The following is a 53,543-nucleotide window of genomic DNA, read 5'->3' as shown; positions in this document are numbered from 1 at the left end:
GCCGGCACCCGCGCGGCGACCTCGCGGTAGGTGCCGTCCAGCAGCGCGGCCCGAGCCGCCAGGTGCTCCCCCGCCCCGGCGGGCAGGTTGAGCGACGCCAGCACGGTGGGCTTGGCCTGCTCCCACGCTTCCCCATCCAGCAGCTTCGCGCGGGGATCGCCCCACTTGGAGGAGTTCTTCGCGAACACCTGCTTGCTCCGCAGCATCCGGTGCAACTGTTCCAGCACGCAGAACGCGTACGCCTTCCAGTCCACGGTGCCCGGCTCCAGGTGCGGCGCGGACAGCACCAGACGCCGCCACGACCCGGTGAGCAGGCCGGTGTCGATCTCAGCCGGGCCGACCTTCTTGCGCCCCATCAAGTCCGGCAGCGACTTCAACGCCTCCAGCACCGGCAGGCCCTCCGGGGTGGCGCCGAAGTCGACCACCGTCACCAGCAGCTTCAGGAACGGCCGCACGGTGCCGAACCGGGTGACCAGTTGGGTCCGCCATGCCGCGTCCGCGTCCGAGTCGAGCGGCGGAGTCAGCTCGAACAGTGCTGCGATCGCCGCCGCCAGCTCGTGCCGGGGCACCACCTGCTCGATCCGCTCCCACATCGCCTCCAGCGTCTCCACCTCGGGCGGGGTGATCTCCCCGGTGTCCGTGTCGACCTGCTCGCTGGTGCTGTCGAACACGATCTGGAACGCGGCGGCCAGCTTCGCCGACGCCCTCTCCACGCGCGGCAGGGTCTTCAGCTTCTCCTTCGCCGTCTCCCGCTCCGCCCTGGCCAGCAGCTTCGTCGCGATCGGCACCTCCAGGAGGTCCAGGGCGTCATCGACCGCCCGGGACGTCAGGTAGACCGAAGTGGCCAGCAGCGTGGCCAGGCGCCGGGAGTCACCGTGCCGCTTGAGCAGCGACGCCTTGCCGTCGATCCCGTACCGCGACAGCTCTGCCAGCCGCCGCGGCGGTATCGCGGACACGTCCACCTCGCCCATCCCGAAGGCCGCGATCTCCTCGGCCCGTTCCAGCGCCCACTTCATCTGGGGGCCGGAGATCCGCACCGGACCGCGCCGTAGCCGGTCCAGCTCCGACACTCGCGCCCCTGGTGGCACGGAGAGCAGCGAGTCCAGCACCGCGCGCTGACCGGTGCTGAGCAGCCCGTAGAGGGTGTCCCACAGCCGGTTGTTCGCCGCCTCCCGGATCGTGCCCACCAGCCGGGCCAGGCGGCTGGCCCCGGGCAGCAGCACCCGGCGCTCGCGCAGCCACCCAGCCGCCGCGTCGAACAGCGACTTCGGCCCGTCGCCGGTCGTCCAGGCCCGCGCGTCGAGCCACTCGCTCAGCTCGTCCCGCACCTCGGCGAAGTCACGCCAACCCCCGGCTTCCTGGATCTCCCCGGCATGCGTACGGGCCGTCCCGTCCCGCTCGCCGTACTCCTTCAGGCACGACGAATCGGCGATGCCCAACTGCTCGGCCAGGTACTCAGCCACCTCCGCCGGCACGTGCCGCGGGTCCGGCATGAACCGACGGGGTGCCTGGCGGAGCAGGGCATGCCGTCTGCCGGACCGGTCACCGGCCGGGCGCCGTACTGCCGCCGTCACGCACGCGCGAGCGTGAGCAGACCGCACCGCCCGCCGTGGCTGCGGGGGAGCACTTGCTGCCGCGATGTGGCCGAGCCCCTCGTGGGCGCTCCGCTCACCGCGCCGCCGCCGTGGTGACCGGCCCGGCGATCCCCCCGCGGGGGGCGAGCAAGCCGGCGCTTTCCCGTTTTCCAGCCCTCGTCTGAGGGCCCCGTTTCTGGAACCCCCAGGTTGACCCCGCGGGCCCCGGCGGCCGCCGCCTCGGGGGTTGAGGAACATCCGTGTCAGATCGGTCCGGCGACCGACGCACCGTCAGGCTCCCACCAGGGCCGACGAAGGCTTAGCGCACGATCTGACACGGATGTTCCCCAACCCCCGGATCCGCAACGACCGCCAGGACATGCTGGCCGCCAACCACCTGGCCCGTGCCCTGTACGCACCCCTCCTTGCCGACCCGCGCCGCCCGGCCAACATCGCCAGGTTCATCTACCTCGACCCGGCCGCCTGAGCGTTTCTCCCCGCTCTGGCCTCCGACCCCACCCTCACGCTCGTGATCTACACCGCCGTTCCCGACACCCCCAGCGCCGACGCTCTCCGTCTCCTGTCCACCGGGGCCGCCACCCAGGGCCAGCCGGCCCCCGAGCTCCCCGAGCGCCTCGCCTGACCAGCGGGGACGGCGCAGACGATCACGGAGTCGACCGTCGTCACCGACACCGCGAGGATCGGCCGGGTGCCCCTTCCTCGGCCGCGCCCCGGCGTTCCGGCCGTCCCTGGAACGGGCCGGTGACTCCTGTGCCCGGAGACAGCCGCAGACGGCGGATCGGCGCGACGGCGATGAGGGCGGCGGCACAGCCCAGGCCGACCACCGCGGCGACCAGCAGCGGCGCGCGCAGGCCGAACGCGGTGCCGACGGGCCCGGACAAGGTCTGACCGAGGGGGACGGCGAGGATGGAACCGGCGACCTCGTAGGCGGCCACCCTGCCCAGCCGGTCCTCCGGGATCTGGGTCTGCACCGCGGTGGCCCACTGGACGCCCCAGAAGGCCCAGCCGATCCCGCTCACTCCGTAACCGAGCATGAGCAGCGGCAGGGCGGGGGCCAGTGCCGCGGCGAGCGGCATGAGCGGGAACAGGAACATCGCGAGCCCCCCGCCCAGCAGCGGGCGGGACGGACGGATCCGCAGCGCGACCAGCCCGCCGAGGACACAGCCGGCGCCGAACGCCCCCTCGGCGTAGCCGAACGCGGCCTTGCCGTGCGCGGCGATGACGGAGGCCGCACCGAGCGGGGTGAGCGGTCCCCAGACGAAGATGCCGAGCACCCACCAGATCAGAATGACGCCCCACAGCCAGGACCGGGAGCGGAACTCGTCCCAGCCCGCGCGTAGATTCCGCAGCGTGGAGGCCGACCGGTCCACCGTGAACGGCGGCAGCCGCAGGGCCATCAGACAGATCCCGCTGACCGCGAAGGTGGCGGCGTCGACCGCGAACACCCAGGCGGCCGAGGCGGAGGCGACGAGCAGTCCGGCGAGCGTGGGCCCGGCCATCGTGGCCATGCCCTGGCTCACCCGCAGCACTCCGTTGGCCTGCCGAGGATCGGCGGCGACCTGCGGCACCAGGCTGGTGAGGCCCGGCTGGAACATCGCCGTCGCCGTGCCGCCGAGCAGCGACCCGGCGATGACGAACCACAGCGGCGGATGCCCGAGGCCGAGACCGGCCGCGAGTGACCCCTGGATCAGACACCGCACCACGTCCGCGCCGATCATCATCGGCCTGGGGTGGAACCGGTCCGCGAACACCCCGCCGAACACGACGAAGAGAGCGAACGCACCCATCCAGGCCCCGAGCGCGAACCCGACCGCACTCACCCCATACCCGAGCGAGAGCAGGGCGACGGCCATCGCGACCGGGATCATCGTGTCGCCGAGCATCGACACGATGCGGGCGGTGAAGTAGAGGGCGAAGTTACGGGTCCACAGGCGGGTGGGCGCGAGGACGGACACGCTCATGATCGGTCATGGTGACGGCACGACGGGCCGGTTGCAAGGTCTAGACCACAACTTCGTCGGGCGAGGTGAGGCCCACAGGGTGTGCGCGCGGTCTCCTCGGTTCTGCGAACAAGGTGACGACAAGGCCCGGGTCACACCGTGTGGCACGCGGCGATCGCCGCGACACGGTGTGACCCGGGCCCAAGCGGTCCGGCGGTGTCTGCCGAGACCCGCGGGTACGACCTAGAGGTCGAACTCGTGCGGCGGCAGGTCGAGCGCGAAGCACGCCTCCCTGACCACTGCCTGCTCGTCCTTGTCGAAGTTCCCGTCGGCGCCCCCGATGACGATGCCGATCTGGATCACGGCGCGGGCCTCGGTGGGCTTCTTCTTCGCCTTGCCGATCTCCTGCAGCACGCTGACCTTGCCGAAGTCGAAGTCGGCTGCCAGCTTGTTCAGATTGTCCTCGAAGCGGCGGCGCAGGTCGTCGGCCGGGAAGTTCTGCAACACCTCGTTCGTGGCGATGAGCTGGGCGACACGCTGGCGCTCGGAGGGGTCCACGGTCCCGTCCGCCGCGGCCACGAGCGCGCACATGGCCATGCTCGCGTCGCGGAACGCACCGCTCTTCAGATCGTTCTTCTTTGCCACGAGCTGGGTCTGCATCGTCGAGGCCGATTCCTTGATGCGATCCCACAGGGCCATGGAGAACTCCCTACGTCGTCGAGGCCGGCCCGTCCCGGTGGATGGGCCGTGACCTCTCATTTCTACGGCGACGTAGGAGGAAACTGACGGGATGCCGCAGAAGTTCCGCGCGCGTTCCACTCCGCGATCACGGGCCAGTCGTGCTCGGTGGAGAGCCGGCTGACCGTGGCCGTCTCCAGCCGCAGCAGCCGCCCCTCGGCGGCCGACAGGCCCAGATACCGGGCGGCCAGGACACGCAGGAAGTGACCGTGGGCCACGAGGATCACATCGCCCTGGGCGAGCGCCGGCGCGATACGGGCCAGCACCCGGTCGGCGCGCGCCGCCACCTCGTCGGGCGACTCGCCCGGATGTCCGTCCGGGCCGGGCGGCGTACCGTCGGTCCACAGACGCCACTTTGGCCGCGTGCGGTGTATCTCGACCGTGGTGATGCCCTCGTAGCCGCCGTAGTCCCACTCGTGCAGATCGGGGTCGGGTACGGCGTCGAACAGTCCGGCCAGTTCCGCCGTGCGGACCGCCCGGGCGAGCGGGCTGGTGAGGGTGAGGGCGAAGGTGCGTCCGGCGAGCAACGGGGCGAGGGACTTGGCCTGTTCCTCGCCCCGCTGGGTGAGGGGCAGATCGGTCCAGCTGGTGTGCTGTCCCGATCTGCTCCACTCGGTTTCGCCGTGGCGGACCAACAGGAGGTCGCCCATGGCTGGTTACTCCTTCGTCGACTCGACCGCGTGGCCGCCGAACTGGTTGCGCAGGGCGGCGATCATCTTCATCTGCGGGGAGTCGTCCTGCCGGGAGCTGAACCGCGCGAACAGCGAGGCGGTGATGGCCGGCAGCGGCACCGCGTTGTCGATGGCGGCCTCCACGGTCCAGCGGCCCTCGCCGGAGTCCTCGGCGTAGCCGCGCAGCTTGTCCAGGTGCTCGTCCTCGTCGAGGGCGTTGACCGCGAGGTCCAGCAGCCAGGAGCGGATGACCGTGCCCTCCTGCCAGGACCGGAAGACCTCGCGGACGTTCTCCACCGACTTGATCTTCTCCAGCAGCTCCCAGCCCTCGGCGTACGCCTGCATCATCGCGTACTCGATGCCGTTGTGGACCATCTTGGAGAAGTGCCCGGCGCCGACCCGGCCGGCGTGGACGTACCCGTACGGGCCTTCGGGCTTGAGCGCCTCGAAGATCGGCTGGAGGCGCTCGACGTGCTCCTTGTCGCCGCCGACCATCAGGGCGTAGCCGTTCTCCAGGCCCCAGACGCCGCCGGAGACGCCCGCGTCGACGAAACCGATGCCCTTGATGCCGAGTTCGGTGGCGTGCTTCTCGTCGTCGGTCCAGCGGGAGTTGCCGCCGTCGACCACGATGTCGCCGGGTGACAGCAGGTCCTTGAGCTCGTCGATGACGGACTGGGTGGGGGAGCCGGCCGGGACCATCACCCAGACCACGCGCGGCCCCTCGAGCTTCTCGACCAGTTCGGGCAGGTGCTTGACATCGGAGACGTCCGGGTTGCGGTCGTAGCCGACGACGGTGTGGCCCGCGCGGCGGATCCGCTCGCGCATGTTGCCGCCCATCTTGCCGAGGCCGATGAGGCCCAACTGCATCGCTGTCATGTCAGTTTCACTTCTTCCTGAGCGTACGGTAGGCGGCCACGAGAGCAGTGGTGGAGGGGTCCAGGCCGGGCACCTCGGCGCCCTCGGTGAGGGCCGGTTCGATCCGCTTGGCGAGGACCTTGCCCAGCTCGACACCCCACTGGTCGAAGGAGTCGATGTTCCAGACCGCGCCCTGGACGAACACCTTGTGCTCATAGAGGGCGATGAGCTGGCCGAGGACGGAGGGGGTCAGCTCGGTGGCGAGGATCGTGGTGGTGGGGCGATTGCCCTTGAACGTCTTGTGCGGAACCAGCTCCTCCGGGACGCCCTCGGCACGCACCTCGTCCGGGGTCTTGCCGAAGGCAAGTGCCTGCGGCTGGGCGAAGAAGTTCGCCATCAGCAGGTCGTGCTGGTCCTGGAGTTCACCGCTCAGCTCGTCGACGGGCCGGGCGAAGCCGATGAAGTCCGCCGGGATGAGCTTGGTGCCCTGGTGGATGAGCTGGTAGTAGGCGTGCTGGCCGTTGGTGCCGGGGGTGCCCCACACCACCGGGCCGGTCTGCCACTCCACCGGGTGCCCGTCGCGGTCCACCGACTTGCCGTCGGACTCCATGTCCAGCTGCTGGAGATAGGCGGTGAACTTGGACAGGTAGTGGCTGTAGGGCAGTACCGCATGGGTCTGGGCGTCGAAGAAGTTGTTGTACCAGATGCCCAGCAGGCCCAGCAGCAGGGGCGCGTTGGCCTCGGCGGGAGCGTTCTTGAAGTGCTCGTCGATGAGGCGGAAGCCGTCGAGCATCTCCCGGAAACGGTCCGGGCCGACAGCGATCATCAAGGACAGACCGATCGCCGAGTCGTAGGAGTAGCGGCCGCCGACCCAGTCCCAGAACTCGAACATGTTGTCGGGGTCGATCCCGAACTCGGTGACCTTCCCGGCGTTCGTGGACAGTGCCACGAAGTGCTTCGCGACCGCCTTGTGGTCGCCTTCCAGGCCGTCGAGCAGCCAGGAGCGGGCAGAGGTCGCGTTCGTGATCGTCTCGATCGTGGTGAACGTCTTGGACGCGACGATGAACAGCGTCTCCGCCGGGTCCAGGTCCCGCACGGCCTCGTGCAGATCGGCCCCGTCGACATTGGAGACGAACCGGAACGTCAACTCGCGCGCGGTGTACGGGCGCAGCGCCTCGTACGCCATCGCCGGGCCCAGGTCCGAGCCGCCGATGCCGATGTTGACGACGTTCCTGATGGGCTTGCCGGTGTGGCCCGTCCAGTCGCCCGAACGGACCCGGTCCGCGAACGCGGCCATCTGGTCGAGGACCGCGTGGACCTTGGCCACCACGTTCTCGCCGTCGACCTCGATCACCGCGTCCCGCGAGGCGCGCAGCGCGGTGTGCAGCACGGCCCGGCGCTCGGTGACATTGATCTTCTCGCCGCGGAACATGGCGTCCCTGAGGCCGAACACATCGGTGGCGGTGGCCAGTTCCTGGAGCAGGGCGAGGGTCTCGTCGGTGATCAGGTGCTTGGAGTAGTCGATGAGCAGATCGCCGACGCGCACGGTGTAGCGCTCGGCCCGCCCGGGGTCCTGCTCGAAGAAGGCGCGCAGGTCGGGGTGGAGGAGCGGGCCACCGCGATGGTCCTCCAGGGCCGTCCACTCGGGGCGTCGGGTGAGCCTGGGGCTGTCAGTCATTGCCGGCGTTCTCCTTGGCGCCCTCGCCGCGCAGGGCGATGGCGTACATCTCGTCCGCGTCGAGGCGGCGCAGCTCCTCGGCGATCAGTTCGGAGGTGGGGCGCACCTTCAGCGCGAGGGTGCGCGAGGGCTGTCCCGGCAGGGTCAGGGTGGCCAGCGGGCCGTCGGGGCGGTCGATGACGATCTCGCCCTTCTCGGTGCCCAGCCGCACGGTCGTGATGACCGGTCCGGCGGTGACGATCCGCTCCACCGGCACCCTGAGCCGGCTGCCCAGCCAGCGGGCCAGCAGTTCGGAGCTGGGGTTCTCGGCCTCGCTCTCGATCGCCGCGTAGGTCACCTTGGTCCGCGCCTGGTCCAGGGCGGCGGCCAGCATCGACCGCCAGAGGGTGAGCCGCGTCCAGGCCAGGTCGGTGTCGCCGGGGGCGTAGGAGGCGACCCGGGCCTTCAGGGCCTCGAGCGGGTGCTCCACCGCGTACATGTCGGTGATCCGGCGCTGCGCGAGGGCGCCCAGCGGGTCCTGCGCGGGGTTGTCCGGCGCGTCCACCGGCCACCACACGACGACCGGAGCGTCGGGCAGCAGCAGGGGCAGGACCACCGAGTCGGCGTGGTCGGACACCTCGCCGTACAGCCGCAGGACGACCGTCTCGCCGGTGCCGGCCTCCGAGCCCACCCGGACCTCTGCGTCGAGCCGGGAGGCGGTGCGGTCCCGGGGGGTGCGGGCGTGCCGCTTGATGACCACCAGGGTGCGCGAGGGGTGCTCGCGCGAGGCGTCCTCGGCCGCCTTGACCGAGTCGTAGGCGTTCTCCTCGTCGGTCACGATGACCATGGTCAGCACCATGCCCACGGCGGGAGTGCCGATGGCGCGGCGGCCCTGCACCAGCGCCTTGTTGATCTTGCTTGCCGTGGTGTCGGTCAGGTCGATCTTCATGGCCTGCGCCAGCTCCGTCCGTCTCGTGCGAGCATCTCTTCGGCTTCCTTCGGGCCCCAGGTGCCCGAGGGGTACTGTGCGGGCTTGCCGTGCTTGTCCCAGTACTCCTCGATCGGGTCGAGGATCTTCCAGGACTCCTCCACCTCCTCGGTACGGGGGAACAGGTTGGCGTCGCCCAGCAGTACGTCCAGGATCAGCCGTTCGTACGCCTCCGGGCTGGACTCCGTGAACGACTCGCCGTAGGCGAAGTCCATGGACACGTCCCGGATCTCCATCGAGGTACCCGGCACCTTCGAACCGAAGCGCACGGTCATGCCCTCGTCCGGCTGGACGCGGATGACGATCGCGTTCTGCCCGAGTTCCTCGGTGGCTGTGGAGTCGAAGGGCGAGTGCGGGGCGCGCTGGAAGACCACCGCGATCTCGGTGACCCGGCGGCCGAGCCGTTTGCCGGTGCGCAGATAGAAGGGGACGCCCGCCCAGCGGCGGTTGTCGATCTCCAGCTTGATCGCCGCGTAGGTGTCGGTCTTCGACTGCGGGTCGATGCCCTCCTCCTGGAGGTACCCGACGACCTTCTCGCCGCCCTGCCAGGCGCCCGCGTACTGCCCGCGCACGGTGTGCCCGCCGAGGTCTTCCGGCAGCCGCACCGACTTCAGCACCTTCAGCTTCTCGGTGAGCAGCGCCTCCGCGTCGAAGGCGATGGGCTCCTCCATGGCCGTCAGCGCCATCAGCTGGAGCAGATGGTTCTGGATGACGTCACGGGCGGCGCCGATGCCGTCGTAGTAGCCGGCCCGGCCGCCGATACCGATGTCCTCCGCCATCGTGATCTGGACGTGGTCGACGTACGACCGGTTCCAGATCGGCTCGTACATCTGGTTGGCGAAGCGCAGCGCCAGGATGTTCTGGACGGTCTCCTTGCCCAGGTAGTGGTCGATGCGGAAGACCTGGTCCGGCTCGAACACGTCGTGCACGATGGCGTTCAGCTCACGGGCGCTGGCCAGGTCGTGGCCGAACGGCTTCTCGATCACCGCGCGCCGCCAGGAGCCCTCAGGGGCGTCCGCCAGCCCGTGCTTCTTCAGCTGCCGGACGACCTTCGGGAAGAACTTCGGCGGTACGGAGAGATAGAACGCGTAGTTGCCGCTGGTGCCCCGGGAGGCGTCCAAGTCGTCGACGGCGGCGCGCAGTTGCTTGAACGCGGTGTCGTCGTCGAAGTCGCCGGGGACGAACCGCATCCCCTCGGCGAGCTGCTGCCACACCTCCTCGCGGAACTCCGTACGGGCGTGCTCGCGCACCGCGTCGTGCACCACCTGGGCGAAGTCCTGGTCGGCCCAGTCGCGACGGGCGAACCCGACCAGCGAGAAGCCCGGCGGCAGCAGACCACGGTTGGCGAGGTCGTAGACGGCCGGCATCAGCTTCTTGCGGGACAGGTCACCGGTGACGCCGAAGATGACCAGACCGGAGGGCCCGGCCACCCGGGGCAGCCGGCGGTCGCGGGGGTCACGCAGGGGGTTGTCCCAGTCGGCGACCGGGACGGGTCCGCCGGCCTTCTCGGCCGGGGCGGCGGTCTTCTCGGCCGCGGCGGCGCCGGTCTTCGAGGCCGCGTCGGGGGATCCTGCCCCGGGAGCCTTGGTCTCCTCGGTCGCCTGCACCGCGGCCTCCTCGGCGTTCCTCACGGCCGAGGACGCCTTCGTCTCGCGACGCTCCTTGCTCATGCTGCGTCAACCCCCTTGCTGTTCAGTGATGTCGTGACGGCGTCCAGCAGGTCCTGCCAGGCCACCTCGAACTTGGCGACACCCTCGTCCTCGAGCTGCTTGACGACCTCGTCGTACGAGATGCCGAGCCGCTCCACGGCCGCGAGGTCCGCGCGGGCCTGCGCGTAGCCGCCGGTCACCGTGTCGCCCTGGATGTCGCCGTGGTCGGCGGTGGCGTCGAGGGTCGCCTCCGGCATGGTGTTCACCGTGCCCGGCGCGACCAGTTCGTCGACGTACAGGGTGTCCTTGTACGCCGGGTCCTTCACGCCGGTCGAGGCCCACAGCGGGCGCTGCTTGTTGGCGCCCGCCTCGGCGAGGGCGAGCCAGCGCTCACCGGCGAAGACCTCCTCGTACGCCTCGTAGGCGAGCCGTGCGTTGGCGAGCGCCGCCCGGCCCTTGAGCGCGAGCGCCTCGTCCGTGCCCAGCTTCGTCAGGCGCTTGTCGATCTCGCTGTCGACGCGGGAGACGAAGAAGGAGGCCACGGAGTGGATGGCGGACAGGTCGAGCCCGGCGGCCCTGGCCTTCTCCAGGCCGGCCAGATAGGCGTCCATGACCCGGCGGTAGCGCTCCAGCGAGAAGATCAGCGTCACATTGACACTGATGCCCTGTCCGATGACCTCGGTGATGGCCGGCAGGCCGGCCTCGGTCGCCGGGATCTTGATCATCACGTTGGGGCGGTCGACGAGCCAGGAGAGCTGTTCGGCCTCCGCGACGGTCGCCCGGGTGCGGTGGGCGAGCCGCGGGTCGACCTCGATGGAGACCCGGCCGTCCCGGCCGTCCGTCGCGTCGTACACGGGCCGCAGTATGTCGGCGGCGGCACGGACGTCGGCGGTGGTCATCATGCGGACGGCCTCCTCGACCGTCACGCCGCGCTCCGCCAGCCCGGCGAGCTGCTCCTCGTAGCCCTCCCCGGAGCCGATGGCGGCCTGGAAGATGGAGGGGTTGGTGGTGACGCCCACCACGTGCTTCGTGGCGAGGAGTTCGGCGAGGTTGCCGGAGGCGATGCGCTTGCGGGACAGGTCGTCCAGCCAGATCGACACGCCCGCGTCGGACAGGCGCTGCAGAGGCTCCGCGGCTGCGGTTGCTTCGGTCACTGTGTTCATCTTCCTTCGTGCGATCGGATCAACCGCGGACGGCGGCGAGGGATTCCCGCGCGGCGGCGGCCACGTTGTCGGCCGTGAAGCCGTACTCGGCGAACAGGGTCTTGGCGTCGGCGGAGGCACCGAAGTGCTCCAGGGAGACGATGCGTCCACGGTCACCGACGTAGCGGTACCAGGTCAGGGCGATACCCGCCTCGACCGCCACGCGCGCCTTCACGGACGGCGGAAGGACGTGCTCGCGGTACTCGGCGGACTGCTCCTCGAACCACTCCACGGACGGCATCGACACCACCCGGGTGCCCACGCCCTCGGCCTCGAGTCGTTCGCGCGCGGCGACCGCGAGCTGCACCTCGGAGCCGGTGGCGAGGAGGATCACGTCCGGGGTTGCGGTGGAGGACTCCCGCAGGATGTAACCGCCCTTGGCCGCCTCGGGGTTGGGGGCGTACGTCGGCACGCCCTGGCGGGTGAGCGCGAGGCCGTGCGGGGCCGGGGCGGTGGAGTGCCGGCGGAGGATCTCGGCCCAGGCGACGACGGTCTCGTTGGCGTCGGCCGGGCGGACGAGGTTCAGGCCCGGGATGGCGCGCAGGCTGGCCAGGTGCTCGACGGGCTGGTGGGTCGGGCCGTCCTCGCCGAGACCGATGGAGTCGTGCGTCCACACATAGGTGACGGGGAGCTGCATCAGGGCCGACAGGCGCACGGCGTTGCGCATGTAGTCGGAGAACACCAGGAAGGTGCCGCCGTAGATACGGGTGTTGCCGTGCAGGGCGATGCCGTTCATCTCCGCGGCCATGGAGTGCTCGCGGATGCCGAAGTGGATCGTGCGCCCGTACGGGTCCGCCTCCGGCAGCGGGTTGCCCGTGGGCAGGAACGAGCTGTTCTTGTCGATGGTGGTGTTGTTGGAGCCGGCCAGGTCGGCCGAGCCGCCCCACAGCTCGGGGATGACCGCGCCGAGGGCCCCCAGCGCCTTGCCGGAGGCGGCGCGGGTGGCCACCGCCTTGCCCTCCTCGAAGACCGGCAGCGCGTCCTCCCAGCCCTCCGGGAGCTGGCCCGCCACGACTCGGTCGAGCAGCTTCGCGCGCTCCGGCTGGGCCGCGCGCCACTCCGCGATCCGCTTGTCCCAGGCGGCGTGCGCCTCGGCACCGCGGTCGAGGGCCTGGCGGGCGTGGGCGAGGACCTCGTCGGACACCTCGAAGGTCTTCTCGGGGTCGAAGCCGAGGACGCGCTTGGTGGCCGCGACCTCGTCCTCGCCCAGCGCCGAGCCGTGCGAGGCCTCGGTGTTCCGGGCCTTCGGGGCGGGCCAGGCGATGATCGTGCGCATGGCGATGATCGAGGGGCGCCCGGTCTCGGCCTGCGCCGCTGTGAGCGCCGCGTACAGCGCGTGGACGTCGATGTCGCCGCTCTCCGCGGGCTCGATGCGCTGGACGTGCCAGCCGTAGGCCTCGTATCGCTTGAGTACGTCCTCGGAGAAGGCGGTCGCGGTGTCGCCCTCGATGGAGATGTGGTTGTCGTCGTAGACGAAGACCAGATTGCCGAGCTTCTGGTGGCCGGCGAGCGAGGAGGCTTCGGCGGAGATGCCCTCCTCCAGGTCGCCGTCGGAGACGATCGCCCAGATCGTGTGGTCGAAGGGGGAGGTGCCCTCGGGGGCGTCGGGGTCGAACAGGCCGCGCTCGTAGCGGGCGGCCATCGCCATGCCCACCGCGTTGGCCACACCCTGGCCCAGGGGGCCCGTGGTGGTCTCGACACCGGCCGTGTGGCCGTACTCGGGGTGACCGGGCGTCTTGGAACCGTGCGTGCGGAACGCCTTCAGATCGTCCAGCTCCAGCTCGTAGCCCGACAGGAAGAGCTGGGTGTAGAGGGTCAGCGAGGTGTGCCCGGGGGAGAGGACGAAGCGGTCACGGCCGATCCACTCGGGGTCCGCCGGGTCGTGTTTCATCACCTTTTGAAAGATCGTGTACGCGGCGGGCGCCAGGCTCATCGCGGTGCCCGGGTGGCCGTTGCCGACCTTCTGTACGGCGTCGGCGGCCAGAACACGGGCTGTGTCGACGGCTCGCCGGTCGAGGTCGGTCCATTCGAATCCGTCTGCGCTCTGCGCACTCATCTTCAAGAAGTCCTCACTGGACGCATGATCTCTGGCGGAACGTCGTCAAACTTAAAAGTCTGACTTTTGCGGGGGAAGGTGTGCCTGTGTCAGCCTTCGGTGAAAGTGGGACATCGACAGCGGGACCGAGGCGGCACGAGACGGACATGGCGGACAGAACCACATATGACAGGGACGGGATCAGGACGTATCCGTTCCCGGTCGACCTGAGCGTCTGCGGTGTCGGCATCCAGGTGGGTCCGATGGGGCCCGGCCGTATCTGGCACGAGGACGCGCCGCTGGACCGCGTCCACCGCATCGACTTCCATGTGGTGATGTTCTTCAACGGCGGCCCCGTGTCGCACATGGTGGACTTCGCCGAGTACCGGCCGAGCGCCGGTGACGTTCTGTGGATACGCCCCGGCCAGATCCACCGCTTCTCCCGGACGAGCGAGTACCGCGGCACCGTGCTGACCATGCAGCCCGGTTTTCTGCCGCGCGCCACCGTGGAGGCCACGGGCCTGTACCGCTACGACCTGCCGCCGCTGCTTCACCCCGACCCGGCGCAGCTGGCCGGGCTCCGTGCGTCCCTGGAGCATCTGCAACGGGAGTACGAGGACGCGACCACCCTGCCGCTGAGTCTGCACACGGCGGTACTGCGCCACTCCCTGACCGCGTTCCTGCTGCGGCTCGGGCATCTCGCGGCCAGCTCCGCCGAGGCGGCGCGCGATCAGGCCGACACCACCTTCACCCTCTTCCGGGACGCCGTCGAGCAGGGCTTCGCCACCAACCACAGCGTCAGCGCCTACGCCGACGCCCTCGGCTACTCCCGCCGCACCCTGGTGCGCGCCGTCCGTGCCGCCACCGGCGAGACCCCCAAGGGCTTCATCGACAAGCGGGTGGTCCTGGAGGCCAAGCGCCTGCTCGCGCACACGGACCTGCCGATCGGCCGCGTGGGCGCCGCCGTCGGCTTCCCCGACCCGGCGAACTTCTCCAAGTTCTTCCACCAGCACACGGACACGACACCGGCGGCGTTCCGGGCGGAGTTGCGATGACACGGGGGCGGGCCGCGGGCCCGCCCCCGTCGGTTGCCGACGTTCTCAGTGGCCGAAGTCGAACCAGTTCACGTTCACGAAGTCGCTCGGCTGGCCGCTGGTGAAGGTGAGATAGACGTCATGGGTGCCGGTGACCTGCCCGATGTTCGCCGGTACGGTCCGCCAGCTCTGCCAGCCGCCCGTGCCCGCCACCGCGAAGCTGCCGACCGGTGCGTTCGTACGGCTGTCGAGGCGCACCTCGACCAGTCCGCTCACCCCGCTCGCCGCGCCGCTCGCGACCCGGCCGTAGAACTGCGTGGCCGCCGTGGAGCCGAAGTTCACCCCCTTGTAGAGGGCCCAGTCACCGTTCGCCAGGTAGCCGATGTCCTGGCCGCCGCCGGTGTCCGTGGTGGTCTCGGGGATCACACCGGACTGGCTGTCGTACGACTCGGCCTGGATCGCGCCGTAGGCATCCCGGTTGCCGGAGGGCGGCGGCGTGGTACCGCTCCCACCGCCCGAGGACTGGAGCACCTGCACATAGTCGACCGCCATCGGGTGGCCGGGCTCGGTGCCGCCGTCCGGACCGCCGCCGAACGCGGCCGGGAAGCCGCCGCCCATCGCCACGTTCAGGATGACGAAGAAGCCGTGGTCGGTGGCGTTGGCCCAGGTCGTCGCGTCGACCTGGTTGGCCCGCACGGTGTGGAAGTTGACCCCGTCGAGGTAGAAGCGGATCTCCTCGGGGCTCGTCGAGCGGTCCCACTCCATCGCGTAGGTGTGGAAGCCCGCCTGGCATGTCGTGCCGTTGCACGGTGTGGAGTTGCCGATGCCGGACGTCTCGTTGCACGGGCCGCCCGGGTTGGTGCCGCAGTGCATCGTCGCCCAGTCGGTGTTGAGGCCCTGGACGTTCTCCATGACGTCCAGCTCGCCGACGCTCGGCCAGTTCTGGTAGTTCCCCCGGTACGGCGCGCCCAGCATCCAGAAGGCGGGCCAGTAGCCCTTGGCGGCGGCACCGGTCACATCGGGCAGCTGGATACGGGCCTGGACCCGCAGCTTGCCGCCGGCCGGGGGCCGGAAGTCGGTGCGGTTGGTCTCGATACGGCCCGAGGTCCAGTTGCCGGCGGCGTCGCGGCGCGGGGTGATGAGCAGATTGCCGTTGCCGTCGAGCGAGACGTTGCCAGTGCTGGAGGTCATGGTCTCGACCTCGCCGGTGCCCCAGTTGGCGGCGCCGCCCGGGTACGAGGTCCCGGTGTCGTACTGCCAGTCGGCCGTGTTCACGCCGGAGCCGGCCGCGCCGTTGAAGTCGTCGAGGAAGACCTGGGTCCAGCCGGACGGGGGAGCGGGGGCGGAGGCGTTCGCGGGCAGGGTGGCGGTCGTGGCGGCGGCCACGGCCAGACCCATGGTGCCGAGTACGGCGAGGAGGACGCGGCGCAGGGGCCGACGTCTCGCGGGTGTGCCGGAAGTGTCGTTCATGTGCTGCCTCATTCGTACGGAGTGGGGGTGTGCGGGTGCGCGGGAGAGCCGGGGAGGCGCGGACGGTTTTGAGAGCGCTCTCACGCGCCGCGCCGCCAATGTGCTCTCGGTCACTCCGGTCGTCAAGAGGTAAAGCCGAGAAAGTCCTTTCGTGGCACGGGAGTTCAGGCGCCGAAGCAAGGCCGTGCGGTCCGTGGCCCCGGGCCGCTCCCCGCCCACCCGTCCGCGATGCCCCTGCGTCCGGACGTCCTCCGGCGGCTGTGTGGATTGACTCTTTGAATCCAAGGGGTGTTGCGTGCGATACCTGCGAACACAGCGCGGGAGTCGGCCTGAATCAACGGCCCCGACGCGGCCTCAGGGGGGAGAGAGTAGGAGGAGACAGGAGGAGCGGGCACCCGCCGGGCGGCCCCGGCCCCGACCATCGCCGGAGGTACATGTGAACCCAGCCCGTGCGCGGCACACCGTGGCCATCGTCGGGGCGGGCGCGGCCGGCGCGCTGACCGCCCTCCAGGTGTGCGAGACGGCGGCGCGCCGCCGTACCCCCCTCGACCTGGTCCTGATCGATCCGGCACCGGAGGCCGGACGGGGTATCGCCTACGCCACTCCCGACCCCCGGCACCGGCTCAATGTGCCTGCGGGCGGGATGAGTTGCTATCCGGACGACCCCGGCCATCTCACCCGCTGGCTGTGCCGCCACGGCGAACCCACCGTCACCGCCGCCGACTTCATCACCCGGTACCGCTACGGCGCCTACCTCGCCGACACCCTCGGACAGGCCGTCGTCCGCGCCCACGGGGTGGTGGGGGTACGGCGGCTGCGGTCGCGTGCGGAGGGCTGCGCGGACACCGCCGACGGGCGGCTGGAACTCCGGCTCGCGGACGGCGGGTGCCTGACGGCCGACGGCGCGGTGCTCGCCACCGGGCCGGCCGCCGGGACCGGTGCCTGGGCCCCTCCCGGACTGCGCACGTCACCGCGGTTCGTCGCCGAGCCCTGGGCGCCGGGCGCGCTCGCGGGGCCGCTCGCCGACACCGCCGATGTGCTGCTGGTCGGCACCGGGCTCACCGCCGTCGACCTGGCGCTGACCCTGGACCGCCCGGGCCGGGTGCTCCACGCCGTCTCCCGCAACGGACTGCTGCCGCAGCCGCACGCCCTCAACCCGGCACCGCCCATGCCACCGCCCCCGGGGCTTCCCGGGGCGCCCCTGGACCAGCTGCGCCGGGCCGTGTTCCGGCAGGCCGGCCGGGCGGTCCGGCTCCACGGTGACTGGCGCCCCGCGCTCGACGGTCTGCGCCCGTACACGGTCCGGCTGTGGCAGGGCCTGGCCCCCGGCGACCGCGCCGAGTTCCTACGGCGGGACGGCGCGCTGTGGAACACCCACCGGCACCGCATGGCGCCCGCCACGGGGGAGGCGCTGGCCCGGGTGCGGGCCGCCCGACGGCTGAGCGTGCGCTCCGGCCGGATCGCGGACGCTCGTACCGCCCCCGACGGCACGGTGACCGTCGCCCTCGCCGACGGCCGTACGCTCCGGGTGGGCTGGGTCATCGACTGCACGGGCCCCGGCCACCACCTCGACGACCCTCTGTGGCGTTCGCTCGCCGACGCCGGGGCCGCCGTCCCGGGGCCCCTCGGGATGGGGGTCGCCACCCGTGAGGGCCGGCTCCTCGACGCCGCCGGCCGGGCCGACCGCCCGCTGTTCACGCTTGGCGCCCCGCGCCGTGGCGAACTGTGGGAGACCACCGCCGTCCCCGAGATCCGGGCGCAGGCGGCGGCGCTGGCGAGGGAGGTGCTGGCCCCGCTCGCCCCGCCGGTGCGCCGGAGCCGACGGCGCCCCGTGGACGCACAGGGGCTCTCCCTCTCCACGCACGCCGACGCGGCCGCCGCCCACCGCACCGGGCTCGACCGGGTGCTCAAGGTCAGGTCGGGCGCCGACGAGGCGTTCCGGCGGGCCGTCGCCCTCGACCCAGGATTCGCCCTCGGACATGCCGCGCTCGCGCTGCTCGGCCATGAGTGCGGCGCGCAGGTCGATGTGCCCCGGGAACTCGCCGAGGCACAGCGGTGCGCGCGGGAGCGGGCCGATGAGCGCGAGCGCTCCTTCGTGGAGGTCGTCACCCACCGCGTCCACGGCACCGACCCGGACGGCAGCGCGTTGCTGGGCCACCTCGACGCCCACCCGGGCGACGCGCTCGCGCTGGCCGCCGCCGTGCCCACCATCGCCTTCTCCGGGGTCCGCGATCTCGACGACGCCTATGCGTTGCGGCTGGTGGGGCGCACCTCACCCGCGTACGACGGCCACTGGTTCCACACCTCGCTGCTGGCCTTTCTGCGTCAGGGGCAGGGCCGTCTCCACGAGGCGGGCGAACTCGCCCACCGGGCCCTGGCGGCCGAGCCCGCGTCCGGGCACGCCGTGCACGCGCTCGCCCATGTCCACTACGAGTGCGGCGCCCATGAGGCGGGCCGTGACTGGCTCGACGGATGGGTGTCGGGGCAGGGGCGCGGCGCGGTCCACCGTGCGCACTTCTCCTGGCACATCGCACTGCACGAACTGGCGCTGGACGATCCGGCCGCCGTCCGCAGGCGCTGGCTGGCGCAGTTGGCGCCCGGGCGGGTGTCCGGGGTGCGGGCGCTCGTCGACTCGGGATCGCTGCTGTGGCGCGCACGGCTGAGCGACAGCTGGCCGGGCGAGGTGCCCGCCGCCGAGGTGCTCGAATCGGTCGCCCGGGACATCGTGGAGCGGCCCGCGACCGCGTTCACCGCGCTGCACGCGGCCGTCGCCCTCGCCGCCGCGGGCGATGTGGCGGCTCTGCGCCGGTTGCGCGACCATGCGGCGGGCGCCGACGCGGTGCAGCGGGAGGTCGTCGTGCCGCTGTGCGAGGCGCTGGCCGCCCTCGTCGAGGAACGCTTCCACGAGGCGGCCCGCGGCCTCGCCGCTCTGCTGCCGGCGGTGCGCAGGGTCGGCGGCAGCGCGGCCCAGCGCGAGGTCGTCGAGGAGACGCTGCTGTACGCCCTGATGGCGGCGGGCCGCTGTGACGCCGCCCGCCGGCTGCTGGACGGACGCCTGGACCGGAAACCGGCGCCCCGGGACCGCCGTCTGCTGGCCGCGCTGCCGGGGTGACCGGACGTGTGTCCCCTCCGGGGCGCCGTGGTCGTCCTGCGGGGCCCGCGCGTCGCCACGCGCGGGCCCCTGCCGCTCAACCGCTCGACGTGAGCCGGCGCCCCGTCAGGATCCCACCACGTCCACGAAGACGGGGTTGGCGTAGAACCATGTGTCGGCCCACGGATCGCCGTCGCCCGGAGTGTGCGGGACCGGCCCGTGCGGGTCGACCGAGGTGCCGAGATATCCGGCACCGTGACGCCGGCCGTCGCTGCCGCGCAGCCGGACGTAGAAGGACTCGCTCCCGGCGGTCAGCGGGATGCTCAGGGTGTACGTGCCCCTGCGGCCGCTGACGTCCCTGGTCTCGACGACCTTGGTGTCGGGCGCCCGCCAGGTGTCACGGTCGGCCACGGGCCCGCGCACGGCACCCCGGATCACATCCACCTGCGCCAGACGCGGCAGGATCCCCTGGGGGTTGGGGCGGGAGGCGCTCGTCACGGTCACCTGCAGCGTGAGCCTCTCGCCCTTGCGCACCCGCAGCCGGCCGCCCAGCGTGACGCCGCGCCCGGGGTCGCAGTCCCGCTTCAGCCGTACGTCGAGACCGTCGAGCAGATGCCCGTGGTCGACCCAGACCCGGCCCGCGCGCAGGCCCGCCATCACCGCCCGATAGCCGATGGGGGCACCGCCCACACTTTCAAGGTAATGGGGGAGGGTGACCCCGACGTGGGTGCGGCTGAACTGGCCGGGCCAGAAGTCGCTGCCCGGCTGCGGGGTGTCGGTGTTGACCGGGTCGGGCAGCCTGCCGGTGTTGTCGAAGTCCTGGCCCGGCAGCCAGTCCCCGTTCCTCCAGGTGTCGAAGACCACGCGGTGGGCGTCGGAGTTGCTGGTGATCGAGAACAGCCTGCCCTCGGAGAGCAGCGCGTCCCACAGGCCGCCGACGGTCGCCGTCGCCCAGTCGAAGCCGCCGTAGGTCACATAGGCGTCCGCCGGGTATCCGGACCACGACTGCGCGGACGGTTTGTTCTCGTACTCGCCGCGGATCGAGGTGGTGGAGGAACGCCAGCCGGGGATCGCCGCGCCCTGGGCGCCGGGTGCGCCCTCCATACCGATCATGATCTCGGGCGCGGCGTCCCGCCAGCCGCGGATCTCGCGTGGGGAGTCGATACCGAGCCGCAGCGGATGGTTGGCGAGGACCAGCACGTCGTCCACGTATCCGGAGCGGCGCTGTTCGGCCAGCCACTGGATGGCCTGCACGGCGTGGGCCTCGTTGCGCGCGGTGGCCGCGGCGCCGGCGGAGCCCTCGGTGTAGCCCAGCAGCTTGCCGTCGTAGGCCAGCTCGAACCGGGTGAGCAGATCGACCTCGTTCGGGCCGGGGGCCGCGAACACGGTGGCGTGCTCGGCGGCCGGGATGTACCACTCCAGGCCCTGGAAGATCAGCTGGCGCGGGTTCTCGGCGCGTGCCTTGAGGATCTCCTGGTGCTCCATCCGCGCACCGTACGAGGCGTGCCCGAAGTTGGAGTGCTCGTTGAACACCATCCAGTCCAGGCCGTACCGCGCGCCGGCCTGGGCCAGTTGGGAGAACGTGTACTTGGCGTCATGGCTGTAGAGGGAGTGCACATGATGGTCGCCGACCAGATAGGCGAGGCGGGGGTCCTCGCCGCCGAGGCGCCGGCCGTGTGCCGCCGCGGGCGTGGCGAGGGAACCGACGGCGAACGCGGTGCCGAACAGTCCGGCGCTGCGCAGCAGGCCGCGGCGGGACAGGCCCTGGGCGTCCAGGCGGTCGGGGGAGACGGAAGGGTCGGCCCAGGCGGGCAGTTGCTGCTCGGTCATGGAGGCGGGGCCCTTCGGCTCAGTGGTTCATGAAGGAGGTGACGGGCAGCGCACGGGCGACGATACGGACGTCGCCGAGCCGGCCGTGCAGGATCTGGTCGATCTTTCCCGCGTACTCGTAGCCGCCCAGGAGCCACGGCAGTCCGACCGAGGCCAGACCGACGGCGGCGGCCCTCGGGTTACGGGCCACCGGGCAGCCCTCGACGTACAGCGTGGTGTGCCGGCCGTCGTTGACCACGGCCACGTGCCACCACTTCTCCCGCGCCGTCTCGTCGCCCCAGTTGGTGGCGATGCCCTCCTGGTTGAGCGGGCGCACTGCCCACTGCGGTCCGGGGCCGTCGGACAGCGACAGCGTCGCCAGCGGCTCGTCGGGGTCGTCGGCGGTCTTGCCCGCGGCGCCGCCCGTGCCGGTGCGGCTGACGAGCCCGGACCAGGCGTTGTGCGCGGGGTCCCAGTCCCCGGGGAGCCGGTAGAAGGCCTCGATGGTGTAACCCGAGGCGAGCGTCGCGGAGTTGAGCGGCGCGCTGTCGACCGTACGCAGATACGCGCCCGTCAGCGGCGACTTGTAGCCCCGGAACTCCAGGCTGCCGTGGCCGGGCTGGTCGGGGTGGTGGTCCGACGACCAGATCAGCGAACCGCCGTTCACCGTGACCAGGGTGAGGTCGTTGCCGCGCCCGGACAGATCGCGGACCGTGCCGCTGACGGCGGACCCGTCGTCGTGTCCGTCGAAGCGCCAGTACGCCATCGTGCCGGGGACGGTCATCTTCGACGCCGGCCGCGAGGGACGCGGCGGGACGGGGGCGAAGCCCGCGAACCGCTCCTCGAAGTCGACGACGACCGAGAACCGGTCGGCGTCACCGCTCAGCTCCATCTCCTCCCGCTCCAGGCGGTTCAGGCCCTTGGCGGCCCGGCCGAGGATCCACGGGGAGACGGTCTCCACGTCGATGACGTTCCGGTCGAGGTCGAAGTGGTACAGGCGGATCATCGCCGCGCCGCCGAAGTACCGGTTCTGATAGTTCGTCAGGTGCAGCTGGACCTCGTGGCCCGCCGCGTTCTTGCGGGTGGCGCGGCCGGCCGGCCAGTAGTGGCCGTTGAGAGTCAGGAAGATCTGGTCGTGGTCCTCGATCAGCCGGTCCCACAGCTCCTGGCCGTAGGAGGACAGCGTGTCGTCCTCGACGACCAGCTCGTGCGTGGTGAGGATCACCGGTGTCCGCGGGTGCCGGGCGATGACGTCCTTCGCCCAGGCGTACCCGTTCTCCGACAGCCGCCAGTCCAGGGCCAGCACCATCCACTCCCGCCCGGCGGCCCGGAACAGATGGAAGGTGTTGTAGCCGTCGGGGGAAGCGCCCCCGAACGTGGAGTGGCTCCGGAAGCGGTCCGGACCGAAGGCGTCGAGGTACGGCGTCGGGCCCCGCTGGTCGTCGGTCGACGACCGCACATCGTGGTTGCCCGCGAGGACGCTGTAGCCGACGCCCCGCCGGTCCAGCAGCCGGAACGCCTCACCGATCGCCGCGAACTCCTCCTCGGCGCCGTTCTGGGTGAGGTCGCCGAGGTGGGACAGGAACACGATGTTCTTGTCCCGGCCGTGCTCCAGGAGGTAGCGGAGCGAGGCCTCGACGGGCGCCGGGTCGATGCTCGGTCCGTCGAAGAGGTACTGGGTGTCCGGCATCACCGCGAGCGTGAAGCGGCGGCTGTCCGGGTCGGGCCGCCACCGCCCGCCGCTCGCCGAGGCCGCCTCCGCGACCGCCGGCAGGGCGACACCGGTGCCGGCCGCCGCGCCCAGCAGCGCGGTGGCGCGCAGGAAGGTACGCCGGCCGGCCCCGGCCTGGGGGGCTTCCTGGGCAGGGGACTGTCCCGGCTCGTGGGAAGTGCACACATCTACTCCGTGGGATCCGTGAAGGGCGGTGGGTCAGAGGGTGCGCAGGGTCCAGCTCCAGCGATGGACACCCGGCGGGATCGGATACGAGGCAGAGGCGCCGGGGTCGCACGAGGCGGTGCCGAGGCCCCGGTGGGCGGCGTCGATGTGCACCACGCACCGGGGGCGCGCCACCGGTTCGGCGTGGTGCCCGGCGGCGGTCGGGTCCTCGGCGCGGACGGGGGTCCCCCCGGCCGAAGGCTGGGGGAGGGTGACCGAGATCCGGCGGGGCTCGTCCAGATGGACCGAGAGCCCGGTGGCGTCCGGTGCCGAGAGCGTGAAGTGCCGTACGCCGTGCCGGCCGCCGCTCCCCTGAGGATGCAGATACGGGGTGAACAACTCGTCCACGGGGGCGAGGTGGTGTCCGACGGGTGCTCCCGCGGCGCGGTCCGGGCAGCCCTCCCAGGGCCCCTGTCCGTACCACTCCAGCAGATCCAGCCCCGCGACCGTCTCGAAGAGCGACCCGACCCGCGTCCCGTCGAGGAGCGCCTGTGGCAGCTCGGCGGTCTCCTGCACCCGGATGCCGCCCTCGACCACGGTGAACATCTGCTCGTGCCGGACGGCACCGGCCTCGCAGGCGTACTCGGACACCACGGTCACCGGACTGTCGCCCCGGCGTACCTCCACCACCGTGCGGACGAGCCGGTCGAGCCCCCAGGCCCGTCGGCGCCCGGCCGTCCCGCCCAGCTCGTCGTGGCCGGCGGGCGCCCGCCACAGGGTGAGCGTGGGGGCGGCGATCAGGAGCGGATGGACCAGCAGGCCGTCCTCGTCGACCTCGACGGACCGGCCCGGGACCGGGCGGTGCTCCTCGGCCGAGGGCCCGCGCAGCCGCACCTGCGGCACGCACACCTCGGTGCCGCGCGGTGCCCACGGCTCGTCGTCCGCAGTGCGCACCCGCAGGGTCAGCCAGGCCTCGCCGCCCTTCCGCGGCAGCCTGAACGGCAGTCGTACGGCCGTCGACTCGCCCGGGGCCAGAGGGGGCAGCTCGGCCGGGGCCGTGAGCGTGAGGCCGCCCGCGAGCGACAGCTCCCACTCGGCGGTCAGCCAGTCCAGGCCCCGGAAACGCTGGTGGTTGCGGAGGACCATGCCCTCGTGCCGGAAGCACTCCAGCCCGACCTGCGCCTCGATCTCCCGGTGCTCGTACATCGCCGGTTCGAGCGTGCGGACGGGGAAGACGACACCGTCCGCACAGAAGGCACCGTCGTTCGGGAGGTCCCCGAAGTCACCGTCGTACGCCCAGCGGTGGCCGGGCGCGGCGACACCGTTGTCGTACAGCCCGGCACCAGCGCGCCCGGCGGGTCTTCCGTCGCTCACGCGCTGGAGAATGCCGTGGTCCCAGAACTCCCAGATGAAGCCGCCCTGAAGGCCCGGGGTGGACTCGATGGCAGCCCAGTGGTCGGCGAGCGTGCCGTCGCTGTTGCCCATGGCGTGCCCGTATGCGCACTGGATCGGCGGTTCGGTCCGTTCTCCCGACAGGGCGTGCGCGACGCAGTCCTCGACCGGTGGGTGCACCGGCCAGAACGGTCTTCGTCAGAACTGTTCGCATAAGGTCGTCCTGCTCGCCGACGCGGCGAAGTTCCCGGGGACGGGCATGGCCCGGGTCTGCGGGCCCGAGGACCTGGACGTGGTGGTGACGAACGCGCCGGTCGACCCGGCGACCCGGTCCTCCCTGGAGGAAGCGGGCGTCGAGGTGGCCGCGGCAGGAAAGGCGGAGGCGTGAGGCTGACGATTCTGGGCGGCGGCGGATTCCGGGTGCCGCTCGTGTACGGGGCGCTTCTCGGGGACCGCGCCGAGGGCCGGGTGACCCGTGTGGTCCTGCACGATCTGGACGCCGGCCGGCTGTCCGCGGTGAGGCGGGTGCTGGCCGAACAGGCCGCGGGCATCCCGGACGCACCCGAGGTGACCGCCACGACCGATCTCGACGAGGCGCTGCGCGGCGCCGACTTTGTCTTCTCCGCGATCCGCGTCGGCGGCCTGGAGGGACGTGCGAACGACGAGCGGGTGGCGCTCGCGGAGGGCGTCCTCGGCCAGGAGACGGTCGGCGCGGGCGGCATCGCCTACGGTCTGCGGACCGTGCCCGTCGCCGTCGACATCGCGCGGCGGGTGGCCAGGCTCGCCCCCGACGCCTGGGTCATCAACTTCACCAACCCGGCGGGCCTGGTCACCGAGGCCATGTCCCGCCACCTCGGCGACCGTGTCATCGGCATCTGTGACTCGCCGGTCGGGCTCGGCCGCCGTATCGCCCGCGTGCTCGGCGTCGCGAACCCCCGCGAGACCTTCATCGACTACGTCGGCCTCAACCACCTCGGCTGGGTGCGCGGCCTGCGCGTCGCGGGCCGGGACGAACTGCCGCGGCTGTTCGCCGACCCCGGCCTGCTCGGCTCGTTCGAGGAGGGCAAGCTGTTCGGCGCGGACTGGCTGCGGTCCCTGGGCGCGATCCCGAACGAGTATCTGCATTACTACTACTTCAACCGCGAGGCCGTCCGCGCCTACCGTGCGGCCGAGAAGACCCGCGGCGCCTTCCTGCGCGACCAGCAGGCCCGTTTCTACGAGGAGATGACACGCCCGGGCGCCGCGGCCCTTCGGACCTGGGACCGCACCCGGGCCGAGCGCGAGGCGACGTACATGGCCGAGAACCGGGAGACGGCGGGCGCGGGCGAACGCGACGCCGACGACCTCTCCGGCGGCTACGAGAAGGTGGCTCTCGCCCTGATGCGGGGCATCGCCCGCGACGAGCGCACCACCCTGATCCTGAACGTACGAAACCGCGGCACCCTGTCGGTGCTGGACTCCGAAGCGGTCATCGAGGTGCCGTGCCTGGTGGACGCCAACGGCGCGCACCCTGTCGCGGTCGACCCGCTGCCCGGCCATGCCACCGGCCTGGTCTGCTCGGTCAAGGCGGTCGAGCGCGAGGTGCTGTCCGCGGCCGAGTCCGGCTCCCGCGCGACGGCGGTGAAGGCGTTCGCACTCCACCCGCTCGTCGACTCCGTCAATGTCGCCCGGCGGCTCGTCGACGGCTACACCGCCGTCCACCCCGGCCTCGGCTACCTCGGGTGATCCCGCCAGGAGAGGGAGGGGGTGCCCGGTGCTCCGGTCACCCCCACCCGTGTGCTCAGCCGGTGAACCCGGCGGTGATGGACGTGAACTGCCAGTTGCTCTGGTCGATACCGGAGCAGTTGCTCACCACGCCGCCGCCCGCGCACGGCCGGTCACGGTTGACCGCCCAGTAGGCGAGCCGGGCGATGTGGTGGGAGTTCGCCCAGTCTCGGATCTGGGACCAGATCGCAGGCGTCGTGTTCTCCTGCTGGTCGGACAGTCCGTTCATGCCGGAGATGCCGATGTGCGCGTAGGCCGTCGCGTCGTCCCAGCCGAAGGTCGACTTCAGCTTGGCCTTCAGGCCCTCGGCCGCGTTCACCGTGTTGCCGTACATGTCCGAGCCGCCGCCGAAGTCGAACGGCATGATGGTGAAGACGTCGATGTTCGCGCCGAGCGACTGGGCCTGCTCGATCAGCCGGTTGCCGTAGTAGGTCGGGCCGGTGGTCGAGGTGCCGAAGGTGACGATGGTCCTCAGGCCGGGGTTGTCGGCCTTGACCGTCTTCAGAGCGGTCAGGATCCTCGCCTGCACGGCCTCGTTCTCGAACTCGTCCGAGTTCTCGATGTCCATGTCGATCGCCTTGAGGCCGTAGGCGTCGATCACCTTCTGCAGGGCTCCGGCGAGCGCGCCCGCGGAGGAGCAGTTGGCCCCGAGCTTGCTGCCCGACCAGCCGCCGAAGGACGGCACGATGTCACCGCCCGCGGCACGGATCTGGTTGACGGCGGTCTGGTCGGCGCCACCGGTCAGCGGGCGGCTGCCGTCCCAGGCTGGGGTGCAGCCGCCGGAGTCCAGCACGAAGGCCATCGTGAACCACTTGATGCCGGTCGCGCTCATCACCGTGCTCGGGTTCGGCGGGTCGCCCCAGCCCTCGTAGAGGTACGGCGCCGCCTGCTTGAAGCCGGTGCCGCCGCCGCTGCCCGCGTCCGTGGTGACCGTAACGGAGTTGGAGGCCGCGGAGGTGTTCCCGGCCGCGTCCCGCGCCTTCACGGTGAAGGTGTAGCCGGTGCTGGGCGACAGACCGCTGACCGTCGCGGACGTACCGGAGACGCTCAGCACCTGGCTGGAGCCGCGGTAGATGTCGTACGCGGTCACACCGACGTTGTCCGTCGAGGCGTTCCACTTCAGCGACACGCTGGAGGAGGTCTTGCCCGTGGAGGTCAGACCGGTGGGCGCGGTCGGTGCCTGGGTGTCGGAGCCGCCACCGCCGCCACCGGGTCCGTCCAGGCTGATGTCGTCGGCGTAGTACGTGCCCTGCGCGTACCAGCCGTGGACATAGATCGTGGCGCTGGTCTGCGAGGCGCCGGTGGTGAAGGAGACGGACAACTGGCTGTACGCCGACGGGGACGTGGTCCAGGTCGAGGCGCCGCCGTCCACACCGAGGTAGACATAGCTGCCGCGGACCCAGCCGCTGAGGTTGTACGTCGTGTTCGGCTGGACCGACACGGTCTGGCTGCACTGCGCGTTGTCGCTCGAACTGACGGCTCCCGCGAGGGCCTTGGAGCCGCCGTGCACGGGACTGGAGACGGCCGAGCCGAGGTTGCCGGTGCAGGACCAGGGGGAGAGGCCCGACTCGAAGCCGGGGTTGGACAGGATGTTGGCCGCCTGGGCGGTCCCGGGAAGGGCGACGGCCCCGCCCAGCGCCAGGGCGGCGGAGCCGATGAGAGCGAAGAAGGCACGTCTGGAACGTCTGAGGAGTGTGCGCACGCGATCTCCCTGAAGGCGATGGGGGTTCGGGAGTGCAGGGCAGTGCAGTAGGGTGCGCAACCAAGTTGGTATGGACCAATCCAAGTGTCAAGGGCCCGGGGGAGGATTGGTCCAGACCGGTGGGGTGACCCATCGCCTCGCCGGTCCGACCCCCGTGGCACGGGCCGAACCTGCCGCACGGCAGGAACGGCCCGGTCCCTTCCTAAAGGGGCAGGGCCTGTGCCGTGCCGACCTCGACCGGGGCGACCGGCACGGCGGGCAGCACCGGAGCCTGCTCCACCTCGTCCACCCGCTGCTCCGGCAGCGCGACCGAGCGCAGCGGCCGGGGGCCCGACACCACCGCGTAGTCCGTGCCCAGGAACGGCGGCACCACCTGGCCCGGGTCCTCCCCGAGCGCCAACTGCACGGCTGCCCACGGGGCGTTGACGCCGCACAGCGAGAGTTGGTGCAGTCCGCCCGCCGGGCGCGTGTTGACGTCCAGGAGCACCGGCTTCTCTCCGAACATCCGGAACTGGATGTTGGACAGGTAGTGCAGTCCGAAACCCTCCGCGAGGCGTGTGGCCGGCTCCACCCACTGCTTGTCCAGCGTGAAGCCCCGGCGGCGCCCGTTCTTGGTGCGGGCCACCGCCATGCGGATCAGATTGTCGGGCCCGGTCAGGCAGTCGACCGACACCTCCGGCTCCTGCAGGCGCGGCATCACCAGCCAGTCGACGGGCTCCTCGGCCTCGCGCACCGCCCGGACGACCAGGTCCAGCGGCACGTAGGGGCCCGGGAACCCGCTCAGGTGTGCCATCGAGAACGGGGCGCGCGTGATGACGCGGAAGCCCACCCCGCCCGCGCCCGCCGCCGGCTTGAAGCACGCCTTGTGGCCGTCGGCCTCCAACTCCTCCACGGCGGTGAGGAGTTCGTCCTCGGTCGTCACCCGCCGCCACGGCGGGACCGGAATCCCGATCGACTGCACGGCCTGATACGCCGTCGCCTTGTCCCGGAAGACCGCGGCGGCCTCGGCGGTCGGCGCCAGCAGCGCCGTACCGGCCGCCTCGAACTCGGCGCGGTGCGCGACGATCGCCTCCTGGTGCAGCCGCGGTACGAACACATCGATGCCACGGCGCAGGCACTGGTCGAGGGCGTACTCCACATACCCGGCCGGGGACAGGCCCTCCGGCTCCAGCTCGGCGGTGTCCGCCGCGGCCAGGACGGGCGAGTCGGGGTCGCCGTGCGTGGCATGGATGTCGACGGCGCGGTCGCTGGGATTTCTCCGCAGCTGTTCCATGAAGAACACGTTCTCCGCGTACGTGCGGTTGAGCCAGACGCGTACGCGAGAGACCATGCAGGCCGCCTTTCAGGGTGCGCGGGCAGGGCGGAGCAGGCCGTGCCCGGCCAGGGGAGGGGGAGGTACACCGAACCGCCGTACGTGCGAAGGCGTCTGTGGCGGAGGTGTTGGGGCGATCATAGGGCCTCCCGGACACTCCCTGTGCCACGCGCGTGTTACGGATTCCCCCCTGTTTTCCAGCCACGCGGAAACGGGCTGTCCGAGGGGTGCGGCCCGGAGGGAACAGGCCGATTCAGGGGCTGTGGGCCGGGGCGATCGAAGGCCTCCAAGCCTGTGGGTAGAGGGATTCCGGCCGTTTTCCGGGACGCACCGGCATCCCCCGCGGGTCGCTCTTGTCCCCCGGCCGCCCGATGTGGTCTCGTGTTCCTATTCGGTTCTCGAAAGGGGCGAGGGTGGAGTCGACGGACGGCCGTGGACAGCTGCTCGCCATCAGCGACCTGCACATCGGGTACCCGGAGAACCGCGCCCTCGTCGAGCGCATGCGGCCCACCTCGGACGAGGACTGGCTCCTCGTCGCAGGCGACGTGGCCGAAACCGTCGCCGACATCCGCTGGGCCCTGGAACTGCTGGCCGGCCGCTTCCGCAAGGTGCTCTGGTCGCCGGGCAACCACGAACTGTGGACCCACCAGAAGGACACCGTCACCCTGCGCGGCGTCGAGCGCTACGACCATCTGGTCGCCATGTGCCGAGAGCTGGGCGTGACCACACCCGAGGACCCCTACCCGGTCTGGGAGGGCCCGGGCGGTCCGGTGGCCGTGGCGCCGCTCTTCCTGCTCTACGACTACTCGTTCCTGCCGCAGGGCTGCACGACCAAGGAGCAGGGGCTCGAGTACGCGCACGGCACCGGGATCGTATGCACCGACGAGTATCTGCTGCACCCCGACCCCTACCCGAGCCGCGAGGCATGGTGCCGGGCCAGGGTGGCCGAGACCGAGCGCAGACTGGAGGAGATCCCCGACGATCTTCCCACCGTGCTGATGAACCACTACCCGCTGGACCGGCACCCCACGAACATCCTGCGCCACCCCGAGTTCGCCATGTGGTGCGGCACCCGGCTGACCGCCGACTGGCACCGTCGTTTCCGGGTCGCCTGCATGGTCTACGGTCATCTGCACATTCCGCGCACCACGCACCACGAGGGCGTTCGCTTCGAGGAGGTGTCGGTGGGCTATCCCCGAGAATGGCGTCCGCGCGCGACACCGCCAGGACGGCTGCGCCGTATTCTGCCGATGGAGGTCCCAGCAGGTGATCGAGGAGCTGCTCCCGGGTTCGATCGCGGTCGTGGAGGCATACGGACGTGACGCGCTCGGCGACGGCGTCCTCCTCTATCCGGAGGAGGAGGCGGTCGTGGCGCGGGCCGTCGAGAAGCGGCGGCGGGAGTTCCGGGCTGCGCGGGGCTGTGCGCGGCAGGCCATGGAGAAGCTCGGTGTCCCGCCGGCGCCCATCGTGCCCGGCGAGCGCGGCGCACCGCGCTGGCCGGACGAGCTGATCGGCAGCATGACCCACTGCGAGGGCTACTGCGCCGCCGCGGTGGTGCACGCCGGCGAACTGGTCTCGGTCGGCATCGACGCGGAACCGCACGACCGGCTGCCGGAGGGCGTCCTGGAGGCGGTCGCGCTGCCCGCCGAGCAGGCCAGGCTGCGTGCCCTCGCCCACAGCCACCCCTCCGTCCACTGGGACCGGCTGCTGTTCAGCGCCAAGGAGTCCGTCTACAAGGCGTGGTTCCCCCTGACCGGGAAGTGGCTGGACTTCCAGCAGGCCGACATAGAGATCGACCCGGGCCCCGAGCCCGGCGCGCCCGGCCGTTTCCGGGCGCGGCTGCTGGTCCCGGGGCCGGTGGTCGACGACCACCGCATCGAGACCTTCGACGGCCGCTGGACGGCGGGGCGGGGTCTTGCCGCGACGGCCATCGCCGTACCCCGCCCCCAGAGCGGGGAGCGCACCTGACGGACCGCGGCACCGGACGCGCCGGACGACGCGCCGGATGCGGAAGGGCTAGGGCGCGACCACGGTGTCGACGATCATGCGGGTGACGCCGTCGAGGCCCCCTTCGGCGAGCGCCCTGCGCTGGAGCTCCGCGCCCGTGCCCCGCTCCAGCAGACGGGACACCGACGAGGTCACCTCGTGGGTGTCCCCGTACTCCGCCAGCGCGGGGCCGACGTGCTCCAGCAGCCCGTGCACCACCTCCTCGGCAGGACGGCGTCGGCCGCGCAGGTCGACCAGATCCCCGCTCAGCCCATGGCGGGCGGCCTGCCACATCGCCGCGCGCACGAACTCGGCCTCGTCCTGGGGCGTCCTGCCGCCCGCCGCGGCTTCGCGCATGGCGGTGTCGGCGAGGGCGCGCGTCAGGCCCGCGAACATCACGGCGTCGTCCGCGTGCAGCTGCACGTCCAGGCAGCGGACCTCCACCGTGGGGTAGTTGTCGGACAGCCGGGCCTGCCAGTACAGCTGACCGGTGTCGCTGATCACGCCCGTCGACAGCAGGCGTCCCACACGCCGGTCGTAGTCCGCCTCGTCGGCGAAGTACGGCGGCACGCCGCTGACCGGCCAGCGGTCGAAGACGATGGTGCGCCAGCTGGCGAACCCGGTGTCGTGCCCCTCCCACAGCGGGGAGTTCGCCGACATGGCCGTCAGCGTCGGCAGCCACACACGGAGGCGGTTGAGCACCTCGACGCCCGTCTGGCGGTCAGGCACGGCGACATGCACATGCATGCCGTTGACCCTCTGCTCGGCCACCAGCTGAGGGGCCTGCCGCTGCATCTCCCGGTAGCGGGCCTTGTCGGTGACGGGCACAGGCAGCCCCTCCGCCGGCGGCGTCCCGCCGGCCATGACCCGGCAGCCGCAGGCCCGCGCCGCCTCCGCCACGGCGTGCCGCAGCCGCCGTAGATGCCCGCCGACCTCTTCCAGCGTGGCGCACACCGGCGTGGCCACCTCGACCTGCGCCTGGAGCAGCTCCGCCTGGATCTCGGCGTCCGCGACGAAGGGCGCCAGTCCGGCGGCGGCCCGCACCTTCGCTCCCCGCGCCGTCGGCCGGCCCGTTACCGGATCGATCAGCAGGTACTCCTCTTCCACCCCGACCGTTGTCATCGCCGACCTCTCCCTCGCCCCTCGCGCCCGCGCACCACAGCCGGAGGACGGGCCCGCAGCGCTCCGGGCGCACGACACGCCCGTCACCGGCCCGCCCTGTCTGCCCGAGGGCGCGCAGAACAAGTTCCGCGAGCAGGCCGGATCAAACCGGGCCGCGCGGCGGCCGCGCAGCGGTCCTCCGCCGTGACCGGCCACGACTGATCCGGCGGACCGGTGCCACGGCCTCGTGGACGGCCCGCACGCCTCCCGTGGCGGAGGAGTCCCGCGCGGGCCCGCTCAGGGACACCACCGCCCGCACAGGCGGAAGAACTCCTCCTCGGCGCCCGTGAGCCCCGCCTCCGCCAGGGCCCGGTCCGCCTCGGCCAGGGCGGCGGTCGGGACCGCGGGTGGTCGGCGCGGATCCGGTGGTCCGTCGAACGCCGCTCGTACGGTGTGGAGGAGGCGCAGATAGGCCTGCACGGCGGCGCGTTGGCGATCGGTCAGTACGGCGGTCGGCATCGGTCGGCTCTCCCCGGTTCGGCCGCGCGGCCCGGCAGGGCGTGCGGCAGTACATGCACGGTGCACGCCACCCGTACGCGGTCGGTCCCCGCGCACAGCGGTGGCGCACTCCCAGCTTGCCGTCCGCCACTGACAATCCCGGGGCCGAAGCCACGAGTTCGCCCGCTCAGCGCAGCCGAAGCCTTCCCGAAAACCCTTGCGGGACAACGGGCCTGCGCCGACGAGCGGGGAAGAACACACTCGGACGCGACGGGCCGCCGGGACGTCCGGCGGCGCGAACTCCTCCACAAGGGACGCGGGATGTGCACGAGAGGAACCAACACGGCACGGCAGGAAGGGGAGACAGAATGCGGTTTGTCCGGCATGCTCGCCGTTGTCCCTGTGCCTCTGTGTCAGAGGCCGGTTGAGGACCACGGAGAAGTGACTACTGTGGCGATCTGGATGTTCCACGGGCCGTGCCGACCGGCCACCGTCCCGTCGCGGGCGACCGCCGGGCGGCAGCGGACACCGACGTCGAAGAACGGGGAGTGACGACGTGAAGACCAGGCGCGAGAAGAGGATGAAAGAACTCAGCGCCGAACTGCTCACCTGCCTCGGCCAGGCCGCGCCGGGTGACGACGACGAGATATTCGCGGCGCTCGGCGGCATCCTCACCGGTCTGCGCGGTCGTCCGGTGGTGCTGAAGCGGACCACCTTTCCGCCGGGCACCGCGAGCGGGCTCTGGCTCGACCTGGAGGACATGGACATCGTCGCCGTCCGGGACGACACGACCAACAGCGAGCACGAGCACGTCATTCTGGGCCATGAGATCTGGCACATGTTCGAGGGACACTGCGGAGCCCACATCCCGGCGGGCCGCGCCGCCGCGCGGGCACACAGCTTCCACGCCGGCGCCGTGGACGATGTCGTGCGCCGGCTCCTCGCCTCCCGGGACACACGACTCGGCGGGCTCGGCGAGCCCCAGCTCGGCGTCGCCGCCCGCACGCGGTTCGACGACCGTCACGAGGCGGAGGCCGAGATGTTCGGTCTGCGGCTGGGCACCGACCTGCGTGCCTTCCGCCGGACCCATTGGCGCGCCGACCTGGGCCAGGTGGCCGGGCGCATCGAGGATTCGCTGGGCAGAGGTCTCTGGGTCTGAGTCGTGGACGGTCGGTTCTACTACCTGACGGCCCTGCTCCTGTGGAGCGGCCTCGCCATCAGGATCCCCAGACTGCTGCACAGCCGGCGCGACCCCGCGCTGGTGTCGCTGTGCGCGGTCGTGCTGTCGGCCGGGATCTCCTTCACCCTGTCCGCTCCCGCCAGCGTCGCGGCCGTCAACCATCTGACAGGCGTCCCGAACATCGCCGCACCGCTGGTCTACACCGTGGTGACCGCCTTCAGCGCCGCCTGCCTCGTCGTGATCGTCTACTGGCGCGGGGGCGAACCGGAGCACGTACGCCGGGTGGCCCGCCGATGGCTGACCGCCTACGCCGTCGTCATCATCGCCCTGTGGGTGCTGTTCGCGGTGGGCAACGCACCCGTTGAACGCCGGACCGACCTGGACACCTACTACGCCACCACCCCCGGCCTCGCCGAGATGATCACCCTGTATCTGCTGGCGCACCTGGTCGCGGCGTTCACCACGACGACGCTGTGCTGGCGCTGGTCCCGGAAGGTGACCGGCTGGACCCGCAAGGGCCTGACGGTCCTCGTGCTGGGCTGGCTGCTCAACGGTGTCTTCGGGGTGGTCAAACTGGCCGCCGTGGCGGGCCGTTGGACCGGGCGGCACTGGGACGGCCTGAGCACCGACCTCGCCCCCGGGGTCGCCGCCGTCGCGGCCGCCCTGGTCACCGTCGGCTACGCCCTGCCGCTGGTAGGCCCGCGCATCGAGAGCGTCGCGGCCTACGCCCGGCTCCGACCGCTGTTCAAACTCCTGGTCGACCCCGACGACAAGCGGTACTGGGTGCCGCTGTCCTGGCGGTCGCTGGGCGACATCGACCTCAGACTCACCCAGCGGGAGACCGGGATCCGCGACGGCATCACCCGCCTGGAACCCCGCTTCGACGACCGTGTCCGAGAACGCGCCTACCACCAGGCGATCTCGGCCGGGGCGAGCGCCCCGGAGGCCGAGGCCATCGGCGCTGCCGCCATGGTGGTCGCCGCCGCCCGGTCCGGCACGCCGGACGACCCCCCGCCCGGCGGGTACGGCCCCACCGCATTCGACGGCACCTTGGGCGACCTCGTCCGGGTCTCCCAGGCCGTCCACACCCTCATCGTCACCGACACACTGCACGCGGGGGGCAGGGCGGAGAGCCGTCAGACATGAACTTACGCACTCAGGCCCCCGGTCCGACCGCAGTCTCCGGGGCCGCCGCGCCATGAAGGCCAACCTCGGTTTCTACCTCGCCGGCTGGCTGCTGCTCCTGGCCTGTCTGCTCAAATTACCCGCGCTGATCCGTGCCCGTGGCCGGGACTGGCTGCTGTCCTCGATCTGCGCCCTGCTGCTGGTCGGATCCGGGGTGTTGTTCACCTCGGCCCCCCAGACGATCATCCTGGTCAACCGGACCACCGGGGTGTCCAACTTCTCCGCCCCGCTGGTCTACTGCGCGCTCACCGGCTTCTCCGCGGCCTCGGTCGTGCTCGTCCTGAACTGGCGCGGCGGCTCCGACAAGGGCCACACCCGGCGCCTGTCCCAGCGGATCATCGCGCTGTATCTGCTCGTATGGGTACTGATCATCACGCTGTACGTGCTCGGCGACGCCCCCGTGGAGCGGCGCACCGACTTCGACGTGTACTACGCCGGCACGCCCTACATCCGCGAGATGATCCTGCTGTATCTCCTCGCCCACGGGCTGGCCTCCTATGTCTGCAGCCGTCTGTGCTGGCGCTGGTCGCGCGATGTGCACGGCACCATGCGGATCGGCCTGCGCGCCCTCGCCCTGGGTTATCTGATGCACTACGCGGGCTACGACGGGGCCAAACTCGTGGCGATCGGCGCCCGTTGGACGGGGCACGACTGGGACTTCCTGGCCACCGGTGTAGCGCCCAGCATGGGCCAGCCCAGCGCCCTGCTCGTCGCCGTCGGCTTCATCCTCCCGCTCGTGGGACGCCGCAGCGAGGACGCCGTACGGTACTGGCAGCTCGGCCCGCTCGCCCGGACCCTGAGCGCGGTCCCCGGCGCGCCCGGCCTCACCCAGCTGCCCCTGCCCTGGTGGACGCCCGACTTCCAGTTGCGGCTGACGCAGCGTCAGACCTATATCTCCGACCGTATCGTGGCCTGCCGGGGCTGCTTCGACCGCCGGACATGGAACGAGGCGCACGCCGCCGCCCTCGACCGGGGAGCGGGCGCACAGGCCGCCGACATCATCGCCGAGGCGGCGATGATCGCCGTCGCCGTCGACCGGTACAGGGTCGTCGGCGACGAGCCCTCGACGGGCCAGGAGCCCCCCGGTCTGTTCTGCCCGCCGCCCACGACCGGTGACCTCGCACGGCTCTCCCGCGCCCTGCGGACCCGCGTCGTCAAGGATGTCCGCCGAGGCCGCCGGATCCACCCCGAACAGGCCCCGACCTGACCCCGGCCCCGGACGCGCCGGCCGGAGCCGCCCCGGCGGGAACGGTCAGTCCTCCCCGCCGAGCGGCGCCGGGTCCAGCGCCGCCTTGCGCTCCCGCTCGGTCAGCGGAGGGCCGTCGAGGAGCGGCTTCTTCCGGCCGAACCACACCAGGGCGAGCATGTCGGGCATCAGCAACCGGGCCGGGGACGCCTCCATGCTCATCACGTCAAGGAGGATCCGCAGCGCACGCGGATTGCGCGATCCGGCGTCGACGGCCCGGTCCACGAAGGCGGCGAGCGTCCTCTCCAGCCGGGTGGGCTGCTGGTCGCCGGCGCCCGGGTAGAACACGTCCTGGCCCACGGCCAGGCTCCAGGCGTTCTCGACGGGACGCGCCGCGGCCTTCTGGATGCGCCGGGCCGTCCCAGGAGCGGTGAGGTGCTGCCGTCGCAGCACACGGCGCATCGCGAGCACGCTCAGCGCCGAGGCGCTCAGCCCATGACCGTAGACCGGGTTGTAGCCGGCCATGGCGTCGCCGAGGACGGCGAAGCCCTCCGGCCAGCGGGCCGTCTTCTCGTAGTAACGCCGCTTGTTGGCGGTGCTCCGGGTGGTGACGACGTCGGTGAGGGGTTCGGCGTCGGCGAGCAGCTCGCCGATGACGGGATGGGGCAGGGCGTGGGCGAAGTCCAGGAACGCCTCGTTGTCCGCGGTGGGCTGCCCGCCGCGGGTCCCGGAGAGGGTCACGAGCCAGCGCCCGCCCTCGATGGGCAGGATGATGCCGCCCCGGCCGGGGGCCTGCCGGGGGTCGGCCTGGACGTTGACGATGGGATAGCCGTCGGCGGTGCGTCCGGGAGCGCGGTAGAGGCGGCTGGCGTAGCCGACGCCGGCGTCGACCGTGCGCTCGGCGACCGCCGGAAGGCCGAGTTCCCGCAGCCAGACGGGAGCCCGGCCGGCCCGCCCACTGGCGTCGACGACCAGGTCGGCGGTGAGGGTGCTCGTCGAGTCCGCCGACCGTACGCGTACCCCGCTGACACGGTCCGCGCCGCCCTCCAGGGCCAGCGCCTCGGTCCCCGACCGCAGGGTGATCCGGGGATCCTCCAGGACCCGCTCCCGTACGACGGCGTCGAGCAGATCGCGGCTGCACAGCAGATTGACATGGCGGCTGTGGGTGAACCGGCGGAACCACTGGCCCGAGGGGGCCTTGGACACCAGATCGGTCATGATGCGCGCCTTGCGGGCGCCGCGCGCGACGAGCCGGTCCACCACGCCCGGCAGGAGTTCCTCCAGGGCCTTCACCCCACCGGACCACAGGATGTGGGCGTGGCGGGCCTGCGGAAGCCCCTTGCGGGGGGCAGGACCGTCCGGCAGCAGGTCACGTTCGACGACCGTGACGTCGGCGTGCTCGGCGAGCACCGCCGCGGCGAGCATGCCCGTCATGCCCCCGCCGATGACCACCGCGGTGCGGCGGAGGGCGATTCCGTCAGACATGGCCTGGCACTCTTTCTGTCGTGGAGCGGAACACTGGGGGTGGGCGGCGGTCGGTCACGGGCGCAGCCGGGACGTCTGGTCCACGAGCCCGCGCAGGACGGACACGTGGGCCTCGTCGCCGCCGAGTTCGTCCAGGATGCGGTACGCCGCGTCGCGGAACTCCCCGATGTCCTTCTCGCAGTAGGCCAGGGCGGACGGGCCGAGGAGGAGATCGGCGAGATCCGACCGGGCCTCGTCGGACGTAGGCGCGTCGGCGTGCAGGGCCAGGATCCGCTGCCGCTCGCCGGGCGACGCCTCCTCCAGGGCGCAGGCCAGCGCATAGGTCACCGTGCCGTTCAGCAGGTCCTCGTGGCGGCCCGAGGCGAGGTCCTCGTAGTCGTTGAAGATCTGCCACAGAATGCCGAAGACATCGCCGAACTCCCGCCACAGGCTCGTGCGTTCGGCCTGCGCCCCGGACAGGACGGCGGCCATCGCCGTGATCATGGCGAAGGGAGCGCCGGACTTTCCCCGGTAGGCCGCGAGGACCGTGCTCCGGACGGCCTCGCCGGTGTTCTTGCGCATGTCGTCCATCTGCCCCTCGGCGGCCGTCATCCCGCACGCCAGCAGTTCCGCCGTCAACGCGGGCCGAACGGCGGCCGGGACCGCGGGCGACTCCAGGACCTGGAGCGGCAGCAGATGCCCGGTGACGACGGCCGCCAGCAGCGCCTCGTGCAGACCGAGGCCGGCGGGAAGGGCCGCGCCCTGTCCGTCGGCCAGGTCGTCGAGGTAGCAGGCCGACGTCCACCACAGAGTGTGCACGGCCGACAGCGGCAGGGCCGGTTCGGCACAACCGGTCTCCGCGCCGTGCACCAGCAGCGGAAGCACCGACAGCGGGTACTTCATCGGCTGGTGCCGCAGCAGTCGGTCGACCGCGTCACGGACGGCGGGCGCGGACTCGCCCGCCCGGGCGAGCGAGTCCGCAAGCTCTGCCTCGATACCGGCGGAGAACTCGCGGTGCAGATCCAGGTACGTCTTCAAGTGGCACCCCCATGCGCCTGCGGTCGGCGTGATGCGTGCTCTCCGGGGAGAGCGGGCCCGGTCAGGTCCGGGCACGGCTGATGCGTTCTCGGCCGGTCGGCGTGTCGGTCATGCAAGCCGTACTCCGGCCGTGCTGCGTACGGCCGCGACGACCGGCGACCTGCGCAGCGCCAGGGACATGCGGACGAGGTCGCGCGGGCCGTCGTGGGGCCCGGCGGGGGCCTCCGCTGCGCTGATGACACGGCCCTCCGGGTCTCTGGCCCGGGCCCGCACCGCTGCCGTCACCATCGCCGCGTCGGCCTCCGCCCGGGCCTGGACCGGGTCGGAGCCCGCAGCCACGGCGGCGTCGTAGGCGTGCGCGCGCAGATCGGGATCGAAGTAGGGGTACAGGCTCAGCATGCCGTCGTGGATGTCGGACTCCCGCTGCGTGACCTGCAGTTCCGCCGACGACCACCAGGAGATGCGCCCCTCGCGGCCGGTATGGGCGGATACCGGCCGCAGCTCGCGCCACAGCGGCCCCAGCCGGCGATAGGTGGACCAGGTGGTCCACTGGTCGCCGACACGACGGCAGGCGAGCGGCAGACAGAAGCCCACGGCGCTGATCTGCCCGCCGATCGAGGCGAGCGCGGGTGCGGCATAGGTGCTGAGGTCGTCGAGGTTCCCGCCGCTCCAGCGGGCGATCACGGCCGTGAACTTGGTCACCAGATAGGCCATGTTGAACATGTAGCCGGTCACGATGATCACGAGCCCGGCCCGCAGCCAGCCGTGGACCTGCAGAGCCCACCGCCAGCACAGCACGGTCATCGCGAGGCTCGCCACGGTCAGCGCCGCGAGATACAGCACGATCATCTCGCGGATGTACGGTGTGCGCGCGTAGTAGGTGTCGAAGTCCCGCAGTCGCTCCACCGGTGTGTCACCGAGGGCGAACAGCACGACCAAGGCCAAGATCACCACGCCGTATCCCGCGGTGATCCGCCGGGTGAGGCTGCGGGTGACGGCGGGCGGCCCGCCCCGCCAGTTGACGACGAGCACCAGACAGGCCGCGCTGAACGCGCTCAGCAGCGCATACACCAGCGGGGCGGAGACATTGGTGATGCCGGTGAGGTCGTTGACCTTCACGATGGTCGGCGGCGCGGCGAAGAAGAACACCGCACCCGCCAGGGCGAGCAGCGCGCACACGGAGCGCAGCAGCGGGTCGCGCCAGGAGCGCATCAGCGCCGGCGCCTTGAAGGCGAAGGCGACTGCCATCGCGGTGGCGGGTATGTAGTAGCTCGAACCGTCCATCGTGTCCGTGTCCCGCGCGCCTCAGCGGCCCTGTGGCCCGCGGTAGCCGAGCGAGGCCTCGATCCGGCCCGCCAGGTCGTCCCGCTGGACAGGGCCGCGCAGCGAGGAGCCCGCCAGCCACGTACGGCACTTGCTGGCCAGCAGCAGACCGAAGCTCTCGGCCTCCTGCTCGTCCGCGAGGTCGAAGTGCGTACGCGCGGCGACCTTGTGGACGGTCGCCTGGAGATCGGTGGTGTCGCTGAGCAGTCGCGCGGCGACCGTGGCCCCCTCCACGGCGTGGCCCTGGTGGCCGGCGTTCATGTGCCACAGTTCGTGACCGAGGATGACCAACTGGTGGTCCGGTGCGGTGCGTTCCTCGACGACCACCAGGTCCTGGTCGGCCATGTCGAGCCAGAGGCCGCTCGCGGTGCCGGGCGGGAAGGCGGCCATGCGGAACTGCACGGGGCGGCCCCGGCGTCTGCTCATGCCCGCGCACAGCGCGGTGTACAGGTCGGCGGGTGCCGCCGGTGCCGGGAGTGAGAGCTCCCCCATCAACTCGCCGCACAGGCGGCGCATTTCCCTTCCGATGCCCACGGTTCTCCCCAGGATCAGGACTCGGGCCGCTTGACGCTCTCCAGGAGCATGTCCAGCCATTCCGCGACCTTGTCGCGGTGCTGGTCGGTGGGCAGCTGGGCCGCCCGCCAGGCGATGCCGCGGACGCCATGGTCCTGCAGCAGCCGCTCCAGCGGGTCGTCGGCGGTGGCGGCCGACGCGCGCTCGCGGTCGGCGAGCTGCTGGAGGAGTTCCTGTTCCTTGCGCTGGAGGGCGCTCGCGAGTGCCTCGGGGTCCTCGGCCGTGAGAAACCCGGCATGCACCCTGAAGAAGCGCTGGATGGCGTCGCAGTGCTCCATGGTGGGGCGCCGGTCGCCGTTGATGAGAGCGCCCGCCTGTTGGCGGGACATGCCCGCGCCGTCGGCGATCTCCTGCTGGGTGTACTTGCGACCGTTGGGCTTGAGCCGGGTGCGGCGCAGCAGGTCGAGCCGCTGCAGAAAGCGCGCCTGAAGATCCGGCTCCCCGGCGGGAACCCCGCTCAGCAGGGCTCTCACCACCGGCTCCGGGACGCCGGAGGCGACCGACAGACGCGAGACGGCGAAGATCTCCTCGTGCGGCACCCCCACCCGGTCGGCGAGAGCGGTGACACGGGCGACGACGCCCGGCAGCAGACCCGTCGCCGTGGCGCCCGGAACCTCGAAGCCATCCGTCACCGACAGATCTCCTACGTCTCTTCTCACATCGTTCTCATAGTCGTCCGGAACCATCCGGAGATTAGCCGTTCTCTCGAACTCACATCCAGGTCTCGCCACAACTGTGGCGAGATTCGGCCGTCAACCGACGCCAAATGCCACGATAGTTGACACAGCTCGATCCGGCGCAGCAGGATCAGGGCGCCGCGTGCAGGCCGTAAGGGCAAGAGGGGTGACCTCCCGATGGCGTTTCAGGCAGGAGGGCAGCGGTCGCAGCCGCGGCCCGTCCCCGAGAGTCCGGAAGCAAGGGCGTACCTGCAGGACTACGCCATGCTCCTGGAGGCCGTCCCCTTTCCGTCCGTCGTCTTCGACCACCGCTGGGACGTCGTACTCGCCAACTCCGCGTTCGAGACCCTCTTCCGCGGGGTGGGACCGCATCCGACGGCCATGCCCGGTGACAACTTCCTGCGGTTCGTGCTGTTCCACCCGGACGCGGCCACGGTTCTCGGCGAGCACGAGTCGAGTTGGTGTCTGCCGATGCTGGCGCACTTCGCGGCGGCCATGGAGCGCCACGGCCACGACCATGGACTTCAGGCCATCCGCCGGGACATCGCCCAGGACCCGATCATGGACGCCGCCTACCGGCAGGGCCTGCCGCACTGGATTCGCGCCGTCGGCCCGGGCGCCGTGGAGCACGACGGGGCGGTACGCCCGCTGCTGCACCCCGACCCGCGCTGGAGCGGCGACTGCCGGGTGGTGGGGGAGACACCCAAGACCCTTGAGGCCATGGGCTACTCGAAGCTGACGCTGGTGCTGCGCGAGGCACGCCGCCCGGTACCCGCCGTCCGCAGTCCGCGCCGCACCCGGCGATCGACGGGTCACCTCAGCGTGGTGCCCGCACCGCCGGACTGAGACCCTCCTCACCGCCCCGGCTCCGTCGGTGTTCAGGTCACCGACGGCGCCGGGGCCCGCGGCGACCGCGGGCTCAGCCGGTCACGACGAGCACGAGCGGAACCCCGTCGCACGGGACCAGACGCAGCCCCCGCCAGACATCCGGTCGGGCCCCCTCCAGCACCGCGGCGAAGTCGGGCCCCTTGGTGAGCGATCCGGCCAGATGCGCCGCGTCGGCCGAGGCCGCCACCCGGCCCCGGGCGTTGACCAGATGCGCGGGCCCGGGCAGGCGGCGCAGCAGGGGGAGCACCGTCGCCTCGAAGTGCCGTAGGTAGACGTCGGCCGCGGCGACCCCCGCGAAGCGCCCCGCGAGGTGGACGGGCGCCGACAGGGTCAGGCTGTACTCGTCGGAGCAGAGGTAGTCCACATAGGGACCGGCCACCGCCCGCCGCCCGGTGTCACGGGGCAGCGCGAACCAGTCCCAGTGCGTGTAGTCGGAGTACGCCGAGTGCGCCGGATCCAGGTCGGGCAGCAGAGGCCGTATGTCGCCGTTCGCGCCGGTCTGCCACCACTCCAGCCATGCCGGTACGTCGCTCAGCAGCCCGGGGGCCGAGACGAACCCGACCCCGGACACCAACTCCTGCCGGGCCAGCCGGGCATGGAGTCCCGGGCGCAGCGCGGCCAGGTCCGCGGTCGCGGGCCGGAGGCCCCGTTCGGCCACCCGGGACAGCACCGCCGTGGTGTCGGCGCAGGTCTCCGCGACGGCGTCGAACACCGCCTCCAGCGCGGCCCGCACCCGGGCGGTCACCAGCGCTTCCGGCGGGGCGGCCAGACCGGTGCTCGTGCTCATCGGCGCCCTCCCGCGCACACGACCGGATGCCGGCGCGTCCTTAGAGACCGAGGCGCAGCGCGATGAGCCGTGCCGTCGATTCCCGGACGCACCGCTCGGCCAGCTCCCTGGCCGAATCGTGCGCCCCATCCTGCACCGCGGAGATCACGGCGCGGTGACGGTCCGCCACCTCTTCGCGATAGGTGTCGTCTCCGAGGACGAGGCACAGCAGCGCGCCGACCTCCGTCTGGAGCCCGACCTGCTCCCGGGTGAGCCGGGCGGACTGGGCCGCCGCCGCCAACTCCACATGGAACCGGCCGTAGACCCGGCTGCGTGCCGCCGCGTCCTCGGCCGCCGCGAACTCCTCCAGGGTGCGCCGGAGCGGCGGGAGGTCGTCCGGGCCGGTGCGCTGGGCGGCGAGCCGGGCTGCGGCGCCGGAGACGGCCGCCCAGTGGTCGCCGAGATCGCGCAACTCCTCCGTGCTCCAGCCGGCCAGCCGCAGCCTGATCCGCTCCTCGGCCGGATCCGCCGGCAGCGAGACGAAGCTGCCGCCGCCGCGGCCCCGCCGGGTGGTGACCAGACCCTGCTGCCGCAGCGCCATGAGCGCCTCCCGCAGGGTCACGGTGGACACCCCGAGCTGTCCCGCCAGCTCGCTCTCGCCGGGCAGCTGCTCCCCGTCGGCGAGCAGTCCCAGTTCGATGGCGTCGCCGAGGCGGCGGACGACCGTCTCCACGCGCGCGCGGGTGTCCACGGGAGAGAAGACGGCTCTCCGGGCACCGCCGCCCCAGTTGTGCTTCATGGCCACCACCTTGTGCGTTGACTCAACCTTTACCTTAAGGGGGTCTTGAGCTTTGAACTATGAGTTCATATCTTTTCGATCCAGAGGTAAGAACGGAAGAGTGCACCAGAAAGGTTCCCGTCCATGGAGGGAAGCGCGATCCGGCTGCGAGGGCTGCGGAAGGAGTTCGGTGACACGGCCGCGGTGGCCGGGGTCGACCTGGAGATAGCCGACGGGGAGTTCTTCTCGATGCTCGGCCCGTCCGGCTCCGGCAAGACCACCGTCCTGCGCATGATCGCGGGCTTCGAGAGCCCCACCTCCGGCGCCATCGAGCTGGCCGGCCAGGACGTCACCGGGCTCGCACCCTTCGAGCGGGACGTGCACACCGTCTTCCAGGACTACGCGCTCTTCCCGCACATGACCGTCGAGCAGAACGTCGCCTACGGCCTCAAGGTCCGCAAGGTACCCAAGGCCGAGCGGCTCACCCGGGCCCGCGAGGCGCTCGCCGGCGTACGTCTCGAAGCCTTCGGCGGGCGGCGGCCCGGACAGCTCTCCGGCGGCCAGCGGCAGCGGGTCGCACTCGCCCGCGCCCTCGTCGGTCGCCCCCGTCTGCTGCTCCTCGACGAGCCGCTCGGCGCCCTCGACCTCAAGCTGCGCGAGCAGATGCAGGTCGAACTCAAGGCGATCCAGCGGGAGGTCGGGATCACCTTCGTGTTCGTCACCCACGACCAGGAGGAGGCCCTGACGATGAGCGACCGCATCGCCGTCTTCAACCAGGGCCGCATCGAGCAGATCGGCACCCCCGCCGAGATCTACGAGCGCCCCGCCACCGCGTTCGTCGCCTCGTTCGTCGGCACCTCGAACCTGCTGCAGGCCGAGGCGGCCGAGCGGATCGTCGGCACCGCCGGCACATACAGCATCAGGCCCGAGAAGATCCGGGTCCTGAAGGAGTCCGCCGACGCGGACGAGCCGGAGCACTCCACCGCCGTCGGCACCGTCGCCGAAGTGGTCTACCTGGGCGACGCCACCCGCTTCCTCGTCGACCTCGACGCGGGCGGCCGCCTCACCGCGCTCCAGCAGAACCTGGAGACCTCCTCCGAGGACGTCGCCGCCTACCGCGGCACCCGGGTGCGCCTCCAGTGGCACCGCCGCCACGCCGTCCAGGTCCCCGACGCCCGCTGACCCCCGCACCCAGCCCCCACCGTCACGTATGGAGAACGACGTGCGTCTCACCATCGGTACCCTGAAGGCCGCCGCCGCCGCCGCAGTGCTGCTCGCGGCCACCGCCTGCGGCTCGTCCGGCTCGGGCGGCTCCTCCTCGTCCACCGGCCTCAACCCGCCCGATCTGAAGGCGCAGTCGAAGCTGGGCAAGTCCGAGGGACAGGTCAACCTCGTCGCCTGGGCCGGCTATGTCGAGGACGGCTCCAACGACGCCAAGGTGAACTGGGTCAGCGACTTCGAGAAGCAGACCGGCTGCCAGGTGCACTCCAAGGTCGCGGCCAGCTCCGACGAGATGGTCAAGCTGATGAAGACCGGTGAGTACGACGCGGTCTCCGCCTCCGGCGACGCCTCCCTGCGCCTGATCGCCTCCGGGGACGCGGCACCGGTCAACACCGACCTCGTGCCGAACTACAAGGACGTCTTCGCCGACCTGAAGCTCCAGCCGTGGAACTCGGTCAAGGGCAAGGCCTACGGCATCCCGCACGGCCGCGGCGCCAACCTGCTGATGTACAACACGGACAAGGTCAAGCCCGCGCCGACGTCCTGGTCCGCCGTCTTCGACGACGCGTCCCGGTACAAGGGCCACGTCACCGCGTACGACTCCCCGATCTACATCGCCGACGCGGCGCTCTATCTGAAGGCCGCCAAGCCCGAACTGAAGATCAAGGACCCGTACGCGCTCGACCAGAAGCAGTTCGACGCGGCCGTCGACCTGCTGAAGAAGCAGAACGCGAACGTGGGCGAGTACTGGGGCGACTACCTCAAGGAGGTGTCCGCCTTCAAGAGCGGCGACTCCGTGGTCGGCACCACCTGGCAGGTCATCGCCAACCTCGCGCAGAGCGAGGGCGCCAAGGTCAAGGCCTTCGTGCCCAAGGAGGGTTCGACCGGCTGGTCCGACACCTGGATGATCTCGGCCAAGGCCAAGCACCCCGACTGCGCCTACCAGTGGATGAACTGGATCATCTCGCCGAAGGTCAACGCCCAGGTCGCCGAGTACTTCGGCGAGGCACCGTCCAACGCCAAGGCGTGCGAGGAGACCAGCGACAAGAACTTCTGCACCACCTACCACGCGGCCGACACGGCCTACTGGAAGAACGTCGCCTTCTGGAACACCCCCATCGAGCAGTGCCTCGACGGCCGTACGGACGTCAAGTGCGTGCCGTACGCCAAGTGGGTCCAGGCCTGGACCGAGATCAAGGGCTGAGGACACGACCATGACCGCCACCCTGCCGGCCGCCGGACGGACCCCCGTCCGGCGGCTCGCCGGGCTGCTGCACCGCCGTCCGCGGCTGCGGCTGTCCCTGCTGCTGACCGCGCCCCTGCTGTGGCTGGCCGTGCTCTACCTCGGCTCGCTCGCCGTGCTGTTCGTCTCCGCCTTCTGGACGACGGACTCCTTCACCTCCGAGGTGGTGAAGGTCTGGTCCACGGACAACTTCCACGCGCTGCTGACCACGCCCGTCTTCCGCCAGGTGATCCTGCGCAGCATCGGCGTGGCCCTCGCGGTCACCGTCCTGTGTGCGCTGATCGCCTTCCCGCTGGCCTTCTACACCGCGCGCGTCGCCCGGCCCAAGTGGCGGCCCCTGCTGGTGGTCGCCATCCTCACGCCGCTGTGGGCGAGCTACCTGGTGAAGGTGTACGCGTGGCGGCTGATCCTGTCCGAGGGCGGGCTCGCCGACTGGATGCTGCAGCCTTTCGGGCTGAGCGGACCGGGGTTCGGGCTCCCGGCGGCCGTCATCACCCTGACCTATCTGTGGCTGCCGTACATGATCCTGCCGATCCACACGGCGTTCGAACAGCTGCCCACGGGCCTGCTGGACGCCTCCGCCGACCTGGGGGCGCGCCCCGGCCGCACCTTCCGCTCGGTCGTGCTGCCGATGGTGCTCCCGTCCGTGGCCGCCGGCTCGGTCTTCACCTTCTCGCTCAGCCTCGGCGACTACATCACCGTGCAGATCGTCGGTGGCAAGACCCAGTTGATCGGCAACCTCGTCTACTCCAACATCGAGCTCAACCTGCCCATGGCCGCCGCGCTGGGCACGGTTCCGGTGCTGGTCATCGTGCTGTACCTGCTGGCGATGCGCCGTACGGGCGCGCTCAGCAGTCTCTAGAACTCCGCAGCCTCCAGCAGGGGTACCCGTCATGCAACTGTCCCGCTCCGCGCGCATCGCGCTGCGCGTCGCCGCCGGCCTCGGCTTCGCGGTGATCTATGTCCCGCTCGCCCTCGTCCTGGTCAACTCCTTCAACCCGGACCGTAGCGCGAGCTGGCCGCCGCCCGGATGGACCACCCACTGGTGGTCGGTGGCCTGGGAGAACACGGGGGCCCGCAGCGCGCTGTGGGTCTCGGTGAAGGCGGGTCTCGGCGCCACGGCTATCGCGCTGGTGCTCGGGACGCTGATCGCGTTCGCGGTGGCCCGGCACCGCTTCTTCGGCCGCGACGCCCTCTCCTTCGTGGTCGTCCTGCCGATCGCGCTGCCCGGCATCGTCACGGGCATCGCGCTCAACTCGGCGTTCAGCACGGTCCTGGAACCGCTCGGGGTCGGGCTGGGCCTGTTCACCGTGGTCGTCGGCCACGCCACCTTCTGCATCGTCGTGGTCTTCAACAACGTCGTCGCGCGACTGCGCCGTACCTCCGGCTCCTACGAGGAGGCGGCGATGGACCTGGGCGCCGACACCTTCCGCGCCTTCGTCGACGTGACGTTCCCGCTGGTGCGCTCGGCGCTGTTCGCGGGCGCGCTGCTGTCCTTCGCGCTCTCCTTCGACGAGATCGTGGTCACGACGTTCACGGCCGGTCCCGGCATCGAGACCCTGCCGATCTGGATCTTCGACAACATGACCCGCCCTCAGCAGGCCCCGGTCGTGAACGTCGTGGCGGCGGTGCTCGTCGTCCTGTCGGTGGTCCCGATCTACGTCGCCCAGCGCCTGTCGGCGGACACGGCGACGGAGAGCCGGATCTGACGGCGACGGAGCGCCGCATCCGACGCCGACGGAGACGCCGGCGGAGAGCGGAATCTGGCGGGATCACCAACGCAAGCCGCTTGCATTGTTTGCGCTATTCTTGCGTCCATGACGCGACGACTTGCTGAGGTGGCGAAGAAGGTCGGGGTCAGCGAGGCCACGGTCAGCCGGGTGCTCAACGGTAAGCCCGGGGTCTCCGAAGCCACCCGGCAGGCGGTGCTCTCCGCGCTCGACGTCCTCGGCTACGAGCGGCCCACCCAACTGCGCGGCGAGCGGGCCCGGCTTGTCGGGCTGGTCCTGCCCGAGCTGCAGAACCCCATCTTCCCCGCCTTCGGCGAGGTGATCGGCGGCGCGCTCGCCCAGCTGGGGCTGACCCCGGTGCTGTGCACCCAGACCAAGGGCGGGGTCTCCGAGGCCGACTATGTGGCGCTGCTGCTGCAACAGCAGGTCTCCGGGGTGGTCTTCGCCGGAGGGCTCTACGCACAGGCCGACGCCCCGCACGACCACTACCGACTGCTCGCGGACCGCAACATCCCGGTGGTGCTGGTCAACGCGGCCATAGGACACCTCGGCTTCCCGGGCGTCTCCTGCGACGACGCCGTGGCCGTCGAGCAGGCCTGGCGTCACCTGGCCTCGCTGGGGCACGAGCGGATCGGCCTGGTGCTCGGCCCGAGCGACCATGTGCCCTCGGCCCGCAAGCTGGCGGCGGCGCGGGCGATCGCCGGGGAGCTGCCGGACGAGTTCGTCGCCCGGGCCATGTTCTCGATCGAGGGCGGTCACGCGGCGGCCGTCAAGCTCATCGAGCGCGGCGTCACCGGGTTCATCTGCGCGAGCGATCCGCTGGCCCTGGGCGTGGTGCGGGCCGCCCGCCGCAAGGGACTCGACGTACCCTCCCGGATCTCCGTCGTGGGCTATGACGACTCCGCGCTGATGAACTGCACGGAACCGCCGCTCACCACCGTCCGCCAGCCCATCGAGTCGATGGGGAAGGCCGTCGTCGAACTGCTCAACGCCCAGATCGGCGGGAGGTCCGTACCGGCCGACGAACTGCTCTTCGAACCGGAGCTGGTGGTGCGCGGATCGACCGCGCAAGCGCCTCGCGGCTGAGATCCACTCTGCTGTCGAATAATTACAGATTCTGCGCGGCATCTTGCGGAGAGATGTCGGCGGTGCTTGAGTGTGCGGCGCCCACCGCTCCTGCCCAGAGGGGTCCACCGATGAGAAGCACCGGGTTCCGCCGTACCTTCGCCGCGATCGGCGTCTGCTCCCTCGCCCTCACCGCCGCCGCCTGCGGATCGAGCGACGACGCGGCGAGCGGCAAGACGCGCATCACGGTCAACTGCGAGCCGCCCAAGAGCGCCAAGGTCGACCGCCGGTTCTTCGAGGAGGACATCGCCTCCTTCGAGAAGCAGCACCAGGACATCGACGTCGTCGCCCATGACGCGTTCCCCTGCCAGGACCCCAAGACCTTCGACGCCAAGCTCGCCGGCGGCCAGATGGAGGACGTGTTCTACACGTACTTCACCGACGTCAAGCATGTCGTCGACACCGGCCAGGCGGCCGATCTCACCCCGTACGTCAAGGAGTTGAAGAGCTACGACACCCTCCAGCAGCAGTTGCGCGACATCTACACCGTCGACGGCAAGATCTACGGCATCCCGCGCACCGGCTACTCGATGGGTCTGATCTACAACCGGAAGCTCTTCCAGCAGGCCGGCCTCGACCCCGACCGGCCGCCCACGACCTGGGAGGAACTCCGCGCCGACGCCAAGAAGATCGCCGCGCTCGGCAGCGGAACCGTGGGCTACGCCGACTACAGCGCCCAGAACCAGGGCGGCTGGCACTTCACGGCCGAGCTGTACGGGCAGGGCGGGGACGTCGTCTCCGCCGACGGCAAGAAGGCCACCGTGGAGACCCCCGAAGCGCGCGCGGTCCTGCAGAACCTGCACGACATGCGCTGGACCGACAACTCCATGGGCAGCAAACAGCTTCTCGTCATCAACGACGTCCAGCAGATGATGGGCTCCGGAAAGCTCGGCATGTACCTCGCCGCCCCCGACAACATCCCGATCCTGGTGAAGGAGAAGGGCGGCAACTACGACGACCTGGCCATCGCCCCCATGCCCGGCGGCAAGGGCACGCTCATCGGCGGCGACGGCTACATGTTCAACAAGAAGGACACTCCGGCGCAGATCCGCGCGGGCCTGAAGTGGCTCGACCACATGTTCCTCACTCCGGGCAAGGGCTTCCTCGGCGACTACGCCCGCGCCAAGAAGAACAACGCCCCCGTCGGACTGCCCGAGCCCCGGCTGTTCACCGGCGCCGCCGACGCCAAGGACCAGCAGGTGAAGCAGGCCAACGCCAATGTCCCGGTGAAGAACTACCAGTCCTTCCTCGACGGCAACCAGAACCTGCAGATGAAGATCGAGCCGCCGAACGCCCAGCAGATCTACTCCGTCCTCGACGGCACCGTCTCCGCCGTACTGACCAAGAAGGACGCCGACATCGACCAGCTCCTCAAGGACGCCGGCGGAAAGATCGACGCCATTCTGGCCCGGAGCTGACCCCCATGTCGCAGACCGCCGCACGGCGGCCCGTCGAGACGGTCACCGTCCACCCGGTGCAGGCGCCGCCTCCGTCCAGAGGCCAGGGGCGGCGCCGCCTCGCCGACCAGGCACGCGCGTACGGCTTCCTGCTCGGCGGCCTTCTCTGCTTCGCCCTGTTCTCCTGGTACCCCGCGATCCGCGCGGTCGTGATCGCCTTCCAGAAGTACACGCCCGGCTCCCCGCCCGAGTGGGTCGGCACCGCCAACTTCACCCGGGTGCTGCACGATCCGGAGTTCGCGGCCGCCTGGCGCAACACCCTCACCTTCACCCTGCTCGCGCTGCTGATCGGCTTCGCGGTCCCCTTCGTGCTGGCCCTCGTCCTGAACGAACTGCGCCACGCCCGGGCCTTCTTCCGGGTCGTGGTCTATCTGCCGGTGATGATCCCGCCGGTGGTCAGCGCCCTGTTGTGGAAGTGGTTCTACGACCCCGGAGCCGGCCTCGCCAACGAGACGCTGCGCTTTCTGCACCTGCCCACCTCCAACTGGACCAACGGCGCCGACACCGCCCTCGTCTCCCTGGTGCTCGTGGCGACCTGGGCGAACATGGGCGGCACCGTCCTGATCTACCTGGCCGCGCTCGCGTCCATCCCCGGCGAGCTGTACGAGGCCGCCGAACTGGACGGCGCGAACCTCCTCCAGCGCGTGCGCCATGTGACGATCCCGCAGACCAGGTTTGTCATCCTGATGCTGATGCTCCTTCAGATCATCGCGACCATGCAGGTCTTCACGGAGCCGTTCGTGATCACCGGCGGCGGACCGGAGAGCGCCACGGTCACCGTCCTGTACCTGATCTACAAGTACGCCTTCCTCTACAACGACTTCGGCGGCGCCTGCGCGCTCAGCGTCATGCTCCTCGTGCTGCTCGGCGTCTTCTCCGCCGGCTATCTCCGGCTCACCCGCTCCGGGGAGGAGGGCGTATGAGCACCCGGACCCTGATCTCGCCGGCCACGCTCGCCCGGCCCCGCGGCAAGGCCCTGTACTGGACCGTGTTCACCGGAGTCGTCCTGCTCTTCGCGCTCGCCTTCCTCTTCCCGGTCTACTGGATGGTGACAGGCGCGATGAAGTCACCGGACGAGGTCGCCCAGACCCCGCCGACACTGATCCCGAAGCACTGGCACCTCAGCGGTTACACCGACGCCTGGGACCTGATGCAGCTGCCGCAGCACCTGTGGAACACGGTGGTGCAGGCGGCCGGCGCGTGGGCGTTCCAGCTGGTGTTCTGCACGGCCGCCGCCTATGCCCTGTCCAAGCTGAAACCCGCCTTCGGCAAGGTGATCCTCGGCGGCATCCTCGCCACCCTGATGGTCCCGGCCCAGGCGCTGGTCGTCCCCAAGTACCTGACCGCCGCCGACCTTCCGCTGATCCACACCAGCCTGCTCAACGACCCCCTCGGCATCTGGCTGCCGGCCGTCGCCAACGCCTTCAACCTGTACCTGCTGAAGCGGTTCTTCGACCAGCTGCCGCGCGACGTGCTGGAGGCCGCCGAGATCGACGGCGCGGGCAGACTGCGCACCCTGTGGTCGGTCGTCCTCCCCATGTCCCGGCCGGTGCTCGGCGTGGTGTCGATCTTCGCGCTGGTCGCCGTCTGGCAGGACTTCCTGTGGCCGCTGATGATCTTCTCCGACACCGACAAGCAGCCGATCAGCGTGGCCCTGGTCCAGCTCTCGCAGAACATCCAGCTCACCGTGCTCGTCGCCGCGATGGTGATCGCCAGCATCCCGATGGTCGTGCTGTTCCTCGTCTTCCAGCGGCACATCATCGCCGGGATCAGCGCGGGCAGCACCAAGGGCTGAACCGGCCCCTGGACCCCCCCGAGACAGAAAGGCCCGCACCGTGGGACAGCCCACCCCTGCCCGCAACGCCCGGACCGACCGTGACTGGTGGCGTTCGGCCGTCATCTACCAGGTGTACGTCCGCAGCTTCGCGGACGGCGACGGCGACGGCACCGGGGACCTCGCGGGCGTCCGCGCGAGACTGCCGTATCTCGCCGAACTCGGCGTGGACGCGCTGTGGTTCAACCCCTGGTACCTGTCGCCCATGAAGGACGGCGGCTACGACGTGGCCGACTACCGTGCCGTCGACCCGGCCTTCGGCGACCTCGCCGAGGCCGAGAAACTCATCTCCGAGGCGCGCGATCTGGGTATCCGCACGATCGTCGACATCGTGCCCAACCACGTTTCCGACCAGCACCCCTGGTTCCGGGCGGCCCTCGCCGCCGGACCGGGCAGCCCCGAGCGCGAACTGTTCCACTTCCGGCCCGGACGCGGAGCCGACGGTGAACTCCCGCCCAACGACTGGCCGTCCCAGTTCGTCGGCTCCACCGAACCGGTGTGGACCCGGCTGCCCGACGGCGACTGGTACCTGCACCTGTTCACCCCCGAGCAACCCGACCTCAACTGGGCCCACGCGGCCGTCCGCCAGGAGCACGAGGACATCCTGCGCTTCTGGTTCGAACGCGGTGTCGCCGGCGTCCGTATCGACTCGGCGGCCCTGCTCGCCAAGGACCCGGACCTGCCCGACCTGGCCACGCACCCCGAGCCGCACCCGTTCGTCGACCGCGACGAACTCCATGACGTCTACCGCTCCTGGCGGGCCGTCGCCGACGCCTACGACGGCGTGTTCGTCGGCGAGGTCTGGCTCCCCGACCCGGAACGCTTCGCCCGCTACCTACGCCCCGACGAACTCCACACCGCCTTCAACTTCTCCTTTCTGTCCTGCCCCTGGGACGCCGGGCGCCTGCGTGCCGCCATCGACAGCACCCTCGCCGAGCACGCCCCCGTCGGCGCCCCCGCCACCTGGGTGCTGTGCAACCACGACGTCACCCGGACGGTCACCCGCTACGGCCGCGACGACACCGGCTTCGACTTCGCCGCCAAGACCTTCGGCACCCCCAGCGACCTGGCCCTCGGCACCCGGCGCGCCCGCGCCGCCGCCCTGCTGTCGCTGGCCCTGCCGGGCGCGGTCTACGTCTACCAGGGCGAGGAACTCGGCCTGCCCGAGGCCGACATCCCCCCGGACCGTATCCAGGACCCGATGTACTTCCGCTCCGGCGGCACCGACCCGGGCCGCGACGGCTGCCGGGTGCCGCTGCCGTGGACGGCCGACGCACCCCACGCGGGATTCGGCGGCGAGCCCTGGCTGCCGCAGCCCGCGTACTGGCCGACGTACGCGGCGGACCTCCAGGCGGCCGACCCCGGCTCGATGCTCAGCCTCTACCGTGCGGCGATCAGGATCCGGCCGGTGTTCGGCGACGGCCCGCCGGCCTGGCTGCCCGCCCCCGAGGGGGTCCTCGCCTTCACCCGCGCCCAGGGCGTGATCTGCATGGTGAACCTCGCCGCCGCC

42 protein-coding genes and 3 pseudogenes (1 of these 45 only partly in view) are annotated in these 53,543 nt (G+C 71.2%); 20 read left to right on the top strand and 25 right to left on the bottom strand.

Annotated features, from left to right (window positions below; translation table 11 throughout):
• Window positions 1-1,496, bottom strand: a pseudogene (locus AB0L95_RS28970) (DUF4158 domain-containing protein); the annotation flags it as partial.
• Window positions 1,497-1,821: 325 nt separating this feature from the next.
• Between AB0L95_RS28970 and AB0L95_RS28965 the strand changes: the two are divergent.
• Entirely contained in the window at window positions 1,822-2,061 is a 240-nt protein-coding gene (locus AB0L95_RS28965; RefSeq protein ID WP_365166343.1) for a hypothetical protein, read from the top strand.
• Between the two features lie 196 nt (window positions 2,062-2,257).
• On the opposite strand, the gene AB0L95_RS28960 is transcribed toward AB0L95_RS28965, so the two are convergent.
• From AB0L95_RS28960 to tkt, 9 genes are all read right to left on the bottom strand, one after another.
• A complete protein-coding gene (locus tag AB0L95_RS28960; protein WP_365166340.1) occupies window positions 2,258-3,556 on the bottom strand; it encodes an MFS transporter in 1,299 nt (432 codons plus the stop codon).
• A gap of 222 nt (window positions 3,557-3,778) precedes the next feature.
• Entirely contained in the window at window positions 3,779-4,234 is a 456-nt protein-coding gene (locus AB0L95_RS28955) for a TerB family tellurite resistance protein (RefSeq protein ID WP_365166338.1), read from the bottom strand.
• 62 nt (window positions 4,235-4,296) lie between these two features.
• Window positions 4,297-4,923, bottom strand: a complete 627-nt coding sequence (locus AB0L95_RS28950; protein ID WP_365166336.1) for a histidine phosphatase family protein — start codon at window positions 4,921-4,923, stop codon at window positions 4,297-4,299.
• Between the two features lie 6 nt (window positions 4,924-4,929).
• Window positions 4,930-5,811 carry a phosphogluconate dehydrogenase (NAD(+)-dependent, decarboxylating) gene (gnd, locus tag AB0L95_RS28945; RefSeq protein WP_365166351.1) on the bottom strand — a complete coding sequence of 294 codons (882 nt, stop codon included), beginning with the start codon at window positions 5,809-5,811 and terminating at the stop codon, window positions 4,930-4,932.
• A 16-nt stretch (window positions 5,812-5,827) separates the two neighbouring features.
• Window positions 5,828-7,477: a glucose-6-phosphate isomerase gene (gene pgi, locus AB0L95_RS28940; RefSeq protein WP_365166334.1), complete on the bottom strand. Its 1,650-nt coding sequence runs from the start codon at window positions 7,475-7,477 to the stop codon at window positions 5,828-5,830.
• Window positions 7,470-8,405: a glucose-6-phosphate dehydrogenase assembly protein OpcA gene (gene opcA, locus AB0L95_RS28935; protein ID WP_365166332.1), complete on the bottom strand. Its 936-nt coding sequence runs from the start codon at window positions 8,403-8,405 to the stop codon at window positions 7,470-7,472. The genes pgi and opcA overlap by 8 nt, the downstream gene beginning before the upstream one ends.
• The gene (gene zwf / locus AB0L95_RS28930; RefSeq protein WP_365166330.1) at window positions 8,402-10,114 is read right to left on the bottom strand and encodes a glucose-6-phosphate dehydrogenase; all 1,713 of its coding nucleotides are present in this window, start codon (window positions 10,112-10,114) and stop codon (window positions 8,402-8,404) included. Before zwf ends, opcA begins: the two co-directional genes overlap by 4 nt.
• Window positions 10,111-11,256, bottom strand: coding sequence for a transaldolase (tal, locus tag AB0L95_RS28925; RefSeq protein ID WP_365166328.1), 1,146 nt, complete (start codon window positions 11,254-11,256; stop codon window positions 10,111-10,113). The genes zwf and tal overlap by 4 nt, the downstream gene beginning before the upstream one ends.
• 19 nt (window positions 11,257-11,275) lie before the next feature.
• The gene (gene tkt, locus AB0L95_RS28920) at window positions 11,276-13,351 is read right to left on the bottom strand and encodes a transketolase (RefSeq protein WP_365166326.1); all 2,076 of its coding nucleotides are present in this window, start codon (window positions 13,349-13,351) and stop codon (window positions 11,276-11,278) included.
• 146 nt (window positions 13,352-13,497) lie between these two features.
• Between tkt and AB0L95_RS28915 the strand changes: the two genes are divergently transcribed.
• Window positions 13,498-14,385: an AraC family transcriptional regulator gene (locus tag AB0L95_RS28915; RefSeq protein ID WP_365166324.1), complete on the top strand. Its 888-nt coding sequence runs from the start codon at window positions 13,498-13,500 to the stop codon at window positions 14,383-14,385.
• A 45-nt stretch (window positions 14,386-14,430) separates the two neighbouring features.
• Here the strand turns inward: AB0L95_RS28915 and AB0L95_RS28910 are convergent, their stop codons facing one another.
• Window positions 14,431-15,834: a glycoside hydrolase family 16 protein gene (locus tag AB0L95_RS28910; RefSeq protein WP_365166322.1), complete on the bottom strand. Its 1,404-nt coding sequence runs from the start codon at window positions 15,832-15,834 to the stop codon at window positions 14,431-14,433.
• A 436-nt stretch (window positions 15,835-16,270) separates the two neighbouring features.
• Between AB0L95_RS28910 and AB0L95_RS28905 the strand changes: the two genes are divergently transcribed.
• The gene (locus AB0L95_RS28905) at window positions 16,271-18,946 is read left to right on the top strand and encodes an FAD/NAD(P)-binding protein (protein WP_365166320.1); all 2,676 of its coding nucleotides are present in this window, start codon (window positions 16,271-16,273) and stop codon (window positions 18,944-18,946) included.
• Window positions 18,947-19,051: 105 nt separating this feature from the next.
• Here the strand turns inward: AB0L95_RS28905 and AB0L95_RS28900 are convergent, their stop codons facing one another.
• The 3 genes and pseudogenes from AB0L95_RS28900 to AB0L95_RS28890 form a co-directional block, all read right to left on the bottom strand.
• Window positions 19,052-20,755, bottom strand: coding sequence for a histidinol-phosphatase (locus AB0L95_RS28900; protein WP_365166318.1), 1,704 nt, complete (start codon window positions 20,753-20,755; stop codon window positions 19,052-19,054).
• 19 nt (window positions 20,756-20,774) lie between these two features.
• A complete protein-coding gene (locus AB0L95_RS28895) occupies window positions 20,775-22,631 on the bottom strand; it encodes a LamG-like jellyroll fold domain-containing protein (RefSeq protein WP_365166316.1) in 1,857 nt (618 codons plus the stop codon).
• A gap of 33 nt (window positions 22,632-22,664) precedes the next feature.
• Window positions 22,665-24,185, bottom strand: a pseudogene (locus AB0L95_RS28890) (beta-galactosidase domain 4-containing protein); the annotation flags it as partial.
• Window positions 24,186-24,216: 31 nt separating this feature from the next.
• Between AB0L95_RS28890 and AB0L95_RS28885 the strand changes: the two are divergent.
• Window positions 24,217-24,390 (top strand): annotated as a pseudogene (locus tag AB0L95_RS28885) (ArsR family transcriptional regulator); the annotation flags it as partial.
• On the top strand, window positions 24,387-25,727 hold the full coding sequence (locus AB0L95_RS28880) for a 6-phospho-beta-glucosidase (protein WP_365166313.1): 1,341 nt from the start codon (window positions 24,387-24,389) through the stop codon (window positions 25,725-25,727). The pseudogene AB0L95_RS28885 and the gene AB0L95_RS28880, both read left to right, overlap by 4 nt.
• A gap of 55 nt (window positions 25,728-25,782) precedes the next feature.
• Here AB0L95_RS28880 and AB0L95_RS28875 read toward each other — a convergent pair whose 3' ends face one another.
• On the bottom strand, window positions 25,783-27,468 hold the full coding sequence (locus AB0L95_RS28875; RefSeq protein WP_365166311.1) for a carbohydrate binding domain-containing protein: 1,686 nt from the start codon (window positions 27,466-27,468) through the stop codon (window positions 25,783-25,785).
• A gap of 202 nt (window positions 27,469-27,670) precedes the next feature.
• Window positions 27,671-28,798, bottom strand: a complete 1,128-nt coding sequence (locus AB0L95_RS28870) for an ATP-grasp domain-containing protein (protein WP_365166309.1) — start codon at window positions 28,796-28,798, stop codon at window positions 27,671-27,673.
• A gap of 395 nt (window positions 28,799-29,193) precedes the next feature.
• Here AB0L95_RS28870 and AB0L95_RS28865 point away from each other — a divergent pair, with 395 nt between their 5' ends.
• Complete coding sequence (locus tag AB0L95_RS28865) at window positions 29,194-30,102, top strand: metallophosphoesterase (RefSeq protein WP_365166306.1); 909 nt, start codon at window positions 29,194-29,196, stop codon at window positions 30,100-30,102.
• Window positions 30,047-30,748 (top strand): 4'-phosphopantetheinyl transferase superfamily protein, encoded by a 702-nt coding sequence (locus tag AB0L95_RS28860; RefSeq protein WP_365166304.1) that lies wholly within the window; start codon window positions 30,047-30,049, stop codon window positions 30,746-30,748. Before AB0L95_RS28865 ends, AB0L95_RS28860 begins: the two co-directional genes overlap by 56 nt.
• Before the next feature lie 48 nt (window positions 30,749-30,796).
• Here the strand turns inward: AB0L95_RS28860 and AB0L95_RS28855 are convergent, their stop codons facing one another.
• On the bottom strand, window positions 30,797-31,888 hold the full coding sequence (locus AB0L95_RS28855; protein WP_365166302.1) for a glutamate--cysteine ligase: 1,092 nt from the start codon (window positions 31,886-31,888) through the stop codon (window positions 30,797-30,799).
• A 276-nt stretch (window positions 31,889-32,164) separates the two neighbouring features.
• Complete coding sequence (locus AB0L95_RS28850; RefSeq protein ID WP_365166299.1) at window positions 32,165-32,386, bottom strand: hypothetical protein; 222 nt, start codon at window positions 32,384-32,386, stop codon at window positions 32,165-32,167.
• Window positions 32,387-32,921: 535 nt separating this feature from the next.
• Between AB0L95_RS28850 and AB0L95_RS28845 the strand changes: the two genes are divergently transcribed.
• Genes AB0L95_RS28845 through AB0L95_RS28835 form a run of 3 tightly spaced genes read left to right on the top strand, consistent with a single transcriptional unit; the run spans window position 32,922 to window position 35,937 of the window.
• Window positions 32,922-33,524, top strand: a complete 603-nt coding sequence (locus AB0L95_RS28845; RefSeq protein WP_365166297.1) for a toxin-antitoxin system, toxin component — start codon at window positions 32,922-32,924, stop codon at window positions 33,522-33,524.
• Window positions 33,525-33,527: 3 nt separating this feature from the next.
• Window positions 33,528-34,691, top strand: coding sequence for an MAB_1171c family putative transporter (locus tag AB0L95_RS28840; protein WP_365166295.1), 1,164 nt, complete (start codon window positions 33,528-33,530; stop codon window positions 34,689-34,691).
• Window positions 34,692-34,743: 52 nt separating this feature from the next.
• Window positions 34,744-35,937, top strand: a complete 1,194-nt coding sequence (locus AB0L95_RS28835; RefSeq protein ID WP_365166292.1) for a DUF6545 domain-containing protein — start codon at window positions 34,744-34,746, stop codon at window positions 35,935-35,937.
• Between the two features lie 45 nt (window positions 35,938-35,982).
• Here AB0L95_RS28835 and AB0L95_RS28830 read toward each other — a convergent pair whose 3' ends face one another.
• The 5 genes from AB0L95_RS28830 to AB0L95_RS28810 form a co-directional block, all read right to left on the bottom strand.
• Window positions 35,983-37,401: an FAD-dependent monooxygenase gene (locus AB0L95_RS28830; RefSeq protein WP_365166290.1), complete on the bottom strand. Its 1,419-nt coding sequence runs from the start codon at window positions 37,399-37,401 to the stop codon at window positions 35,983-35,985.
• A gap of 54 nt (window positions 37,402-37,455) precedes the next feature.
• Window positions 37,456-38,418, bottom strand: a complete 963-nt coding sequence (locus tag AB0L95_RS28825) for a polyprenyl synthetase family protein (RefSeq protein WP_365166287.1) — start codon at window positions 38,416-38,418, stop codon at window positions 37,456-37,458.
• Between the two features lie 108 nt (window positions 38,419-38,526).
• Entirely contained in the window at window positions 38,527-39,702 is a 1,176-nt protein-coding gene (locus AB0L95_RS28820) for an MAB_1171c family putative transporter (RefSeq protein ID WP_365166286.1), read from the bottom strand.
• A gap of 21 nt (window positions 39,703-39,723) precedes the next feature.
• Entirely contained in the window at window positions 39,724-40,257 is a 534-nt protein-coding gene (locus AB0L95_RS28815; RefSeq protein WP_365166349.1) for a toxin-antitoxin system, toxin component, read from the bottom strand.
• Between the two features lie 32 nt (window positions 40,258-40,289).
• Window positions 40,290-40,946 (bottom strand): helix-turn-helix transcriptional regulator, encoded by a 657-nt coding sequence (locus AB0L95_RS28810; RefSeq protein WP_365166284.1) that lies wholly within the window; start codon window positions 40,944-40,946, stop codon window positions 40,290-40,292.
• A 222-nt stretch (window positions 40,947-41,168) separates the two neighbouring features.
• Here AB0L95_RS28810 and AB0L95_RS28805 point away from each other — a divergent pair, with 222 nt between their 5' ends.
• On the top strand, window positions 41,169-41,837 hold the full coding sequence (locus AB0L95_RS28805) for a hypothetical protein (RefSeq protein ID WP_365166282.1): 669 nt from the start codon (window positions 41,169-41,171) through the stop codon (window positions 41,835-41,837).
• Between the two features lie 73 nt (window positions 41,838-41,910).
• On the opposite strand, the gene AB0L95_RS28800 is transcribed toward AB0L95_RS28805, so the two are convergent.
• Both AB0L95_RS28800 and AB0L95_RS28795 read right to left on the bottom strand, forming a co-directional pair.
• A complete protein-coding gene (locus AB0L95_RS28800) occupies window positions 41,911-42,666 on the bottom strand; it encodes a cache domain-containing protein (protein WP_365166280.1) in 756 nt (251 codons plus the stop codon).
• Between the two features lie 40 nt (window positions 42,667-42,706).
• Complete coding sequence (locus AB0L95_RS28795) at window positions 42,707-43,444, bottom strand: GntR family transcriptional regulator (protein WP_365166276.1); 738 nt, start codon at window positions 43,442-43,444, stop codon at window positions 42,707-42,709.
• Between the two features lie 123 nt (window positions 43,445-43,567).
• Between AB0L95_RS28795 and AB0L95_RS28790 the strand changes: the two genes are divergently transcribed.
• From AB0L95_RS28790 to AB0L95_RS28750, 9 genes are all read left to right on the top strand, one after another.
• A complete protein-coding gene (locus AB0L95_RS28790; protein WP_365166274.1) occupies window positions 43,568-44,605 on the top strand; it encodes an ABC transporter ATP-binding protein in 1,038 nt (345 codons plus the stop codon).
• 28 nt (window positions 44,606-44,633) lie between these two features.
• Entirely contained in the window at window positions 44,634-45,848 is a 1,215-nt protein-coding gene (locus AB0L95_RS28785; protein WP_365166272.1) for an ABC transporter substrate-binding protein, read from the top strand.
• A 10-nt stretch (window positions 45,849-45,858) separates the two neighbouring features.
• Window positions 45,859-46,749 carry an ABC transporter permease gene (locus AB0L95_RS28780; protein WP_365166270.1) on the top strand — a complete coding sequence of 297 codons (891 nt, stop codon included), beginning with the start codon at window positions 45,859-45,861 and terminating at the stop codon, window positions 46,747-46,749.
• 31 nt (window positions 46,750-46,780) lie between these two features.
• Window positions 46,781-47,596, top strand: a complete 816-nt coding sequence (locus tag AB0L95_RS28775; protein ID WP_365166268.1) for an ABC transporter permease — start codon at window positions 46,781-46,783, stop codon at window positions 47,594-47,596.
• Window positions 47,597-47,704: 108 nt separating this feature from the next.
• On the top strand, window positions 47,705-48,703 hold the full coding sequence (locus tag AB0L95_RS28770; protein ID WP_365166266.1) for a LacI family DNA-binding transcriptional regulator: 999 nt from the start codon (window positions 47,705-47,707) through the stop codon (window positions 48,701-48,703).
• A 110-nt stretch (window positions 48,704-48,813) separates the two neighbouring features.
• A complete protein-coding gene (locus AB0L95_RS28765; protein ID WP_365166264.1) occupies window positions 48,814-50,160 on the top strand; it encodes a sugar ABC transporter substrate-binding protein in 1,347 nt (448 codons plus the stop codon).
• 5 nt (window positions 50,161-50,165) lie between these two features.
• On the top strand, window positions 50,166-51,122 hold the full coding sequence (locus tag AB0L95_RS28760) for a sugar ABC transporter permease (RefSeq protein WP_365166262.1): 957 nt from the start codon (window positions 50,166-50,168) through the stop codon (window positions 51,120-51,122).
• Window positions 51,119-51,994, top strand: a complete 876-nt coding sequence (locus tag AB0L95_RS28755) for a carbohydrate ABC transporter permease (RefSeq protein WP_365166260.1) — start codon at window positions 51,119-51,121, stop codon at window positions 51,992-51,994. Before AB0L95_RS28760 ends, AB0L95_RS28755 begins: the two co-directional genes overlap by 4 nt.
• A 40-nt stretch (window positions 51,995-52,034) precedes the next feature.
• Window positions 52,035-53,543: the 5' portion of a glycoside hydrolase family 13 protein gene (locus tag AB0L95_RS28750; RefSeq protein ID WP_365166258.1), read on the top strand. The gene runs 102 nt beyond the window's last position; only the first 1,509 of its 1,611 coding nucleotides appear in the window; it begins with the start codon at window positions 52,035-52,037; the stop codon falls past the right edge of the window.

This window comes from Streptomyces sp. NPDC052036 (assembly GCF_040680495.1).
In the GTDB taxonomy this organism is placed as follows: Bacteria; Actinomycetota; Actinomycetes; order Streptomycetales; family Streptomycetaceae; genus Streptomyces.
Note: the sequence above shows the minus strand (reverse complement) of the source record. Positions and strands in the feature narration are given on the sequence as shown.

Coding starts and splice junctions, on each gene's coding strand:
- AB0L95_RS28960 (WP_365166340.1), bottom strand. CDS start 3,556: ATGAGCGTGTCCGTCCTCGCGCCCACCCGCCTGTGGACCCGTAACTTC.
- AB0L95_RS28955 (WP_365166338.1), bottom strand. CDS start 4,234: ATGGCCCTGTGGGATCGCATCAAGGAATCGGCCTCGACGATGCAGACC.
- AB0L95_RS28950 (WP_365166336.1), bottom strand. CDS start 4,923: ATGGGCGACCTCCTGTTGGTCCGCCACGGCGAAACCGAGTGGAGCAGA.
- gnd (WP_365166351.1), bottom strand. CDS start 5,811: ATGCAGTTGGGCCTCATCGGCCTCGGCAAGATGGGCGGCAACATGCGC.
- pgi (WP_365166334.1), bottom strand. CDS start 7,477: ATGACTGACAGCCCCAGGCTCACCCGACGCCCCGAGTGGACGGCCCTG.
- opcA (WP_365166332.1), bottom strand. CDS start 8,405: ATGAAGATCGACCTGACCGACACCACGGCAAGCAAGATCAACAAGGCG.
- zwf (WP_365166330.1), bottom strand. CDS start 10,114: ATGAGCAAGGAGCGTCGCGAGACGAAGGCGTCCTCGGCCGTGAGGAAC.
- tal (WP_365166328.1), bottom strand. CDS start 11,256: ATGAACACAGTGACCGAAGCAACCGCAGCCGCGGAGCCTCTGCAGCGC.
- tkt (WP_365166326.1), bottom strand. CDS start 13,351: ATGAGTGCGCAGAGCGCAGACGGATTCGAATGGACCGACCTCGACCGG.
- AB0L95_RS28915 (WP_365166324.1), top strand. CDS start 13,498: ATGGCGGACAGAACCACATATGACAGGGACGGGATCAGGACGTATCCG.
- AB0L95_RS28910 (WP_365166322.1), bottom strand. CDS start 15,834: ATGAACGACACTTCCGGCACACCCGCGAGACGTCGGCCCCTGCGCCGC.
- AB0L95_RS28900 (WP_365166318.1), bottom strand. CDS start 20,755: ATGACCGAGCAGCAACTGCCCGCCTGGGCCGACCCTTCCGTCTCCCCC.
- AB0L95_RS28870 (WP_365166309.1), bottom strand. CDS start 28,798: ATGGTCTCTCGCGTACGCGTCTGGCTCAACCGCACGTACGCGGAGAAC.
- AB0L95_RS28855 (WP_365166302.1), bottom strand. CDS start 31,888: ATGACAACGGTCGGGGTGGAAGAGGAGTACCTGCTGATCGATCCGGTA.
- AB0L95_RS28850 (WP_365166299.1), bottom strand. CDS start 32,386: ATGCCGACCGCCGTACTGACCGATCGCCAACGCGCCGCCGTGCAGGCC.
- AB0L95_RS28835 (WP_365166292.1), top strand. CDS start 34,744: ATGAAGGCCAACCTCGGTTTCTACCTCGCCGGCTGGCTGCTGCTCCTG.
- AB0L95_RS28830 (WP_365166290.1), bottom strand. CDS start 37,401: ATGTCTGACGGAATCGCCCTCCGCCGCACCGCGGTGGTCATCGGCGGG.
- AB0L95_RS28820 (WP_365166286.1), bottom strand. CDS start 39,702: ATGGACGGTTCGAGCTACTACATACCCGCCACCGCGATGGCAGTCGCC.
- AB0L95_RS28815 (WP_365166349.1), bottom strand. CDS start 40,257: ATGCGCCGCCTGTGCGGCGAGTTGATGGGGGAGCTCTCACTCCCGGCA.
- AB0L95_RS28805 (WP_365166282.1), top strand. CDS start 41,169: ATGGCGTTTCAGGCAGGAGGGCAGCGGTCGCAGCCGCGGCCCGTCCCC.
- AB0L95_RS28800 (WP_365166280.1), bottom strand. CDS start 42,666: ATGAGCACGAGCACCGGTCTGGCCGCCCCGCCGGAAGCGCTGGTGACC.
- AB0L95_RS28795 (WP_365166276.1), bottom strand. CDS start 43,444: ATGAAGCACAACTGGGGCGGCGGTGCCCGGAGAGCCGTCTTCTCTCCC.
- AB0L95_RS28790 (WP_365166274.1), top strand. CDS start 43,568: ATGGAGGGAAGCGCGATCCGGCTGCGAGGGCTGCGGAAGGAGTTCGGT.
- AB0L95_RS28785 (WP_365166272.1), top strand. CDS start 44,634: ATGGAGAACGACGTGCGTCTCACCATCGGTACCCTGAAGGCCGCCGCC.
- AB0L95_RS28780 (WP_365166270.1), top strand. CDS start 45,859: ATGACCGCCACCCTGCCGGCCGCCGGACGGACCCCCGTCCGGCGGCTC.
- AB0L95_RS28775 (WP_365166268.1), top strand. CDS start 46,781: ATGCAACTGTCCCGCTCCGCGCGCATCGCGCTGCGCGTCGCCGCCGGC.
- AB0L95_RS28770 (WP_365166266.1), top strand. CDS start 47,705: ATGACGCGACGACTTGCTGAGGTGGCGAAGAAGGTCGGGGTCAGCGAG.
- AB0L95_RS28765 (WP_365166264.1), top strand. CDS start 48,814: ATGAGAAGCACCGGGTTCCGCCGTACCTTCGCCGCGATCGGCGTCTGC.
- AB0L95_RS28760 (WP_365166262.1), top strand. CDS start 50,166: ATGTCGCAGACCGCCGCACGGCGGCCCGTCGAGACGGTCACCGTCCAC.
- AB0L95_RS28755 (WP_365166260.1), top strand. CDS start 51,119: ATGAGCACCCGGACCCTGATCTCGCCGGCCACGCTCGCCCGGCCCCGC.